This is a genomic window from Propionicimonas sp., assembly GCF_034927565.1.
Taxonomy (GTDB): Bacteria; Actinomycetota; Actinomycetes; order Propionibacteriales; family Propionibacteriaceae; genus Propionicimonas.
Genome location: NZ_JAYFPT010000018.1, coordinates 1 through 54,113 on the forward strand (window position 1 = coordinate 1; position 54,113 = coordinate 54,113).

General features: G+C 69.8%; 35 protein-coding genes, 2 pseudogenes and 5 riboswitches. Of the genes and pseudogenes, 21 read left to right on the top strand and 16 right to left on the bottom strand.

Annotated features, from left to right (window positions below; all coding sequences use genetic code 11):
- Positions 1 to 262 precede the first annotated feature (262 nt).
- From cobJ to cobI, 3 genes and pseudogenes are all read right to left on the bottom strand, one after another.
- Positions 263 to 2,890: a precorrin-3B C(17)-methyltransferase gene (cobJ, locus tag VB080_RS05320; RefSeq protein ID WP_323417398.1), complete on the bottom strand. Its 2,628-nt coding sequence runs from the start codon at positions 2,888 to 2,890 to the stop codon at positions 263 to 265.
- 467 nt (positions 2,891 to 3,357) lie between these two features.
- Positions 3,358 to 4,167: pseudogene (gene cobM / locus VB080_RS05325) on the bottom strand (precorrin-4 C(11)-methyltransferase); the annotation flags it as partial.
- Between the two features lie 25 nt (positions 4,168 to 4,192).
- Entirely contained in the window at positions 4,193 to 4,948 is a 756-nt protein-coding gene (gene cobI / locus VB080_RS05330) for a precorrin-2 C(20)-methyltransferase (protein WP_323417399.1), read from the bottom strand.
- 30 nt (positions 4,949 to 4,978) lie between these two features.
- Positions 4,979 to 5,091, bottom strand: a riboswitch (cobalamin riboswitch).
- A gap of 57 nt (positions 5,092 to 5,148) precedes the next feature.
- Between cobI and VB080_RS05335 the strand changes: the two genes are divergently transcribed.
- Together VB080_RS05335 and VB080_RS05340 are read left to right on the top strand one after the other, a co-directional pair.
- Positions 5,149 to 6,084 (top strand): cobalamin biosynthesis protein, encoded by a 936-nt coding sequence (locus tag VB080_RS05335; protein ID WP_323417400.1) that lies wholly within the window; start codon positions 5,149 to 5,151, stop codon positions 6,082 to 6,084.
- Complete coding sequence (locus VB080_RS05340; RefSeq protein WP_323417401.1) at positions 6,081 to 6,818, top strand: cobalt-precorrin-6A reductase; 738 nt, start codon at positions 6,081 to 6,083, stop codon at positions 6,816 to 6,818. The genes VB080_RS05335 and VB080_RS05340 overlap by 4 nt, the downstream gene beginning before the upstream one ends.
- Before the next feature lie 65 nt (positions 6,819 to 6,883).
- Here the strand turns inward: VB080_RS05340 and VB080_RS05345 are convergent, their stop codons facing one another.
- From VB080_RS05345 to cobO, 3 genes are all read right to left on the bottom strand, one after another.
- Positions 6,884 to 9,187 (bottom strand): sigma-70 family RNA polymerase sigma factor, encoded by a 2,304-nt coding sequence (locus tag VB080_RS05345; protein WP_323417402.1) that lies wholly within the window; start codon positions 9,185 to 9,187, stop codon positions 6,884 to 6,886.
- A 202-nt stretch (positions 9,188 to 9,389) separates the two neighbouring features.
- Positions 9,390 to 12,143 (bottom strand): cobyrinate a,c-diamide synthase, encoded by a 2,754-nt coding sequence (locus VB080_RS05350; RefSeq protein WP_416339604.1) that lies wholly within the window; start codon positions 12,141 to 12,143, stop codon positions 9,390 to 9,392.
- Positions 12,140 to 12,748: a cob(I)yrinic acid a,c-diamide adenosyltransferase gene (gene cobO, locus VB080_RS05355; protein ID WP_323417404.1), complete on the bottom strand. Its 609-nt coding sequence runs from the start codon at positions 12,746 to 12,748 to the stop codon at positions 12,140 to 12,142. Before cobO ends, VB080_RS05350 begins: the two co-directional genes overlap by 4 nt.
- 540 nt (positions 12,749 to 13,288) lie before the next feature.
- Between cobO and cbiT the strand changes: the two genes are divergently transcribed.
- From cbiT to VB080_RS05385, 6 genes are all read left to right on the top strand, one after another.
- Entirely contained in the window at positions 13,289 to 13,858 is a 570-nt protein-coding gene (gene cbiT, locus VB080_RS05360) for a precorrin-6Y C5,15-methyltransferase (decarboxylating) subunit CbiT (protein WP_323417405.1), read from the top strand.
- Between the two features lie 208 nt (positions 13,859 to 14,066).
- A riboswitch (cobalamin riboswitch) is annotated at positions 14,067 to 14,249 on the top strand.
- A gap of 125 nt (positions 14,250 to 14,374) precedes the next feature.
- Complete coding sequence (locus tag VB080_RS05365) at positions 14,375 to 15,739, top strand: sirohydrochlorin cobaltochelatase (protein WP_323417406.1); 1,365 nt, start codon at positions 14,375 to 14,377, stop codon at positions 15,737 to 15,739.
- A gap of 157 nt (positions 15,740 to 15,896) precedes the next feature.
- Complete coding sequence (locus VB080_RS05370; RefSeq protein ID WP_323417407.1) at positions 15,897 to 16,274, top strand: hypothetical protein; 378 nt, start codon at positions 15,897 to 15,899, stop codon at positions 16,272 to 16,274.
- 164 nt (positions 16,275 to 16,438) lie between these two features.
- The gene (locus VB080_RS05375) at positions 16,439 to 17,629 is read left to right on the top strand and encodes an ABC transporter substrate-binding protein (protein WP_323417408.1); all 1,191 of its coding nucleotides are present in this window, start codon (positions 16,439 to 16,441) and stop codon (positions 17,627 to 17,629) included.
- A gap of 14 nt (positions 17,630 to 17,643) precedes the next feature.
- Positions 17,644 to 18,747, top strand: a complete 1,104-nt coding sequence (locus tag VB080_RS05380) for an iron ABC transporter permease (protein ID WP_323417409.1) — start codon at positions 17,644 to 17,646, stop codon at positions 18,745 to 18,747.
- Positions 18,748 to 18,749: 2 nt separating this feature from the next.
- Positions 18,750 to 19,916: an ABC transporter ATP-binding protein gene (locus VB080_RS05385; protein ID WP_323417410.1), complete on the top strand. Its 1,167-nt coding sequence runs from the start codon at positions 18,750 to 18,752 to the stop codon at positions 19,914 to 19,916.
- 71 nt (positions 19,917 to 19,987) lie between these two features.
- On the opposite strand, the gene VB080_RS05390 is transcribed toward VB080_RS05385, so the two are convergent.
- The 7 genes from VB080_RS05390 to VB080_RS05420 form a co-directional block, all read right to left on the bottom strand.
- Complete coding sequence (locus VB080_RS05390) at positions 19,988 to 21,445, bottom strand: cobyric acid synthase (protein ID WP_323417411.1); 1,458 nt, start codon at positions 21,443 to 21,445, stop codon at positions 19,988 to 19,990.
- Positions 21,446 to 21,452: 7 nt separating this feature from the next.
- On the bottom strand, positions 21,453 to 21,638 hold the full coding sequence (locus tag VB080_RS05395) for a hypothetical protein (RefSeq protein ID WP_323417412.1): 186 nt from the start codon (positions 21,636 to 21,638) through the stop codon (positions 21,453 to 21,455).
- A gap of 302 nt (positions 21,639 to 21,940) precedes the next feature.
- Positions 21,941 to 22,915: a class 1b ribonucleoside-diphosphate reductase subunit beta gene (nrdF, locus tag VB080_RS05400; protein WP_323417413.1), complete on the bottom strand. Its 975-nt coding sequence runs from the start codon at positions 22,913 to 22,915 to the stop codon at positions 21,941 to 21,943.
- A gap of 176 nt (positions 22,916 to 23,091) precedes the next feature.
- Complete coding sequence (gene nrdE, locus VB080_RS05405; RefSeq protein WP_323417414.1) at positions 23,092 to 25,248, bottom strand: class 1b ribonucleoside-diphosphate reductase subunit alpha; 2,157 nt, start codon at positions 25,246 to 25,248, stop codon at positions 23,092 to 23,094.
- Positions 25,226 to 25,747: a class Ib ribonucleoside-diphosphate reductase assembly flavoprotein NrdI gene (nrdI, locus tag VB080_RS05410; protein ID WP_323417415.1), complete on the bottom strand. Its 522-nt coding sequence runs from the start codon at positions 25,745 to 25,747 to the stop codon at positions 25,226 to 25,228. The genes nrdE and nrdI overlap by 23 nt, the downstream gene beginning before the upstream one ends.
- A 51-nt stretch (positions 25,748 to 25,798) precedes the next feature.
- Complete coding sequence (nrdH, locus tag VB080_RS05415; RefSeq protein ID WP_323417416.1) at positions 25,799 to 26,038, bottom strand: glutaredoxin-like protein NrdH; 240 nt, start codon at positions 26,036 to 26,038, stop codon at positions 25,799 to 25,801.
- A gap of 301 nt (positions 26,039 to 26,339) precedes the next feature.
- Positions 26,340 to 29,708, bottom strand: a complete 3,369-nt coding sequence (locus VB080_RS05420) for a hypothetical protein (protein ID WP_416339605.1) — start codon at positions 29,706 to 29,708, stop codon at positions 26,340 to 26,342.
- Between the two features lie 133 nt (positions 29,709 to 29,841).
- Positions 29,842 to 29,974: riboswitch (cobalamin riboswitch) on the bottom strand.
- Positions 29,975 to 30,168: 194 nt separating this feature from the next.
- On the opposite strand from VB080_RS05420, the gene VB080_RS05425 reads away from it, so the two are divergent.
- From VB080_RS05425 to VB080_RS05485, 13 genes are all read left to right on the top strand, one after another.
- On the top strand, positions 30,169 to 31,563 hold the full coding sequence (locus tag VB080_RS05425; RefSeq protein ID WP_323417417.1) for a threonine/serine exporter family protein: 1,395 nt from the start codon (positions 30,169 to 30,171) through the stop codon (positions 31,561 to 31,563).
- A 165-nt stretch (positions 31,564 to 31,728) separates the two neighbouring features.
- Positions 31,729 to 32,082 carry a metalloregulator ArsR/SmtB family transcription factor gene (locus VB080_RS05430; protein ID WP_323417418.1) on the top strand — a complete coding sequence of 118 codons (354 nt, stop codon included), beginning with the start codon at positions 31,729 to 31,731 and terminating at the stop codon, positions 32,080 to 32,082.
- Entirely contained in the window at positions 32,079 to 33,968 is a 1,890-nt protein-coding gene (locus tag VB080_RS05435; protein ID WP_323417419.1) for a cation-translocating P-type ATPase, read from the top strand. The genes VB080_RS05430 and VB080_RS05435 overlap by 4 nt, the downstream gene beginning before the upstream one ends.
- Complete coding sequence (locus VB080_RS05440; RefSeq protein ID WP_323417420.1) at positions 33,961 to 34,911, top strand: hypothetical protein; 951 nt, start codon at positions 33,961 to 33,963, stop codon at positions 34,909 to 34,911. The genes VB080_RS05435 and VB080_RS05440 overlap by 8 nt, the downstream gene beginning before the upstream one ends.
- Before the next feature lie 54 nt (positions 34,912 to 34,965).
- A riboswitch (cobalamin riboswitch) is annotated at positions 34,966 to 35,181 on the top strand.
- A 108-nt stretch (positions 35,182 to 35,289) separates the two neighbouring features.
- Complete coding sequence (locus tag VB080_RS05445; protein ID WP_323417421.1) at positions 35,290 to 37,392, top strand: ribonucleoside triphosphate reductase; 2,103 nt, start codon at positions 35,290 to 35,292, stop codon at positions 37,390 to 37,392.
- Positions 37,389 to 38,189: an anaerobic ribonucleoside-triphosphate reductase activating protein gene (locus tag VB080_RS05450; RefSeq protein WP_323417422.1), complete on the top strand. Its 801-nt coding sequence runs from the start codon at positions 37,389 to 37,391 to the stop codon at positions 38,187 to 38,189. The genes VB080_RS05445 and VB080_RS05450 overlap by 4 nt, the downstream gene beginning before the upstream one ends.
- A 60-nt stretch (positions 38,190 to 38,249) precedes the next feature.
- A riboswitch (cobalamin riboswitch) is annotated at positions 38,250 to 38,437 on the top strand.
- Positions 38,438 to 38,486: 49 nt separating this feature from the next.
- Positions 38,487 to 38,867, top strand: coding sequence for a homing endonuclease associated repeat-containing protein (locus VB080_RS05455; RefSeq protein WP_323417423.1), 381 nt, complete (start codon positions 38,487 to 38,489; stop codon positions 38,865 to 38,867).
- 84 nt (positions 38,868 to 38,951) lie between these two features.
- A complete protein-coding gene (locus VB080_RS05460; protein WP_323417424.1) occupies positions 38,952 to 43,070 on the top strand; it encodes a DUF4430 domain-containing protein in 4,119 nt (1,372 codons plus the stop codon).
- A 4-nt stretch (positions 43,071 to 43,074) separates the two neighbouring features.
- Positions 43,075 to 44,115, top strand: a complete 1,041-nt coding sequence (locus tag VB080_RS05465; protein WP_323417425.1) for a hypothetical protein — start codon at positions 43,075 to 43,077, stop codon at positions 44,113 to 44,115.
- Complete coding sequence (locus VB080_RS05470) at positions 44,112 to 45,296, top strand: energy-coupling factor transporter transmembrane component T (protein WP_323417426.1); 1,185 nt, start codon at positions 44,112 to 44,114, stop codon at positions 45,294 to 45,296. The genes VB080_RS05465 and VB080_RS05470 overlap by 4 nt, the downstream gene beginning before the upstream one ends.
- Entirely contained in the window at positions 45,293 to 46,945 is a 1,653-nt protein-coding gene (locus tag VB080_RS05475; protein WP_323417427.1) for an ABC transporter ATP-binding protein, read from the top strand. Before VB080_RS05470 ends, VB080_RS05475 begins: the two co-directional genes overlap by 4 nt.
- A gap of 50 nt (positions 46,946 to 46,995) precedes the next feature.
- Complete coding sequence (locus VB080_RS05480) at positions 46,996 to 47,850, top strand: ECF transporter S component (protein WP_323417428.1); 855 nt, start codon at positions 46,996 to 46,998, stop codon at positions 47,848 to 47,850.
- Positions 47,851 to 48,023: 173 nt separating this feature from the next.
- Complete coding sequence (locus VB080_RS05485) at positions 48,024 to 49,016, top strand: asparaginase (protein WP_323417429.1); 993 nt, start codon at positions 48,024 to 48,026, stop codon at positions 49,014 to 49,016.
- A gap of 196 nt (positions 49,017 to 49,212) precedes the next feature.
- On the opposite strand, the pseudogene VB080_RS05490 reads toward VB080_RS05485, so the two are convergent.
- From VB080_RS05490 to VB080_RS05500, 3 genes and pseudogenes are all read right to left on the bottom strand, one after another.
- Positions 49,213 to 51,651 (bottom strand): annotated as a pseudogene (locus VB080_RS05490) (heavy metal translocating P-type ATPase); the annotation flags it as partial.
- Positions 51,652 to 51,698: 47 nt separating this feature from the next.
- Positions 51,699 to 53,762, bottom strand: coding sequence for a cytochrome c oxidase assembly protein (locus tag VB080_RS05495; protein ID WP_323417431.1), 2,064 nt, complete (start codon positions 53,760 to 53,762; stop codon positions 51,699 to 51,701).
- A 60-nt stretch (positions 53,763 to 53,822) separates the two neighbouring features.
- Positions 53,823 to 54,023: a hypothetical protein gene (locus tag VB080_RS05500; RefSeq protein ID WP_323417432.1), complete on the bottom strand. Its 201-nt coding sequence runs from the start codon at positions 54,021 to 54,023 to the stop codon at positions 53,823 to 53,825.
- Positions 54,024 to 54,113 lie beyond the last annotated feature (90 nt).

The window sequence follows — 54,113 nt, forward strand, 5'->3', positions numbered from 1 at the left end:
ACGTGGGCCAGGTCCGGCGGCAGGATCGACAGGTTCGCCTCGGCCCGGATGGTGGCGAACGAGTGCCGGTAGATCTCGGCGCCGTCGGTGAGGTACTCGTAGGTCACCGACGCCGGTCCCGGGGTGGCTGGCCGTGACAGCAGGGCTGTCCTGGCGTCCCCGGGCTCCTGCTCGCGACGCTGGGAATCTCCGCCGGCCGGTCCGCGACTGTCGCCCTCGTGGGAACGATCGTCCGAAGGCTGATGCCCAGTGCATGCGGTGGTCATTGCTTCATCCAGTGGTAGTCGCGCGGAGTGACCATGACGGTGGCTCCGCGTCCAGTCGGCAGGTAGCAGGTGGCGGAGGAGCCGATCACGACCAGGGAGTTCATGTTGACCCAGGCCGGGTCGAAGTCGGCCAGGGTCGCGGTGGTGACCTTCTGGCCCGGACGGCAGGCCTCCTCGACGACGGCCACCGGGGTGGTGGGTGGCCGGTGGGCGTCGAAGATCTCCAGTGCCCGCGGCAGGTGCATCAGCCGGGTACGGCTGCGCGGGTTGTAGAGCACGGTGACCAGGTCGGCCTCGGCGGCGGCCTGCAGCCGCTTCTCGATGTTCTCCCAGCTGGTGTGCAGGTCGGAGAGCGAGATGGTGGCGTGGTCGTGGCCCAACGGCGCCCCCAGGATCGCCGACACCGCCAGGCTGGCGGTGACCCCCGGGATGATCTCGACGTCGATCCCTTCGGTGCCCTGTTCCAGGGTGGGGGAGGCCATCGCGTAGATCGCCGGATCGCCCGAGCAGACCAGCGCGACAGTGCGGCCCTCGCGGGCCTTGGCGATCGCCAGCGCGGTGCGGGCCTCCTCGGTGCCCATCCCGGAGGAGTGCACCTCGGTGCCGGGCCGGATCAGGTCGGTGACCTGGTCGACGTACGGCTGGTAGCCCACCACCACGGCGGCGTTACGGATCGCGTCCTGGGCGCGCGGGGTGGTGAGGTCGCGGGAGCCCGGGCCCAGCCCGACTACCCGGAGTTTGCCGAGGGCGGGGAGCCGTCCGAGCGCGCAGGTGGCCTCGGGGGTCTTCTGCTTGGGCACGATCAGGTCGGCCCCACAGGCCAGCACCGCAGCCTCGGCAACGCTCGGGGTGCCGACCGCCTGCTGGGCGTGGGGGCTGGGGTTGGGGACCTCGAAGCCCGCCAGGGTGCCGGCAGCGAAGGTTCGGAAGGGGACGTGGAGCTCAGTGGCCAAGGCGATCAGCCCGGCCTCGTCCGCCTTGGCCTCCACCGAGGCGATCGCAGCCAGCGACTCGATCGCCAGGCCGGCCCCGTCCAGCGTCCGCTCCAGAAGCTCCCGGAGCGAAGCCGCGCTGGTCCCGCGATTGCAGCCCATCCCGGCAGTCAGGGACGGTGGCCGCAGCGTGACAGTGGGAAGGAGACCATGGCTGAGGTCCTCCGCGGCAGCGGACGAGTCGCGACGCTTCGTCCCCACCTCGTCGGAAACGACGATCCGTGCCGCCGGGCGAGCATCGCCACCGACATCCTCCGGGCCACCCGTGTGATCCCCGCTACTCACTTGGTCCCAGCCGCCCACGTCATCCCCGCGAAGGCGGGGATCTCCATCTTCGCGCACGTCGTTCCTGCCTTCGCGGGAATGACGTAAGGGCGCTTCGGCGACGTTGGACGGCAACGGCGGGAGCGGCCACGGCTGGCTGCGGACAAGCTCGACCGGGTGCCCGTCCAGGATCGCCCGGGTGACCTCGGCGACATCGCCGGTGTGGGGCCAGCCGAGAGTGTCCAGCGCCGGGATGCCGACCGAGTCGGTGGCGGTGGTGAGCACGGCAGTGGCGTCCAGGCCTTCGGCGAGCCGGGTGGCCAGGGCGTTCGCGCCGCCGGCATGCCCGCCGACCAGTGGGACGACGAACCGTCCGGCCTCGTCGATCACCACCACGCCGGGGTCGGTCTTCTTGGATTCCAGCAGGGGAGCGATGATCCGGGTGGTCGCGCCCAGCGCCAGGTGGCTAATGATCAGGTCGCACTCGCCCCACGCCTGCGGCAGGCCAGTCTTCGCACCGTCGGTGTAGCGCCTGGTCGAGGCGCCGAGGACAGCATCGATCAGGTCGGCCCGGGCCAGACTGGCCGCCCCGGAGATCACCTGGCCGATAACCGGCTGGTTGGTGCGGAAGCGGTCCGAGCCTTCCTGTCCGGCCGACTTCGGTCCACCTGGGCCGGGGGACGGTTCCTCGTCCCGCCTGCCGGTAACCGGCATTGCGAACAGAACGTCAGGCGCCGGCCCGGCGATGGTGCCCGGCCAGGGCGCGTCGTCGGCGGACGGCGGCCGGTCGAGAATCAGCACCACATTGGGTTCGCCCGGCTCGGTGACCACGGCCTCGTCGGCGGTCAGTACCCGGACCTGCTCGTCCGGCTCGCCCAGGCGCTCGGCCAGGACATACCAGCGCTCCAGCCCGGCCAGCCCTGCGGCGAGTTCGCGGATCCCGTTCTCGGCGGAGGTGAAGACCGCCACCTTGCCGGTTGCCCGGGCCAGGTCGAGAGCGGGCTGCAGCGGACGGCCGTGGACGCTGACCACCGCGGCGTCGTCCCAGGGCAGCCCGACGGCGGCGAAAGCCGCGGCGATCGAGGAGACCGCCGGCACCACTGCCGGGCGAAAGCCTGCTGCGCGCAGCGAGCGGACCACCCCGAAGAACAGCGGGTCACCGCTGGCGACGACGACCACCTCTGCCGAGGCGGGCAACTCCCGCACCTGCTCCACCGCGGCCCGCAGCGCGCCCAGGGTGATCCGGCGCTCGGGCTCGACCTCCAGCGCGTCCAGGTGCCGGCGCCCGCCGACCACCCGGTCCGCACCGGCGGCGGCTTCGCGCAGCTGCGGGCTCGGAGCGCCGAGCAGGCCGTGGACGGTGATCATCGCTGCTCCTGCTCGGTGGGAGGGTCCCCAGCCTCGGTGGTGGTGCCAGCCGGGGTGGCGGCGGATACGACGGCGGCAGCAGGGCCGGCCGTGGGCGCGGTCGCTGAGTCGATGTCGCGATTCTGCGGGTCGATGCTGGCGGGAGCCGGATTCCGGGGCGTCTCGGGTATCGAGGTGCGATTTCCCGACAGCTCTCCCGCGCCGGCGGTCGGGGAGCCAGCCGTGGTCGCGGCAGGGTCGGCGGGGTCGGCCGTGGGCGCGGTCGCGGAGTCGATGTCGTGATTCTGCAGGTCGATGCTGGTGGGGGCCGGATTTCGGGGCGTCTCGGGCATCGAGGTGCAGTTTCCCGACAGCTCTCCCGCGCCTGAGGTTGAGGAGCTGGCCCTGGCGGGGGTGGCAGCCGCCGCAGTCGCTGTGCGATGGGCAGCCCTGGGCGCGCGGTGGATGGTGTCCGCGGCCGGCACCGGCGCCTCGCCCTCGGCCTTGCGGTACTCGTGGCGGAAGCCCGGATGATAGAGATGACTACGGGTTTCACCTTGCGCGCCGAGCGCCGGGCCGACCAGGACCACGGTGTGCTTCCACAGCTTGTGCTCGGCCATGGTGGCCGAGAGTTCGTCCAGCCGGCAGCGCAGCATCAGCTCGTCCGGCCAGGTCACCCGGAAGCCAATGATGCACGGGGTCTCGGCGGGGTAGCCGCCCGCCAGCAGCTCGGTCTGCAACACCTTGTTGCGGGCTGCCGAGAGGTACAACGCCATGGTCGCGCCATGGGCAGCGAAGCCGCGGACGGTCTCCCGGGCCGGCATCGGCGTCCGGCCACCCTCCAGCCGGGTCAGGATCAGGGTCTGGGAGACCTCGGGGACGGTGATCTCGGCATCCATCCGGGCTGCGGCGGCGGAGAACGCCGACACCCCCGGAATGGTGCGGTGCGGGATGCCGATCCGGTCGCAGAGCCTGCGCTGCTCGGCGGTCGCGCCATAGATCGACGGGTCGCCGGTGTGCACCCGCGCCACCAGCAGCCCCTCGTCCCTGGCCCGTCGGTACAGCGGCTCGATGCCCTCCAGCGGCAGGCTGGCTGAGTCGACCACCTCGGCGCCGGGTTTCACCCCGGCGACGATGCCCGGGTCCACCAGGCTGGAAGCCCAGATCACGATGTCGGCCTCGGCGATCACCGTCGCCCCGCGCACGGTGATCAGGTCGGGCGAGCCGGGGCCGGCGCCGACGAACACCACCTCGCCGCTCACAGCGGGGTCCTCGCGGCGTTGTTCGGAGGAGTGCAGCGGAGAAGAACTTCGTGGGGAGTGCTCACAGCCGGCCCCCGGTCGCGGTGCGGGCCGGGGCGACCAGCAGGGTGGAGAAGTACGGGGCCGCATCGGCTTCGATCGCCTCCAGCGGCACCAACTCCTCCTCGGCCAGGCCCAGGTTCGTCCCCAGTACCCCGACGGCTCCCGGACGGCGGTGTCGGACCAGGTCGAGGACGGCGGGCAGATGGCGTCCGCCCTTGTAGGCGACCACGGTGTCGGAGCGGTCGAGCGCCTCGGCCAGCTGCTCCAGGCCGGCGGTCACCGGCACCAGGGTGAGTACCTCCTGCGCCTCCACGAGCGGGATCCGGCTGGCGGCGGCCAGCGCCTGCATGGCGGTGATTCCGGGGATCACGCTCACCTGCAGGTCGGGCACCGTGGCCCGGACGTGGTCGGCCAGGTAGGAGAAGGTCGAGTACACGCTGGGGTCGCCGACGGTGGCGAAGGCGACGCTGCGGGCACCGGCGGCGAAGGCGTCTTCGGCGGCTTTCGCCGCCGCCTCCCACGAGCTGCGGCGTTTGGCCCCCACGCCCTTGCGCTGCGCCATGCTGAACGGCACCCGGCATATCCGGGCTGCTGCCTGCGGGCAGGCAGCCAGCACCACCTGCTCGGCCCGGCCCACCTCGCCGGCGCCGGTGTCGGTCTCGGGAACCAGCACCACCTCGGCGGTCCGCAATGCCTGGGCGGCCTTCACCGTGATCAGGTCGGGGTCGCCGGGGCCCACGCCGACGCCGACCAGCCTCGGAGCAGGGTGTGTCACGGCAGCCTCCTCAGGTAGCGCGCCCGGTGGTCTTCGCCCAGCGGCAACGGAGAGTTCCTGGCTTCCGGATCGCTCCGGTCACAGTGGCGCGACCGCCCCGGAGTCTCACCGGAGTTCCTCGAACCGTTGCCGCGTCGGTAAGCCAGTCTGGCACACTCGACGACGGTATGTAGTACTCGCACGAAATCAGGTGACAAGGCATGACAGGGGTTGCTGCGGCAGGCCTGGGGATCGGCTGGCTGGCCGACCAGGCGTTCGGCGACCCCGCGCGCTACCACCCGGTGGCGGGCTTCGGGAAGCTGGCAACCGTCCTCGAACAGCGGCTCTACGCCGACGACCGGCGGGCCGGGGTGGTGTTCACGGCAACCCTGGTGGGTGGGGTCGCCGGGCTGGGCTGGTTGGCGCAGCGGGCCTGCCGCGGGCGTCCGGTGGCCCAGGCCGTCGTGACGGCCGCCGCCACCTGGGCGGTGTTGGGCGGACGGTCGCTGGCCCGGGAGGCGGAGATCATCTCCGACGCCCTCCAGGCCGGAGACCTGGCGGCTGCCCGGGCCCGGCTGCCGCACCTGGTCAGCCGGGACCCGTCCGGGCTGGACGCCGACCAGATCGCGCGCGCCACCCTGGAATCGGTGGCCGAGAACACCTCGGACGCTGTGGTGGCGCCGCTGTTCTGGGGCGCGGTCGCCGGCCTTCCGGGCCTGCTGGGCTACCGGGCGATCAACACCCTGGACGCGATGGTCGGCTACCGGAACCCGCGCTACCGCAACTTCGGCTGGTGCTCGGCCCGGCTGGACGACCTGGCGAACTGGCTACCGGCCCGGCTCGCCGGCGCCCTGGCCACCGGCCTGGCACCGCTGGTCGGCGGGAAGCCCGAGGACGCGCTGCGGGTCGTCGCCGACCAGGCCCCGGCCCACCCGAGCCCCAACGGCGGTGTGGTCGAAGGTGCCTTCGCCGGGGCTCTCGGCGTCACCCTGGGGGGCACCAACACCTACGGCGGGGTGACTGAGGACCGGGGCGAGTTGGGCACCGGCCCGGCACCCACCCCGTCCGATCTGGCCCGCGGCGTACGACTGGCCCATGCGGTCGGCCTCGGTTCGGCACTGCTCGGGATGGCGTTGGCCTGGCGGAGGCGGCGATGACCGTCCTGCTGCTCGGCGGTACCGGCGAGGCCCGCGCACTGGCCGGGCGGCTGGTCGAGGCCGGGGTGCCGGTGGTCAACTCGCTGGCGGGTGCGGTGGCGCCGACAACGCTGCCGCCCGGCGAGGTGCGGATCGGCGGTTTCGGCGGGACGGAGGGTCTGGCCGCCTACCTGCGCGAGCAGGCGATCGAGCGGGTGGTTGATGCCACCCATCCGTTCGCCGCCCGGATCACCGAGCACGCCGCCACTGCCTGCCAGGCGGTCGGGACACCGCTGTTACGGCTGTCCCGGCCCAGTTGGCTGGGCCGTCCGGACGCTGCCACGTGGCGCTGGGTGGCCGATCTGCCTGCTGCCCGGGTGGCCGCTGAAGAGCTCGGCAGCAGGGTGTTCCTCAGTGTCGGACGGCAGTCCGCCGAGCAGTTCACCGGCTGGACGGACCGCTACGTCCTGCTGCGGGTGGTGGAGCCGCCGGCGTTCCCCGTCCCGGACACCTGGGAGGTGCTGGCCGCGCGCGGCCCGTTCGACCTGGCCGCCGAGCGCGCCTTGCTGGCCGACCGGCGGATTGAGGTGTTGGTGACCAAGGACTCCGGGGGCCGCCACACTGCAGCCAAGCTCGACGCAGCCGCCGTGCTCGGCGTTCCGGTAGTGGTGGTGAAGCGTCCGCCGGACCCGGCAGGGGTGACGGTTGTCGAGTCGGTCGGTGAGGCGCTGGGCTGGGCGTTGGCGGGGCGGTAGGCCCGGCCTTCCAACTCGAAAAGACGCGGCATCGAACCTGGGGCGGTTCAGTGGTTCGTCGAGGCTCACGTGGGCTCGGACGAATCCTGCACTGCTGGTTCGGGCTGGGGCTCAGGTTTGGGCGTGGCAGCAGGTTTCCGTCTGGGCTGGGGCTGCTCGGGCTGGGCCGGTCTGGGTTGGGGCTGGTCGGCGTCAGGCTGGTCGGCCGCCGGCTGGTCGGCTTCGGGCTTGTCAGTCTCGGGCTTGCCGGCTGGTTGGGGCTGTGACCGGACCACCGCCTCAGGCTGCTGGTTGGCCGGCTGCACCCCGGTAGGGTCATCGATCGATGGCTCGTCCTCAGGCTGGACAGCGTGGGCCTCGGGCTGGTCGGCGACCGGGGGTAGCGACGGCGCAGCGACACACGTGGAGCTGCCGTCTTCCCCATTGCGGCAGTCGTCGGTCCTGACCTCGGACTCGGGTTCGACGATGATCGGTTCGGGCTCGGATCCCGCATCGGCGCCGCGAGCGCTGAACTCGTTGCTCGCTGTGTCGGACCCGTCACCGGCCGTGTCGGTGCCCTCGCCAGGCGTCCCAGGGGGGTCGGCAGTGATCGTGATCTCCACCGGCTCGGTGAGCTGCCCGTACTTGTCCTGGGCAAGGAAGTAGACCAGCCAGGTGCCTGCTGCCAGGCCCTGGAAACTCATCGTTCCGGACGTGCCTGGAGCGTACCTCCACTGCGTCGACGCCGGGTTTCCATCGGGGGTGCCGGCACTCGGCGGGTAGATGCCGATCCAGTTCTTGTCGTGGGGCACGTCAGTGCGCCAGCTGACCTCAAGCGGCTGGCCCACCGTCAGCTGGGTGGACGTGATGGTGAGCGCTGAGCCGGTCGGCTCCGTGGGCTCGGTCGGATCTGTCGGCGTGGGCGTGGGCGTCGGTGTCGGGGTCGGCGTTGGGGTGGGCGTAGGCGTTGGAGTGGGTGTGGGTGTGGGTGTGGGTGTGGGTGTGGGTGTCGGCGTTGGCGTGGGTGTCGGCGTTGGCGTGGGTGTCGGCGTTGGCGTGGGTGTCGGGGTCGGCGTGGGTGTCGGGGTCGGCGTCGGTGTCGGTGTGGGCGTCGGAGTCGCCGCTGGCTTCCCGTCCTTGTTGGTCGACGGGCTGGACGAGGACGTGTCCGGCGTCGTGTCGTCGGTGTCGGCGGTCGTGTCGTCAGTGGTGGTGTGGTCTGCCAACTGTGTGACGTCCCCGGGTGCCTCGGGAGCGGCCGGCGGCTGCGCAGGCGGTTGCGGATTGGCCGGCGGCTGCGGGGCGATGGTCGGGGCCACCACCTGGGTAGCGTTCTCGGTGGTGTGGTTGTTCCCGGCGAGCACACCAGGAAGCGTGACGGCCGCGGCGGTCACCGCTGCCGCTGTCACGGTGGCGACAATCACGCTGGCCACGGCGCGGCCGGGAACGGCCAGAGCCTGCTGGGCCACCTGCTTCAGAACGCTGCGGCCGGTCGCCCCGGCCGGGTTTGGAGCACCGGGCCCTCCGCCCGGCGTGCCCGCCGCGCTGGCCGCAAAGGCCGGGGTGGCAGCGCCCGTCGTCCACGCCACCAGGCCGGCAGCCGTACCACCGGCCAGCAGCGCCACCAGCCGCAACGAGGAGCCGATGTAGGCGATCCGGTGGGTGGCTCGCTCGCAACTCTCACAGCCGTCGAGGTGTGTGCGGACGCGGGCTTCCTGCTGCTCGCTGAGCGAACGCCGGACGTGGCCTCCAACATGTTCCAGCACCCACTGGCATTCGCCGCTCTTGCCGCGGGTGTCGACCTGGGCCTGCAGCCAGGCGCGGCTGAATGCCTCGCGGGCTCGCTTGCTGAGCGCGGCGGTGGCGTTCGGGCTGAGACCCAGTTCGGAGGCGACATCGGCCGCACGCCTTCCCTCGACCTCCGTCATCCACAACACGGACTGCCAGCGGTCGGGCAGGGTGGCGAAGGCGCTGGAGACCAGCTGGTGCTCCGACAGGCTGTCCTCGAAGGTGCCCAGAGCAGTCGCCTGCCGGGTGGAGGCGAACTCCAATTGCTCCGGCTCGGCCGGATCCTCCATGGACCTGCCGCCCCAGGTGGCTGCCACGTTGCGGACGACGGTGCGGGCGTAGGGCAGGAAGGCCTCGGTGGGCCCCTTGCCTTCACGCATCGCAGCCCAGATTCGGGTGAACGTCTCGGCGGCGAGGTCCTCAGGGTCGAAGCTGCGGGTGGTTGCGGCGGCGATCCGGACGACAGCGCCGTGGTGACGATGGAAGAGCGTCGCGAAGGCCTCGGTGTCACCGTCACGGCAGGATCGCAGCAGGACCTCGTCGCTGGGCGAGACCCGGGCGTGGTGCGCGATATGCGTACGCGTGCCCCTTCTGAGTGCCATGGCGCTGCTCTCCAACCGAAACGCCGTCCAGCCCTCGGGATGCTTCTGACGGCAAACAAACATCACGTCGGCCACGCAGCCGACAGCTCAAGGATAGGCGACGATGGTCGAAGGCCCGCTATCGGCGGAGGCGGACAGCGCTGCCGGTCCTTGAGCTGTCGGCCTTCGGTGACCCCGGCCGGAGGCGAGTCGGACGCGGGACTCAGCGGCTGCGCAGGGCGGTGAGGGCGGCGACGAAACGCGTGGCGGTGGCCGGCTCGGGCACCCTGACGCGGATCCAGTGCGGTGCCAGGCCGGGAAAGGACTCTCCCCGGCGGACGGCGAAGCCGGCTGCCGCCAGCGCCGGCCGGACCGAGGCCGGCCCACAGGCCGAGGTGTCGATCAGCAGGAACGGAGCCACCGAAGGCAGGCTGGGGAAACCGGCTGCCGCGAGGGCGGCGGCGAACCGAGCCCGTCCGGCAGCCAGGACGGCATGGCGACGGCGGCCCTCTGCCAGAGCGGTGGGTGTGCTGGTGGCGATCATGGCGGCCAGAGCCGGTGAGGACACCGACCACGGTGGCTGGGCAGCCTCAAGGTGGGCCACCAGGTCCGGATCGCCCACCACGTAGCCGACCCGCAGCCCTGCCAGGCCCCAGGTCTTGCTCAGCGACCGGAGCACCAGTCGTCCGGCCATCTCCGGTCCGATCAACGACTCGGCCTCGTCGGTGGCGTCCATGAACGCCTCGTCCACCACCAGCAGCCGGTCGCCGGCGGACGCCAGCAGTCCTGCCCGGGAGTGCAGCCACCCGGTCGGGTTGGTGGGGTTGCCGACGAACACCGCGTCCGCCCAGGTGGGCCACCCGCCCAGTGCTGGAACGGTGGCAGCGTCGACCGGCAGCAGCCAGCGCTGGACGGCGAGCCCGGCGGCGCGCAGGGCGGCCTCCGGCTCGGTGAACTGGGGGTGGACCACCATCGGGTGGGACGGCGCGAGGCCGCGCGCGATCAGGCCGAACGCCTCCGCGCCACCCGCGGTGGGCAGGACCATCGCCGGGTCGACCCCGTGACGATCGGCCAGTGCCTGCCGGGCGGTGCGGGCATCCGGGTAGACGCCCAGCGGTGGGGTGAGGCGTGCGATCTCGTCCGCCAGCCAGGGCGGCGGTTCGGGCACCATGACATTGACCGCCAGGTCGACCAGGCCAGGGGCCAGGTCACGGTCGCCGTGGTGGCGCAGATCGATGCCGTCCGCTGCGGTGCTGACCGGGCGGTGGTGATGACCACCTCGGGCGGCGAAGCTGCTGGCGGCCGCGGCGAAACGCTGCGCGACGTCCGGGTGCCCGGCCCAGTGCAGGTGCAGGTACGAGGCGTGCAGGGTGGGGTTCCCGGTGCCGGCAGGGTCGGCGGAGAAGCCCTCGGAGCGTCCGTCCCACTGCCAGGCCGGAGTGTCCCCGGACGGCGGCAGGGTCTGGGTGCGGTGGAACTCATGGCCGTTCACCGGCGTGCCCGCCGGCGCCAGCAGAGTGTCGGACGGTGCGGTGGCCACCCGGTAGCCCAGGCTCAGCCGGGGGGTCATCCGGGCCGTTGACGGCAGCGCTGCGACCATCGGGTGGCCGTCCAGGTGCTTGCCGAGGTACAGCTGGCCGGCGCACTCGGCGACCGTCGGCAGCCCATCGGCGATCGCGGCGGCCAGGTCGGCACGCAGCGCAGCGTTGCCGCCGAGCTCGGCGGCATGCACCTCGGGGAAGCCGCCGCCGGCATAGAGCGCGGCCAGCCCGGCAGGCAGGGCGGTGTCACGCAGCGGGTCGATCTCCACCACCCGGCAGCCCGCGGCCTCGAGCAACTCGGTGGTCTCGGCATAGCGGAAGGTGAAGGCGCGTCCGGCCAGCACCCCGACCAGCGGCGACCCCGTGACCGGGGTGACCACGTCCTGGGGACGCCAGGCCGTCGCGGCCAGGTCAGCGGCGGTGCCGGCGAGGTCGGCGACCGCAGCGAGGTCGACGTGGGCGGCCAGGTGCTCGGCGAGAGCGTCGATGGTGGCGGCGGACTCGCCTCGCTCGGCGGCAGGCACCAGGCCGAGGTGCCGGGACGGGGCGGCGATCCCGGCGTTACGCGGGACCAGGCCGAGGACGGGCATGCCCGCGGACTCGAACACCCGGGCGATCTCCGCGCCGTGCCGGGGGCTGGCCACCCGGTTGACGATCACCCCGGCGACCCTCAGCCGCGGGTCGAAATCGCGCAGGCCCAGGGCGGCAGCGGCCGCCGTCCGGGAGCTGCCTGCGGCGTCCACCACCAGCAGCACCGGGGTCTCCAGCAGCGTCGCGACGTGGGCGGTGGACCCGAAACCGTCACTGGCCAGGCGTCCGTCGAACAGGCCCATCACACCCTCGACGATCGCCAGGTCGGCCAGCTCCGGCTGGCCTGGCCGATGCGGAAGTGGACCCCCTTGCGGCAACCCCGGTGGGCCAAACCCCGATCGCTGGCTCGGCAGGTTGGAACGGGCTGGACTCACGGAGTCGCCCGGGTGGTTGACCGGGTCCCGGCGGGCCCGATCGGCGGGACCCGAGGCGGGGTTCGGAGTGGCGGTGACCGCGGCGGCCGGGTCGCGGTGGGGGCGGCCAGCGGCGGCCGGGTCGCAGTGGGGGTGACCGGAGGTGGCCGGGGCGGCTGAGTCTGGGCTCGTGGTGCTGGAGTGGCTCGTTGGGTCAGCCGGGTCGTGGTGGTGGCCGGCGGTGGCCGGCTGCGTCGCTCCGTGCAGGAACAGCCCCGGGATCAGCTCTTCACTGGTCAGGAAGGGGTCGAGATTGCGACCCGGGCGTCCGGTGGCCAGGGCGTGGTAGCCGGGGTCGATGAAGTCCGGGCCCACCTTGAACCCGGCGACGCTGCGGCCCTGGCCGGTGAGCGCGGCCATCAGGCCGGTGGCGATGGTGGTCTTGCCGGCCGAGGACGCCGCCGCGGCGACCACCAGGCGGGGAAGGGTCACCATTCGATCCCCGCCTGTCCCAACTGATTGGTGTCGAAGGGGTGCTTCAGCTTGGTCATCGCGGTCACAGTGGTGGCCAGGTCCAGCAACGGTTGCGGCGCCCGGCGTCCGGTGATCACCACGTGCTGGGTGCCCGGACGGCCGGCCAGCGTGGCCAGCACCTCGTCGAGGTCGAGCCAGCCGTAGACCAGCGGGTAGGTGAACTCATCCAGCACGTAGAAGTCGTGCTGCTGGCCGGCCAGTCGCCGCTGCACCTCGGCCCAGGCGGTGTTAGCCGCCTGCGCCTGTGCCTCGCGGTCGGAGCCCTTGCGGGTGGCGGTCCTGCCGGCGCCCACCGCCTGCCAGCTCACCGGGCCGCCCACGCCGGTCTCGGTGTGCAGCCGGTCGAGCACCTCGAAGGCCTCACGCTCGCCGCTGCGCCAGTCTGGCGACTTCACGAACTGGAACACGCCGATCGACCAGCCCTGGTGCCAGGCGCGCAGCGCGGTCCCGAAAGCGGCGGTGGATTTGCCTTTGCCGTCGCCGGTGTTGACGATCAACGCCGGACGCAGCCGGCGCAGCCGGGTGGTCAGGCCGTCATCCGGGGCTGGGCTGGCGTCGGTCATGCAGCGATTCTGCCGCAAGCTGTGGCCGGGACGCCGATCTCGGAATCTTCGCCACAGCGTGGCCGGGCGGCGCTGACAGCTCCGCCCAGCCACCATCATGTTGTGGCTCGCTGTCCAAGGACGGGAGCTCAGCCACAGTTTGTCGGGGGCGGTGCTGATGGTCTGGTGGGCCGTCGCGAAGCTGTGGCTCGCCGTCCGAAGACGGGAGGTCGGCCACAGTTTGTCGGGGCGGGGTCGATGGTCTGGTGGGCCGTCGCGAAGTTGTGGCTCGCCGTCCGAGGACGGGAGTTCAGCCACAGTTTGCCGGGGTGGCGCCGATCCTGTGGTGGGCCGTCGCGAAGCTGTGGCTCGCCGTCCGAGGACGGGAGGTCGGCCACAGTCTGTGGGGCGGGGAGAGGGCTGGGAACAACGCAGGTGCGTCTCCCGGCGAGTGGCGAGGCCTCCTCGCTGGTCCCAGGGCAGTACGGTGCCCGGCGTGTGTCCCCCCGGGGTGTGGCGAGGCGCATGCTTCGCCGCTGCCGGGCGGGCTACAGTCGGGCCGTGACCGGACAACTCAGCGCGGGCCTGCCCGACGACGCCTTCGCCAGCGACGGGCTGCTGACCAAACGGGTGCTCCGAGCCCATGCGCTGGCCTGCCTGGCACCGTCGGCTGGCGAACTGCTGTGGGACCTCGGGGCGGGCTCGGGGTCGATTGCCGTCGAGTGGTGCCGGCTGGACGGTTCCAACCGGGCGATCACCGTCGAGCGGAGACCCGACCGTGCTGAACGGATCCGGGAGAACGCCGCCCGCCACGGCGTCGCCGCCCAGATCCGCGTCGTTGAGGGCGATGTCGACACCGTTGTGGGCCGGCTGTCGTCCCCGCACGCGATCTTCGTCGGCGGGGGCGTCGGACAGGTCGTGCTCGAGCAGGGCTGGGCCGCGCTGCCGCGGGGCGGAAGGTTCGTCGTCCACAGCGTGACCATCGACTCCGACGCGCTGCTGCTGGACGCCGTCGGTCGCTGGGGAGGCGACCTGACGCGGATCGCGGTCGAGACCGCCGAACCGATCGGACGGTTCACCGGTTTCCGGCCGGCGCGCACGGTGACCGTGTGGGCTGCGGTGAAACTCTGAGGGCCGCCCGGAAACAGCCACTGCGTGGTGTTTCCCGGATCGGGCGCCTGGTCGCGTTGCCATGGCATGCCCCCGGCCCGGCAACAACCGGGCTGCGTCCATTTCCCGGCGCTTGGTGACCGAGGAGTGAGACGGCTGCGTCCGTCCCTGGCTGGACTCCCGCAGCCGCCCGGTGGCCGGGCGGATCAATGCTACGGTCTGTAGTAGAACTTCATACGAGGGAACGGGCCAAGGAAGTCGGGTGGGAATCCCGCACAAGGCCGTTGCTGTGATTCGCAGAGATCCCTGCCACACCAAGCCACTGGAGCACGCTCCGGGAAGGCGGCAGGGAGGGCATCCGTCCGGATGTGCGCGATCAGTCAGAAGACTTGCCCGTTCGCCCCACCTCGTGTGAAGGGTGTTCAACTCTGCGGCTCCCGGAGAATGAACCAGGGCGTTCCACCGGTGCGCCCGGCGTTCCAGCTTTGGTCCTCGAGTTGATCCCCTGCACAGTGCACATCGAGAGGATCAACCCCCATGAAACGGTCCGTTACCCGGATCTTCGCGGGTGCGGCGCTGCTGTGTCTGACGGCACTGTCCGCCTGCTCCAGCAACACACCGCCCCAGGTCGCCACACCCGTGGCCTCCGCAACCAGCGCGGCAGCCCCCGCGTCCACACCGGCCCAGGCAGCCTCGAAGGTGCTGCTGGTGGTCAGCTTCGGCACCAGCTACAACGACAACCGCGATCTGTCCATCGGCGGCGTCGAGAACGCGTTGCAGGCCGCCTACCCCGACTACGAGGTGCGGCGTGCGTTCACCTCGCAGATCATCATCGACAAGCTCGCCGAACGCGACGGCATCCGGATCGACAACGTCGAACAGGCCATGGCCCGACTGGTCGCCGACGGCGTCCAGGAACTGGTGATCCAGCCGACCCAGATCATGGCCGGCTACGAGTACATGGACCTCGTGACCGCGATCACCCCCTACAAAGACAGGTTCGCCTCCTTCGCGATGGGGTCGCCGCTGCTGACCACCGAGGACGACTACGACGCGGTCGCCAAGGCGATCACCACCCGCACCGCCGAGTTCGCCGCCGCCGACACCGCGATCATCTTCATGGGTCACGGGACGTCGGCGCCGTCCAACGCCGACTACGGCAAGCTCGACGGCATCCTGAAGAAGAACTACAAGAACTACTTCGTCGGCACCGTTGAAGGCACCCCGACCCTGGACGATGTGGTCAAGGAGGCCAAGACCGCCAAGGTGTCCAAGGTCGTGCTGCAGCCACTGATGGTCGTTGCCGGCGACCACGCCAACAACGACATGGCCGGTGACGAGGCCGACTCCTGGAAGACCACCTTCACCAAGGCCGGCTTCGAGGTGCAGACCCTGATCGAGGGCCTCGGCCAGAACGCCGACATCCAGCAGCTGTACGTCGCCCACGCCAAGGCCGCGATGGACTCGGCCACCACGACCACCCCGGTCACCGGGGTGCCGGTGGAGACCGCGCAGGCTGCCGGGGAGGAGATCGCGGCGCACCAGATCAAGCCGGGCAGCTACCCGATCAGCGCCACCACCGAGAGCTCGATGTTCAAGATCGTTGACGTCAAGCTCGAGGTCGAGGAGGAGAAGATGTTCGCCACCGTCACCCTTTCCGGTGACGGCTACGGACGACTGGTCCTCGGCACGGCCGACAACGCCGCGAAGGCGACCAGCGGCTTCATCGAGTTCACGACCGACAGCCAGGGACGTCATGTCTACGTCGTCCCGGTGAGCCGGCTGAACAAGCCGATGAGCATCGCGGCCGAGTCCGGCAAGACCCCTGGCAAGTGGTACGACCAGACGGCCACCTTCTTGTCGGAGAAGATCCCCGCCGATGCGATCAGCGACGCGGAGTGAGTTCGAGACGGTGAGCACGATGTCGTCCGGACTCGCCACGGCAGGGCTCGGGGTACCCCCCCGGGCCCTGCCCGTCGGTGGCCCGCGGCCAGCCCGGCCAGAGCCTGTCTCCCCGAGCCACCTGGGGAGACGCGCTCTGGTAGCTCTGGTTGGCCTCGTGGTGGCCGTGCTGGCCGCCGCGGGCTGCTCGTCGTCCACTTCAGGACAAGGGCCTGCCGACGGTACCTACACCGTCGCGGTCGCCCTTTCCGGAGGCTCCGGGAAAGCCACTGTCGCCTCGCCGACGACACTGGTGGTCGCCGGGGACACGATGACCGCCGAGGTCACCTGGAGCAGCCCGTACTACACCTGGATGGAGGTCGGTGGCACCCGCTACACCCCGATCAGTGCCCAGGGCGAGGATGCGACCTTCGAGATCCCGGTGACCCTTGACACCGACCTGGCGGTCAGCGCCGAAACAGTCGCCATGAGCCAACCCCACACCATCGACTACACCCTCCGCTTCGACTCGGCGAGCCTGGAGAGCGCCGGTTGATGAAGCGGGTTCTGCTCGAGCGTGTCTCCCCATCCCCAGGCGGCCTGCTGTGGGTCGCCCGGCGGGCACCTCGCCGCGTTGTCGTCGGTCGGCGAGGCACCCGCATCGCTTCCCTCCTCCGCCTCGCGAGACACTCCATCGACCACCGCTCGCGCCGGCCGGGGATGGGGAGACACGTTCTGGTAGTCCTCGCCCTCGCCGTCAGTCTGCTCGGCGGGTGTGCCACGCCCGCCGCCACCCCCGCGCCCGCTGCCACCGGGCTCGGCAACGGCTGGACGCCCGACCACAGCCTGGAATTGCAGTACGCCACGAAGTTCTCGGTCGACTTCTACGACGGGGACCAGGCGCCCTGCCCGGACCGCGAGAACCTCGCGGCCTGCGAGGCCCGCCAGTACGCCCTGGTCAGCATCTCGGACGGCAACCGCTACCTCGTCGTCCCGCAGGGACGCCCGGTACCGGAGGGCATCGGCGACGGCGTCACCGTCCTCCCGCTCCCGCTGACGAACCTGTACCTGGCGGCCTCCTCCACGATGAGCCTGGTCGTCGCTCTCGACGCACTGGACGCGGTGCGCTTCTCCTCGCTGGCCGCGGACCGCTGGTACATCCCTGAGGCGAAGGCGGCCATGGACGCCGGCCAGATCCTGTTCGGCGGCAAGTACTCCGCCCCCGACTACGAACTCATCCTGAAGTCCGACCCGAGTCTGGCGATCGAGAACGGGATGATCTACCACACCCCCGAGGTCAAGGAGAAGCTCGAGGCGCTCGGCATCCCCGTCCTGGTCGAGCAGTCCAGCTACGAGTCCCACCCGCTGGGCCGCTCGGAGTGGATCAAGTTGTTCGGCGTGCTGCTGGGCAGGGAACAGTTGGCCGACACACTGTTCGACGCCCAGGCCGCGCACCTGGAGGAACTCGCCGGCCAGCCTGACACCGGCAAGACCGTGGCCTTCTTCTCCATCAGCTCGGCGGGCTACGTGGTGGCTCGCAAATCCGGCGACTACGTCCCGAAGATGATCGGGTTGGCCGGCGGCGACTACGTCTTCTCCAACCTCGGCGACGACACCGCCACCAGCACGGTCAACCTGGAGATGGAGCAGTTCTACGCGACCGCGAAGGACGCCGACTACATCGTCTACAACGCCACCATCAGCGGACAACTGCAGTCACTGGCCGACCTGACCGCCCTCAACCCGCTGCTGAAGGACTTCAAGGCCGTCCGGCAGGGCAATGTCTGGTGCACCGACCAGGACTTCTACCAGGACATGACCGGGCTCGGCCAGATGATCACCGACCTGCACCAGATGCTGACCGACCCAGAGGTTCCCGACCAGCTCACCTTCCTGCACCGGCTGCGCTAGGCGGGACGAACGACATGAGCGCAACCGGGTCACCCACGCTCGCCGGCCAGCGGCCCCCCGCCGGGTCCCGGCGGGACGGTCGGGAGCGCGGCCATCTTCGCGACGACCCGAGGACGAGTCGGTATATCGCCTGCTTCGCCGTCCTGGTGGTGCTGGTCGTCGTGCTGGTGCTGGCCAACATCGGCATCGGCTCGGTCACGATCCCGCTCGCCGACCTGCCGGCGATCCTGTTGCGGCAGCAAGGCGACCCGACCAGCGTCAGCATCGTGTGGGCGATCCGGTTGCCGCGGTTGCTCGCCGCCCTCGTGCTGGGCGGTGGGCTGGCGCTGGCCGGCTTCCTGTTGCAGACCTTCTTCAACAACCCCATCGCCGGGCCGTTCGTGCTCGGCATCTCGTCGGGTGCGAAGCTGACCGTCGCCCTGCTGATGGTCTTCGCCTTCGGCTCGTCGGCGGCCATCAGTTCGTTCGCCCTGATCGGTGCGGCCTTCGTCGGGGCGCTGGCCACGATGGGGTTGGTGATGATCCTGGCCACCAAGGTCGAGCGGATGTCGATGCTGATCGTCGCTGGCGTCATGGTCGGCTATATCTGCTCGGCCATCACCGACTTCGTGGTCACCTTCGCCGACGATGCCAGCATCGTCAACCTCCACAACTGGTCCCAGGGCAGCTTCTCCGGGGTGGCCTGGCCGGACGTCGGCGTGATGACGGGTGTCATCCTGGGCGCCTCGGCGCTGGTGTTCTGCCTGGCCAAGCCCATCGGTGCCTACCAGCTCGGTGAGCTGTACGCCCACAACATGGGGGTGAACATCCGGGTTTTCAGGGTGGCGCTGGTGCTGTTGTCCAGCCTGCTGGCGGCCTGCGTCACCGCTTTCGCCGGGCCGATCTCGTTCGTCGGCATCGCGGTTCCGCACCTGATCAGGTGGCTGTTTCGGACCGCCCGCCCACTTATCGTGATCCCCGCCTGCTTCCTCGGCGGTGCCGTCTTCTGCCTCGGCTGCGACCTGCTCGCCCGGACGGCTTTCGCCCCCACCGAGATCAACATCAGCTCGGTGACCGCGGTCTTCGGGGCTCCGATCGTGATCGCCGTCATGCTCCGGCAACGCCGGACGGGGAGCTGACCGTGACCAGCACCGACAGTGATGACGGCGGAGGACGGCGGCCCGGACCTGCGCTGCGCACCGACGCCCTGAGCGTCGGCTATGACGGCCGTCCGCTCATCGAGGACATCGCCGTCAACCTCGCCCCCGGAACGGTGCTGGCGCTGATCGGGCCGAACGGCTCCGGCAAGACGACCATCCTCAAGACCATCGCGAGGTACCTGGCCACCATCGCAGGCACGGTCTACATCGACGAGCACGCGATCACCGACCTGACCAACCGCGACCTCGCCCGGCGGCTCGCCGTCGTGCTCACCGAACGGCTCAAGACCGAACTGATGACCTGCCAGGACGTGGTCGCCACCGGCCGCTACCCGCACACCGGCCGGTTCGGCATCCTGGGCAAGGCCGACCGTGAGGTCGTCCGCAGCTCGATGGAACTGCTCCACGCCTGGGAGTTGCGCGACCAGGACTTCCGCCACCTCAGCGACGGCCAGCGGCAGCGCGTCCTGATCGCCCGGGCACTGGCCCAGGAGCCGCAGGTCATCGTGCTCGACGAACCCACCGCCTACCTGGACGTGCGCTACAAGCTCGAACTGCTGGCCATCCTGCGGGAACTGGCCAAACAACGTGGCATCACCGTGGTCATGTCGCTGCACGAGCTCGACATGGCCCAGAAGGTCGCCGACCTGGTGATGTGCGTCCAGGGCGACCACGTCACCAGCATCGGCAGTCCGCACGAGATCTTCACCGCCGGACGGATCGACGAGATCTTCGAACTCGACCACGGCTCCTACGACCCGCTGTTCGGCAGCCTGGAGTTCGCCCCCGCCCCGGGCGAGCCCGAGGTGTTCGTCATCGCTGGCGGCGGACGAGGGGTGGCCAGCTACCGGGCCCTGCAGCGGCGGGCGATCCCGTTCGCGACCGGGGTGCTGCATCGCAACGACGTCGACTTCCACGTCGGTTCCCGGCTCGCCTCGGAGATCTTCGCCGAGGAGGCCTTCGAACCGATCAGCCAGGCCGTCTACGACCAGGCGCTGGCGAGGCTGCTGCGCTGCCGGGCGGTGGTCAACCGGCTGGACGGCTACGGCAGTGCCAACGTCCTCAACCGGACCCTCGCCGAGCAGGCGGAGCAGCACGGGCTGCCCGTCGTCACCAGCGTCCACGCCCTGCGGCCAGCCACCCGCTGATCGGGCTCGTCGAACCCAGCTGCCGGCAGCGAACCCGGAGCAGGTCCGAGAAGACAGGCCGAAACGGTCCGTCAGGCCGGCGAAGGCCGGAATTCCCTGGCGAGCCGGAGCAGTCCCGCCACATCGACGTGGGCTTCGATGGCGTCAGCGAGGGTGTCGAGCATTCCCTCGCGGCGTTCGGCGAATCCGGGCGCTGCCGGGTCGGGCGTCCAGGACGAGCCGACCGTGGCGGCCAGGTCGGCCAGCCAGGCCCGGCGGAAGCCATCGTTCTCGAAGGCGCCGTGCCAGATCGTTCCCCAGGTGTTGCCGTCGCGGACGCCATCCAGGAACGGCTCGCCGCCGGTGGGTTCCACCACGCCGTGGTGGATCTCGTAGCCAACGACGGGTTGCCCCCGCCACTGGCCACGGGGCCGGGCGAGGATCTTGTCGGGGCTGAACCGGACCTGGCCGGGCAGCAGTCCAAGGCCGGGTTCGGTGCCGCGGGCGGATTCGACCGGGTCGTCGATGGTGTCGGTGAGCATCTGGTAGCCGCCGCAGATCCCGAGGATCGGCCCGCCGGTCGCGGCGCGGGCGCGTAGCGCATCGGCCAGGCCCTGATCGCGCAGCCAGTCGAGGTCGGCGATGGTCGAGCGGCTGCCGGGCAGTACGACCAGGTCGGCGTCGGCGAGTTCGGCCGGGTGCGCGGCGGCGAAGACGTGGACGCCGGGCTCGGCGGCCAGGGCGTCCAGGTCGGTGGCGTTCGAGATCCGCGGGAACCGGATGGCGGCGATCCGCAGCGTGCCGGTGCGGCCGGGGATGCGGGGCCACTTCGCGAAGGCGAGGGCGTCCTCGCCGTCCAGCCACACCTCGGGCAGCCACGGGACGACGCCCAGGCAGGCCAGTTGGGTGCGCCGGGTCAGCTCGGCCAGCCCGGGGTCGAGGACCGACTGGTCGCCACGGAACTTGTTGATCAAGTAGCCGGCCAGCAGCGCGCGGTCGGCATCGTCCACGATCGCCCAGTGCCCGTAGAGGGACGCCAGCACGCCACCGCGGTCGATGTCCCCGCAGAGCACCACCGGCATGCCGAACCGCCTGGCCAGGCCAAAATTCACGTAGTCGCCGGCCCGCAGGTTGATCTCGGCTGGGGACCCGGCGCCCTCGCAGAGCACCAGGTCGTACTGCTCGGCCAGCTCGGCGTAGGCGGCGAAGGCGGCTTCGGCCAGGTGGGCACGGCCGGTGGCGTACTGACCGGCCTGGAGGGTGCCGGCCGGCTCGCCGCGCAGCACGATGAACGAGCGCCGGTCGGTGCCCGGCTTGAGCAGGACGGGGTTCATCGCCGAGGTCGGCTCCAGCCCGGCGGCGATCGCCTGCAGGTACTGGGCGCGGCCGATCTCCGATCCGTCCGCGCAGACCATCGAGTTGTTCGACATGTTCTGCGCCTTGAAGGGCGCGACCGATATCCCGCGGCGGTGCAGCAGGCGGCACAGGCCGGCGGTGATCAGCGACTTGCCGGCGTCCGAGCTGGTCCCGGCGATCAGCAGCCCGGCCATCGAAACCTCACCAGGCCGCGGCGGCGTCCACCACCGCAGGAGCGACCTCGGACGGGCGACCGCGGGCATCCCGCGCCGTCCGGCGCTGCAGGTTCGGAGCACTCGGGCGGCCGTGCCTGGAGCGTGCCTCACCGCCGCCTGGTACCGACAGCACCGTGGCCTTCAACGCGGTAGCGGTCAGGGCGCTGGTCATCTGGTCATCGTAGCCGACCGCATCGTCGTGGAGGCTCACCGGATGGCCAGGACGGCGCTCCGATCGGAGTCCAGGCCTGCGCCAGCGATGACGGTCGGCGCGAGCGGTGTCGTGATCCTGCAGCTCGATGCCGGCCAGGGCCGGATTTCGCGCCCCGTCAGGCATCGGGACGCAGGATCACGACATCCTCCGGCCGAGGTGGCAAGAGATCGCGGCGCCGGTGTCGCCCGGATACCGGCTGGAACCGGGACTTCCCCGCTGGCCTGCCCGGGCCCACGTTCTGGCGGAGCCCGGACAGCGACTCAGAAGTCCCAGTCGGAGTCCTCAGTGTTCACCGCCTTGCCCATCACGTAGCTCGACCCCGAACCCGAGAAGAAGTCGTGGTTCTCGTCGGCGTTGGGAGACAGCGCGGCAAGGATGGCAGGGGAGACCGCGGTGGCCTGCTTGGGGAACAGCGCCTCGTAGCCCAGGTTCATCAGCGCCTTGTTGGCGTTGTAGCGCAGGAACATCTTGACGTCCTCGGTCAGGCCGAGGGGGTCGTAGAGGTCCTCGGTGTAGTTCTCCTCGTTGTCGTACAGCTCGTAGAGCAGGTCGAAGGTGTAGTCCTTCAGTTCGTCCCGCCGCTCCTGCGAGGCCTCCTTCAGTGCCTGCTGGTACTTGTAGCCGATGTAGTAGCCGTGCACCGCCTCGTCCCGGATGATCAGCCGGATCAGGTCGGCGGTGTTGGTCAGCTTGGCGTGGCTGGACCAGTACATCGGGGCGTAGAAGCCGGAGTAGAACAGGAACGACTCCAGCATGGTCGAGGCGACCTTGCGCTTCTCCGGGTCGTCGCCGTAGTAGAAGTCCAGGACGATCTGCGCCTTGCGCTGCAGGTGCTCGTTCTCCTCGCTCCAGCGGAAGGCGTCATCGATCTCGGCGGTGGAGATCAGGGTGGAGAAGATGGACGAGTAGCTCTTGGCGTGCACCGACTCCATGAAGGCGATGTTGGTGTACACCGCCTCCTCGTGCGGGGTGCGGGCGTCCGGGATCAGCGAGACCGCGCCGACCGTGCCCTGGATGGTGTCCAGCATGGTCAGGCCGGTGAACACCCGGGTGGTCATCAGCTGCTCGTGCGGCTTCAGCGTCCGCCAGCTGGGGATGTCGTTGGAGAGCGGCACCTTCTCCGGCAGCCAGAAGTTGCCGGTCAGCCGGTCCCACACCTCCAGATCCTTGTCGTCTTCGATGCGGTTCCAGTTGATCGCCTGGACGCCGCGCAACAGGGTCAGTTTCTGGGTCATGGTTCCTCGGTTTGCGAGATCCCCGCCTACGCGGGGATGACAGATAGGTGAGTGTGCTGGGATGAGGGACAAGTCAGTGCCGGTTCACCGTCATCCCCGCGAAGGCGGGGATCTTCGGGCGGCGTGGGGGACGACCCTTCGAGACCCGGCCTTCGGCCGACCTCAGGGATCGTCGGCTACAGCATGCAGCTGACGCACCCCTCGACCTCGGTGCCCTCCAGGGCGAGCTGCCGAAGCCGGATGTAGTACAGCGTCTTGATGCCCTTCTTCCAGGCGTAGATCTGGGCCTTGTTCAGGTCGCGGGTGGTGACGTTGTCGGGGAAGAAGAGGGTCAGCGACAGGCCCTGGTCGACGTGCTTGGTCGCCTCGGCGTAGGTGTCGATGATCTTCTCCGGGCCGATCTCGTAGGCGTCGGCGTAGTACTCCAGGTTGTCGTTGGTCATGAACGGCGCCGGGTAGTAGACCCGTCCGATCTTGCCCTCCTTGCGGATCTCCACCTTGGCCACGATCGGGTGGATCGAGGACGTCGAGTGGTTGATGTAGCTGATCGAGCCGGTCGGCGGGATGGCCTGCAGGTTCTGGTTGTACATCCCGTACTCGGCCACCTCGGCGGCCAGGGCCCGCCAGTCGTCCGGGGTGGGCAGGTGGATGCCGGCGGCATCGAACAGCCCGGCCACCTTCTCGGTGCGCGGCGTCCAGTCGCCCTCGATGTACCGGGCGAAGTACTCCCCGCTGGCGTACGCCGAGCGCTCGAAGCCGTCGAACCGCTCGCCGCGCTCCCGGGCGATCCGGCAGGAGGCTGCGATCGCATGGAAGGCCACGGTGTAGAAGTACATGTTGGTGAAGTCCAGGCCTTCCTGCGAGCCGTAGAAGATCGACTCCCGGGCCAGGTAGCCGTGCAGGTTCATCTGCCCCAGCCCGATCGCGTGGCTGCGTGCGTTGCCGTACTCGATGGACGGCGCGCAGGCGATGTTCGACTGGTCCGAGACCGCGGTCAGCGCCCGCACGGCGACATCGATCGTGCGTCCGAAATCGGGCGAGTCCATCGCCTTGGCGATGTTCAGCGAGCCCAGGTTGCAGGAGATGTCCTTGCCGATGCTCGCGTACGACAGGTCCTCGTTGTAGCTGGACGGAGTGGAGACCTGCAGGATCTCCGAGCACAGGTTGCTCATCGTGATCCGGCCGTCGATCGGGTTGGCGCGGTTCACCGTGTCCTCGAAGACGATGTAGGGGTAGCCCGACTCGAACTGGATCTCGGCGAGGGTCTGGAAGAACTTCCGGGCGTTGATCTTCTTCTTGGTGATCCGGCGGTCGTCCACCAACTCGCGGTACTTCTCGGTGATCGAGAGCTCGGTGAACGGCACCTGGTAGACCCGCTCGATGTCGTAGGGGCTGAACAGGTACATGTCCTCGTTGTCCCGGGCCAGCTGGAAGGTGATGTCCGGGATCACCACCCCCAGGGAGAGGGTCTTGATCCGGATCTTCTCGTCGGCGTTCTCCCGCTTGGTGTCCAGGAAGGCCAGGATGTCGGGGTGGTGGGCGTTGAGGTACACCGCACCGGCGCCCTGCCGGGCACCCAGCTGGTTGGCGTAGGAGAAGGAGTCCTCCAGCAGTTTCATCACCGGGATCACGCCGGAGGACTGGTTCTGGATCTTCTTGATCGGTGCGCCCGCCTCGCGGATGTTGCTCAGTGACAGCGCCACGCCGCCGCCCCGCTTCGACAGCTGCAGCGAGGAGTTGATCGCCCGCGCGATCGACTCCATGTTGTCCTCGACCCGCAGCAGGAAGCAGGAGACCAGCTCGCCCCGTGATGCCTTGCCGGCGTTGAGGAAGGTCGGGGTGGCGGGCTGGAACCGTCCTGCCATGATCTCGTCGGTGATCCGCTCGGCCAGCCCGCGATCCCCGGCGGCCAGCGTGAGGGCGACCAGGCAGACCCGGTCCTCGAACCGCTCCAGGTAGCGGCGGCCGTCGAAGGTCTTCAGGGTGTACGAGGTGTAGTACTTGAAGGCGCCCATGAAGGTGGGGAAGCGGAACTTGACCGCGTAGGCGCGCTTGAACAGCGCCTTGACGAACTCGAAGTCGTACTGGCCCAGCACTTCGGGCTCGTAGTAGCCCTGCTCGACCAGGTAGTCCAGCTTCTCCTTCAGCGAGTGGAAGAAGACGGTGTTCTGGTTGACGTGCTGCAGGAAGTACTGGTGGGCCGCCTGCCGGTCGGCCTCGAACTGGATGTGGCCGTTCTCGTCGTACAGGTTCAGCAGCGCGTTGAGCGCGTGGTAGTCGACGCCGGGGTTGACCTCTTCGACGCCGGTGTCAGTGAGCAGGGTGGAAGACATTGGCCAGTCCTTCGCGGACGCGCTCGACATCGTCGGACGTGCCCATCAGTTCGAATCGATACAGATGTGGAACGCCGCACTTGGCGGCGATGATGTCTCCGGCCAGGCAGTAGGCAGAGCCGAAGTTGGTGTTGCCCGCCGAGATCACACCCCGGATCAGGCTGCGGTTGCAGGACTCGTTGAGGAACCGGATCACCTGCTTGGGGACCGCCCCTGCCCCGTTGCCCCCGCCGTAGGTGGGGACGATCAGGACGTACGGCTGGTCCACCACCAGCGGCGGCTCGGTGGCGTACAGCGGGATCCGCTGTGCCGGGAGCCCCAGCTTGGTGACGAACCGGTGGGTGTTCTCCGAGGCCGACGAGAAGTAGACCAGGTCGATCATGGCGGCCTCCTCCTCGGCGGGTTGCCGTCCCGGTTCGACCCCGGAACTCGGTGACCAGCGCGGGCGCAGGTCTTGCGGATATCGTTTGGCGTCGTAGCTGGTCGGCTTCTCGTCCAAGGAGCCGACGACGTGCTACGGCAGGTACCGCGCGGGTGCGGCGGGATGGGGTCAGGCGGCCTGGATGCGGGCGGCTGTCGCCTTGATCTTGTCCGGACGGAAGCCCGCCCAGTGCTCGTCGCCGTCGATCACCACCGGTGCCTGCTGGTAGCCCAGCGCCATGACCTCGGCCAGGGCGCGCTCGTCCACGCTGAGGTCGACCACCTCGTACTCCAGGCCGTGGGAGTCCAGCGCGCGGTAGGTGGCCGTGCACTGCACGCACGAGGGCTTGGAGTAGACCGTGATCGCCATGGCAGAAGCCTCCTGGGGAGTACCGGGTTACACCGGTGTAGTTTCATGGATGTAACGAGAAGAGACTCTAGTTCTGGTGGCAGGCCTCTGGCAAGCACCCCATATCTAGTGTTGAGACGAATTGTGCTTAGTCGTCCCGGATGGTCGCGCAGACCGCCGTGCGGGTGGTTCCGGCAGCCCTCGCGGAGCCTCGCGACCTACGCCCACGCCCCGCGGCACCCCCAAAACCGGTTCCAGAACAGCCGGCGAGGGAAGATATCCCTCGGCCCACGATCTGCAACCGGATGTGGCGGGGCAGCGGCTACAGCGGCTGGCCTCCCACGGTGCCGACCAGGCGTTCGCGCCACTGCGGGCTGGCAAACCGCTCGGCATCGGCCTTGGCGGCCTCGATCCGGGCCGGCATGTCCAGCCGGGCCGAGGGCTCCTCGTTGCCGGGGGTGGCGATGAACTTCTCGATTGCCGCCAGGCCGTTGGTTGCCCGCGCCACGGCAGCAGCCTGTTTGGCGTCCAGTCGGTCGTGGTACCAGCCGGTGTCCAGGATGTGCTCGCGGGTGAACTGGGCGCGGAACTCCGGTGAGTCCAGTCCCCAGCCCTCACAGGAGTGGCCGTGCGCCATGATCTCCAGCAGCGCCCGCAGCGGCGGAACCGCCAGCGAGATCGTGCCGTCGTCGAAGTACGCCTGCGCCACCCGCTGATGGGTGGCGACAATCACCGCGATCGACTCGGCGAAGATCGCCGGGTCCTGCAGTTCCGGGCGCAGCATCTCGTCGGTGAACACCACGTGCGGGTGCAGGAAGATCCGGCCGAAGTACTTGGTGGCGAACCGCTGGGTCATCCGGTAGCCGAGCCGGGAGGCCGGCACCAGCCTGCCGTCGAACTCGACGTCCTCCAGCTTCTCCAGGCACCCCTCGGCGAGCAGGTGGCGGGCGTCGCGCTCGGCGGGCGACATCCGGCTGAACACCTCCGGCACCAGCATCGAGATGTCGTGGTCCACCCGCACCTTCGGGCCGACGAAACCGGCACCGGAGACCCAGCCGTCGTAGCCGGTCAGGGCGTAGGACAACAGGGCGGCGTTCAGGTCGATGATCGCCGGGAGCGGGTTGAACGGCCCCTTGGTGAGGGCGCCCTCCGAGCCCGCGCCGGTGGTGGACGGCGACTTGCCGGTCATCGACGAGATGAACTCCATGAACAGTTCGGGCAGCTCCATGTAGTGCAGCGGGTTGTAGCTCGACAACGGCGGCACGCCCGGCTCCGGTGGGTTGTTCCGCCGTCCGGCGGCGACCACGTCCACCGGCAGCGGCAGCGGGGTGTCAGCCGGCTTGCGGTTGAACAGGTGGGAGGCCAGGTCGGCGGTCGCGGTGGCTGCGGCGTTGGTCCGGTCGGGCCGCTGCTGCAGGTAGCGCGGGTTCTTGGACGGCTTGCCGTCCACCAGCCGCGGGTTCGCCGAGCTGACCACGTAGTCCGGGCCGACGCCCTCGGGGGTGTCGGCGAAGCCGGAAAGCAGGTCGGCCATCGGTTCGGTGAAGAAGGAGAAGTTCACCGCGTCGTCCCGCAGCTCCCGCGCGTCGGCGTGGCTGAGCGGCTGGAAGTTCGACAGGAAGGTGCCGGGCTGGGAGAGATCCCGCTCGGTCTGTTTGTCGTAGCCGCGGTGGATGGCGTCATCAGGACGCTGGAACAACAATTCCTCGCAGTTCTGCACCAGCTTGTACGACCGGGACGGGTCGCGGTCCAGCAGGGCGCCCGGGATCACCGTCGAGGCGGTGATGTCGTCCTCGGTCTGCACCTTCACCGCCGGGTGGAAGTCGTGCCGCAGCCCGAACAGCCGCCAGCTGCCGTCGTCGGCGAAACCCACCCGCAGCATGTTGACGGTGATCTTGTCGCCGTCCAGCCGCAGGTTGTTGCCGAGCCGGCCATTGATCCGTCCGACGGTGAAGTGGGAACGCCAGTCGGCGCCCCATTCCGGGCGGTAGAACCGCTTCACCACGAAGACCAGCTCCAGGATGTGCGGCGGGATGGAGGCCAGCCAGGCGTTGTAGTCGGCGTGGAACTCGTCGGAGGGAGTGAGCAGCTTGATCACCGAGCCGATCGAGCGATTGTCGGCCAGGATCGGACGGTGGTCGATGCCGTTGGCCGCCGGATCGGCGAACCGCCCGGAGTAGTTGCCGTCAATGATCTGTGCCACCTCGTCGAGGTCGTGCTCGATGTCGGGGGCATAGGCATTGCCGAAGATGATCGCGTCCGAGATCGCCTTGGAGATCTCCGACTTCCCACCGCCGGAGACGGTGGCCGGCTTGTGGCAGGAGGTGACGACGGGCGCGGTACCAGTCAGGCTCCACTGGGTGCGATCGGAGGCCAGCTGCTTCATCTCGACGCGGTAGCCGTTCGGGCTGAGATACACCTTGTCGGCACGCATCCGGATGCTGCCCTCGGACCCGTTCGGGTTGGTCCAGGTCACCGTCAGGCTGCGCAGCGAGTAGCGGGCGTTGGCCGGCACCAGCACGATGTGCGGCTGCTCGCCGTCCAGGGCGTGTCCCTCAGGCTGCAGGTGGAACCGTTCCGGGTCGCGTTCGAGCACCTCCGCCAGGGTGTACTCATCGGCGCAGGAGGTCTCGTGGTACTCCTGCCCCAGGTTGTAGGACGGGTAGACCAGGGCGCCACCGGCATGTTCCTCCTCGGCGTTGCCGAACAGGTTGGCCGAATAGGAGATCTGGGACTTGACCTCCTTCTTGCAGTAGCCGAAGTAATTGTCGGCGATCACCGTGACGATCACACCACGGGTGTCCCGGGCGCAGACCTTGAATGCCTGGCCGTTGTTGTAGCGCTCGTCCTCGTGCTCCCAGCACTGGCCGTCGCGGCGCTGCCGGTCGGTGGCCTCGCTGACGTGCGGCAGCCCGAGCTCCTTCTTGGTCACCTTCGTCAGGTGCGGCGCGAGCACGACCAGGCCGGTGTGGCCGGTCCAGCTGCCGGGGGCCAGGGAGGCGTCGTTCTCGGGCAGGTAGGGGTCACCGCCGTTGCCGAAGATGCCCTCGACGAAGTCGAGATTGGCCACCAGCCCGCCGGGCACGATGAACCGGGTCTCCAGCCGCTTCTCGTGCACCCAGCCCGGAACCTCGGGGGACACCAGGGGGCGCAGCAGCAGCGACACGAAGCAGGCCGCGGGGGTCGCCTGGTTGGCGGTGTAGGGCAGGACGAGATCCTGCTCGGGCGGGGTGAAGGCCAGCTCAACCAGCCGGGCGAAGACGTCCTTGCGCACCGCGATCTTGTCGTCGGGAATCGGCAGGCCGCCTTCGGCGATGTGGAAGACCCCGGCGGTGGTGCGGCGGTCGTTGGCCGGGTTGTGCAGCACGCCGTTGGCCAGCCGGTAGCTGCTGAGCAGCGGAGAGCTGAAGCTGTCGCCGTCCTGCGGCAGTGACAGCTCGCGGGCCAGGCCGGGCTCATCCAGCACGAAGGTGCGGCGCGGCAGCCGGGGGGCCAGGCCGGTGTCGGCCAGGCAGTCGTCCAGCCAGTTCTGGATCCGCTGGTCGGCCGCGCACAGCCGGTCGGCCAGGCGGCGGCTGAGCTCCCGCTGACGGGCCAGCACCGGGGCCACCAGGCGTCCGGTGTCGCTGTCCTCGAAGCCGTCGGTGGAGAACCCGGCCTGGGCCAGCCGCAGTTCGATCGCTGCGCGCAGGCTGGAGGCGGACGGGATGGCGGTGGGTGCAGGTTTGGCTGGACGCTGCGTGGTCGATGTCACGGGATTCACCCTTCTCCGGGCAGGCGTGAAGGAGTGCCGAGGCGCCCATCCACTGCTTGCGCGACAGTGCTGACTGGTCTTTCCGCTGCGCAGGCATTCCGACTCGTCCCGAAGGGCACACGGTTGCGCGACAGCGCCGGATTCGAACCGGCTTCCCCTGCCACAGCGGCTCTTGATTTCTCACTCAGACGATACACCGCTGCGGCTGGGGGACGGGAACCGCAGGTGATGGCCAACCCGGGGGAGCGCGGTATCGTCAGGTCGCCCCGATCAGGTCCGCGGCGCCTCGCGTCCTCGTGGCCAGAGACGCTCGGACGGCTCCGGGGTCGCCGGACCGGCGGGGACCGTCCCGGAAGGGCCGGCCCGTCCCGGCGGCAGAACGACGAAGGGAACCCCCGTGACCCAGGACTCTCGACCACACCACCCGACCAAGCGCTACCTGCGCGACGCCGCCCTGGCGGAGAAGTCGGATGCGGTCTGCCGGATGGGCTCGATGATGCTCCACGCCGGGACCGGTTCGTACCGGGTCAAGGCCGCGATGGGCCGGGTGGCCGAGGCCCTCGGCATCGAACAACTCGAAGCCCAGGTCAGTCTGACCGAGATCGTCGCCACCACCCGGGCCGGCGGCAGCTTCCGCACCCAGGTGGTGGAGGTGCCGGTGCCGGCGGTGAACGCCGACCGGATCGCCGCCCTGCTGCGGGTATCGCTGCGGGCGGAGCCGGGTCTGCGTGCCGCCGAACTGCAGAACCAACTCGACCAGGTGGAGGCCAAGGCCCAGCACTATCCGGCGTGGGCGATCGTGGCCGGGGCGGCGGTGGCCTGTTCGGCCTTCGCCTTCCTGAACAACGGACGCTGGCAGGAATGTCTGGCCGCCGCCGTCGCGGCCGGTTGTGGCAAGCTCGTACAACTGCTGCTGCGTGGCTTCCGGCTCAACCAGTTGGCAATGGTGGCGATGGCGTCGATCACCGCCTGTCTGGTCTACGTCCTCGGTGCGGACCTGCTGCAGTGGGCGCTGCCGCTGGCCGAGCAGCCGTTGCACGAGGCGGCGTTCACCTCGGCGATCCTCTTCCTGGTGCCCGGCTTCCCGCTGCTCACCGCGGCCCTCGACCTGGCCCGGTTCGACTTCACCTCCGGGGCCTCCCGGCTGCTCTACGCGACGATGATCACTCTCGCTGCGGCGCTGGGCGCCTGGCTGGTCGCCTGGGCCTTCAACCTGTCGCCGGGGGAGATCGAACCGCTCGGCCTGCCGGCGGGCACGCTGCTCGGGCTGCGGGCCCTGGCCAGCTTCGTCGGGGTCTTCGGGTTCGCGATCACCTTCAACACCCCGATCCGGGCGACCGTGGCCACCTCGGTGATCGGGATGCTGGCCAATGTGCCGCGACTGGCTGCGATCGACGCTGGCTGGAACCCGCTGCTGTGCGCCACCGTGGCGACGCTGGTGATCGGCCTGCTGGCGGGCTGGTCCAGCCAGCGGCTGCCGGCGCCCCGGATCATCCTGTCGGTGCCTGCGGTGCTGATCATGGTTCCCGGGGTCAGCACCTATCGGGCGCTGGTGGCGATGATCAACCGCCAGCCGATTGATGCGCTGACCTACGCGTCGGTGGCGCTGGGGATCGTCGTGGCGCTCGCCGCCGGGCTGGCGATCGCCCGGATGCTGACCGACCCGGCCTGGATCTCCGCCAATCCCAGCTGGACGCAGATGCCCCGTACCCACGCCCAGAAGCTGCTCCAGGAGCGGGCGGCCTCGTCGGGGCACCGTCCTGGCTCCCCGGCCGATCCGGACGGAGGCTAGGCCGGGAGTCGCCCAGCTGGATCCTGCCGCAGCCGGGTGGGGCCGGTTGACGGGTGGCAGACCTCCCGGGGCCGGCCGACCCTCTCCAGTAGGTCTGGCTCCGCGCTCGGCGGCAGGCCGGATCGGTATCTGCAGCCTGCGGATGGCCTGTGCAATAATCTGCGCATGTATGCAGATATGCGGGAAGCGGCGCTCGGGAGCGAGTACGTCGACCTGGCTGCGGAGGTGTTCTCGCTGTTGTCGGACCCGACTCGGATCCGGATCGTGCTCGCCCTGGAAGCCGGTGAGCTGTCGGTGAACGAGTTGGCAGAAGGGGTGGGAAAGGCTCCGGCTGCGGTGTCGCAGCATCTGGCGAAGCTGCGCTGGGCGAAGGTGGTGCAGGCGCGTCAGGAGGGCACGCGGGTGTACTACAGCCTGATCGACGAGCACGCCGGCGAGCTGGTGCACCAGGCGCTGTTCCAGGCCGAGCACGTCATCGACTTGCGGCCCCGGCACCATCGTCCGCAGGCCGAGCTGTGACCACCGACGTCGAGGCCGGAGTGACGACCGACCACCAGCCCGAGACACTGGCCTCGCTGTGGACGCGGATCGACCGCAGCGACCTGCTGCGGGTCGCGCTGGTGGCAGGGCTGGCGGCGCTGGCCGGGGTAGCGTCGTGGCTTGCTGCGCCGTGGTGGGTGACAGCGGCGCTCGCTGCGATCGGGCTGGTGGTGGGTTGCTGGCCGATCCTGGTCGAGGCCTGGCAGGATCTGCGCTCCCGCCGGATGAGCATGGAACTCTCGATGCTGATCGCGATCCTGGCCGCCGCGCTGGTCGGCGAGTGGGTCACCGCGCTGGTGATCACTGCCTTCGTCCTGGCGGCAGAGATCCTGGAAGACCTGTCGCTGGGCCGGGGCCGGGACGCGCTGACCGACCTGATGGGCTTCCTGCCCATCCGCGTCCGGGTGCGCGAGGGCGACCGGACCCGCGAGGTTGAGCTCGACCAGGTGCAGGTCGGCGACCTGGCCGTGGTCACCCCCGGCGATCGGGTCCCGGTGGACGGTGTGGTGGTCGAGGGACGCTCCAGCCTCGACCAGTCCCGGATCACCGGTGAGTCGCTGCCGGTCGACGTCGGGGCGGGGGACGTGGTGTTCGCCGGCTCGGTGAACAGTACCGGCGCCTTGGTGGTGCGGGCCGAGCGGGTCGGTGAGGCCTCGTCCTACGGCCAGATCGTGGCGGCCGTGAAGGCTGCGCAGGAGTCGGAGGCCCCGGTGCAGCGGCTGGCCGATCGGGTGGCCGGCTGGCTGGTCTACGCCGCCCTCGCCGGTGCGCTGGTCACCTACCTGGTCACCCGTGATCTGACCGCGACGATCTCGGTGGTGATCGTGGCCGGCGCCTGCGGAGTGGCCGCCGGAACCCCGCTGGCAGTGCTGGCGGCGATTGCCCGGGTCGCCCGCCGGGGAGCCTTCGTGAAGGACGGCACCCACCTGGAGGAGCTGTCCGCCGTGGACACGGTGGTCTTCGACAAGACCGGGACCCTGACCCACGGCGAGCCGGCGGTGACGGCCGTCCGGCCCGCCAAGGGAGTAGATGAGACCGGGCTGCTGGCCGCGGTGGCGGCGGCGGAATCCCTCTCCGAGCACCCGATCGGACGGGCGATCGTCCGCCACGCCGCCGAGCGAGGCGTGCCGCTGGAACATCCCGACGATTTCGACTACCGGCCGGGCCTCGGCGTCACCGCCCGGGTGGCTGGACGCCGGGTCATCGCCGGCAACGCGATCCTGGTCCGCGACGCCGACTGGACGCCCGCCGTCGGCTCTGCCGTCCACGTCGCCATCGACGACGCCTACGCCGGCACGATCGTGCTCACCGACACCGTCCGCGACACCGCTCAGCGGGCGGTGGCCCGGCTGCAGCGACTCGGCCTGCGGATCGTGATGATGAGTGGCGACAATGCCGCGACGGCATTGGCGGTCGCCGGCCAGCTCGGCATCACCGAGATCCACTCCGACCTGCTGCCGGCCGACAAGGTGCGGCTGGTCGCGGAGTTGCGCAGCGATGGTGCGAAACTCGCGATGGTGGGCGATGGGGTGAACGACGCGCCCGCCCTGGCTGGCGCCGATGTCGGGATCGCGATGGGCACCGGCACCCACATCGCCCGGGAGACCGCCGACGTGGTGCTGATCAGCTCCCGCCTCACCGATCTGGCCGACACCATCGAGACCGCCCGGCGGGCTCGGCGGATCGTCTTCACCAACTTCGCCGGCACCATCGCCATCGACCTGGTCGGCATGGCGCTGGCAGCGGCCGGGATCCTCGGGCCGCTGCTGGCCGCCGTTGTGCACGTCGGCAGCGAATCGGCCTTCATCCTCAACTCCGCCCGGCTCATCCCACGCCGCGATCACTCCCGGGAGCTCCATGCCTGACGCCCCACCTGCCGACAGCCCGCTGCGGCGCTGCATGCGCGGCCTGGCCCACCTGATGCCCGCCCGCGCCGACGGGACGAACCCCACCGCCGTGCGCGCCTTCCATCGAATGGACGCCGTTCGGGACCGACTGCGGCGACGACCGACGACGTGGCCGGTCACTGGCGGCGCGTACGCGGTCGGCGACCCGACCGGCAGCGTCGCGATCTGCGTCCTGACCAGCGACGAGCTCTACCCCGACCTCGCCCGGCTGCCCGGTGTCGCGATCGCCGGACGGGTGGTCGTCCCCAACCTCGGGATCGAGAAGATCGTCCGCAATGTCACTGCCAACCCGCACATCCGCCATCTGTTGGTCTGCGGCAAGGACTCGCCGGTCTTCCACCCGGGCGAGGCACTGCGCCAGTTGCTCGCCGACGGGGTGGACGAGCAGCGCCGGATCATCGGCGCCCGGGGTCACCTGCCCGTCCTGAGCAACCTCAGCCCAGAACAGATCGAGGCCTTTCGCGCCCAGGTGGAGCTGTCCGACCTGACCGGCCAGACCGACCCGGAACATATCGGCGAGCGCGCCCGCCAGCTCGCCGCGCGCCAGGTCGGCGCCTTCCCCGGCACGCTCGCACCGGCCCCGTCCGACGACCGGGTTGCGACGATCCTGCCCGGTGGTCGCCGCGAACCCCTGGCCTACGACCCCAACGGCTTCTTCGTCATCACGATCGACTCCGGAACCCGCCTGATCGAGGTGATGCACTACCTTCCCGACAACACCCCCGCCCACCGGATCAGCGGCCACAGCGCCGAGGCCGTGCTGTACGGGCTGCTTCGCGAGGAGCTGGTCTCCCAACTCAGCCACGCCGGCTACCTCGGCGGCGAGCTCACCAAGGCCGAGACCGCGCTACGGCTCGGGCTCGACTACCACCAGGACCGCCCGCTGCGGGCCGAGCGCTGAGGGACCGCCCACAACCACTACATCTAGGGAGTTACACCGGCGTAGTTTTACGTATATAGTGATGCACGCAGTGGTTCGACCCACCAGCCAGGCGGGTCGTCGCAAGAGGGAATCCGGTGTGAATCCGGAGCTGCCCCGCAGCGGTATGTGGGAACGAACGCCGTCATCGGCACTGGGAGCGATCCCGGGAAGCGACGGCCACTAGGTCCTGACCGGAGTTCCCGGTCACGCCCACGAGTCCGAAGACCTGCCCCTGCCGTCCCCACCCAGGGGACGCCGGTAGCGCAGCCTCGTGGGAGGGCTGGTGGCCAGCGGGAACGTCCCCGCGAACCCTCCTCTTGCAGGCGCACAGGTCAACGAGCAGGAGTGCACAGGGCAATGTCGCAGATCGCCACCCCGGAAGCCGTCATCAAGCGGGACGGCACCACCGCATCATTCGACGTCGAACGGATCAGGTCGGCGATCGCCCGGGCGGGTGCCGCCACCGGGGAGCTGGACGGTGCCGAGGCCCACCTGCTGGCCCGGCAGGTCTGCGTCCGGCTGGCCCGGCGGGGCACCCCGCCGCACGTCGAGGAGATCCAGGACGCGGTCGAGCACCTGCTGATCGACTCCGGCTACACCGCCACCGCGCGGGCCTACATCGTCTACCGCGAGCAGCACACCCGGCTGCGCGATACCCGCAATGCCATGGTGGACGTGGCCAACTCGATCAACGAGTACCTCGACCGCTCCGACTGGCGGATCAACGCCAACGCCAACCAGGGCTACTCCCTGGGCGGGCTGATCCTGAACACCTCCGGCAAGGTCACCGCCAACTACTGGCTCTCCCACATCTACCCGCCCGAGGTCGGCCAGGCCCACCGCGACGGTGACGTCCACATCCACGACCTCGACATGCTCAGCGGCTACTGCGCCGGCTGGTCACTGAAGACCCTGCTGCGCGAAGGGCTCAACGGCGTCCCCGGCAAGGTGGACGCCACCCCGGCCAAGCACCTCGGCTCGGCGGTCGGCCAGATGGTCAACTTCCTCGGCTGCCTGCAGAACGAGTGGGCCGGAGCGCAGGCGTTCAGCTCCTTCGACACCTACCTGGCGCCGTTCATCCGCAAGGACGGCCTCGGCTACGACGAGGTGAAACAGGCCATCCAGGAGCTGATCTACAACCTCAACGTCCCCTCCCGGTGGGGCACCCAGACACCGTTCACCAATCTCACCTTCGACTGGGTCTGCCCGGAGGACCTGCGCGACGAGAACCCGATCATCGGTGGCGAGGAGCTGGACTTCAGCTACGGCGACCTGCAGGCCGAGATGGACATGATCAACCGGGCCTACATCGAGGTGATGACCGCCGGCGACGCCTCCGGCCGGGTGTTCACCTTCCCGATCCCGACCTACAACATCACCGGTGACTTCGACTGGGAGTCGCCGAATGCCCAGGCGTTGTTCGAGATGACCGCCAAGTACGGCCTGCCCTACTTCCAGAACTTCCTGAACTCCGAACTGAAGCCGAACATGGTCCGCTCGATGTGCTGCCGGCTGCAGCTCGACCTGCGGGAACTGCTCAAGCGCGGCAACGGCCTGTTCGGCTCGGCCGAGCAGACCGGCTCGCTGGGCGTGGTGACGGTGAACCTGGCCCGGCTGGGCTACCTGCACGCCGGGGACGAGGCCGGGCTGATCCTGGCGTTGGACCGGCTGCTGGTGCTGGCCAAGGAGTCGCTGGAGATCAAGCGCAAGGTGATTCAGCGCTACATCGACGAGGGCCTGTTCCCCTACACCAAGCGCTACCTGGGGACGTTGCGCAACCACTTCTCCACCATCGGCGTGAACGGCATGAACGAGCTGATCCGCAACTTCACCGCGGACGCCTACGACATCACCGATGGGCGCGGTCACGCGCTGGCGGTGCGGCTGCTGGATCACGTCCGTGCCCGGATGGTGGAGTTCCAGGAGGCCACCGGCCACATGTACAACCTGGAGGCCACCCCGGCCGAGGGCACCACCTACCGGTTCGCCAAGGAGGACCGCAAGCGGTTCCCGGGGATCCTGCAGGCCGGGACGGACGCCAACCCGTACTACACCAACTCCTCCCAACTGCCGGTGGGCTTCACTGACGATCCGTTCGAGGCGCTGGAGCGGCAGGACGAGTTGCAGCGCAAGTACACCGGCGGCACCGTGCTGCACCTCTACATGTCGGAGCGGATCTCGGACGCCGCCGCCTGCCGTGAGCTGGTCCGCCGCTCGTTGACCAACTTCCGGCTGCCCTACATCACCATTACGCCCACCTTCTCGATCTGCCCCTCCCACGGCTATCTGGCCGGCGAGCAGCACACCTGCCCGACCTGTGCCGCCCAGGGCGTCGAGCAGGTCTGCGAGGTGTGGACCCGGGTGATGGGCTACCACCGTCCGGTGACCTCGTTCAACATCGGGAAGAAGGGTGAGTACGCCGAGCGGGTGCCCTTCGTCGAGTCCCGGGTTTTGGTGTGACTGTCAGCATCGGCCGCTCCCCGTCAGAAACCGGGCAGATCAGCCCAGTTGAGGACACTATCCACGCGGGTGGCCCCAGCTGCCCGGTTTCTGCGGGGACGAACGGACTGACGATCGCGGGCCTCACACCCCTCTCCAGCTGTGACTGGCCGGGAAGGTTGGTGGCGACGGTCTTCCTGCAGGGCTGTCCGTGGCGCTGCACCTACTGTCACAACCCTGCGCTGCTCGACCCGACGGCGCCCGGTCAGGTGCTCTGGCAACAGGTCTGTGACCTGCTGGGCCGCCGACGCGGATTGCTGGACGGCGTGGTGTTCTCCGGTGGCGAGCCGACCCGGCAGCCGGGTCTGCCGGCAGCGATGCGCGAGGTCCGGGCGCTGGGCCACGGTGTCGGGCTGCACACCGGGGGCGCCTATCCGACCCGGCTGGCAGCGTTGCTGCCGCTGGTGGACTGGGTGGGGCTGGACATCAAGGCGCTGCCGGAGGACTACCACCGGATTACCGGGGTCGGGGCCAGCGGGGTCAAGGCGTTCGCCAGCCTGGAACTGCTGGTGGCCAGCGGAGTTGACCACGAGGTGCGGATCACGGTGGACCCGACGGTGCACACCGCCGAGGACCTGCACCGGCTGGTGGCCGGGGTGCGGGCAGTCGGCGCCCGTCAGGTGGTGTTGCAGGAGACCAGGGCCGAGGGCACTCGCCCGTGGTACGCCGAGGCGCTGGCCGGTCGCCGACTGCGCGACGTGATCGACCCTGTGCCCGAAGGTGCGGTCGTGCGAACGGGTGGCCTCGGCGACTGGTGACGACCGCCGCCGGTCGTGTTAGGGTTCAGCAGTCCCGGTGTCACCAGCGGGACGACAAGTGAAGATCGTCGAGCCGTTGGTCGCGCCTTGCCTAACAGGGAATCCGGTGGGAATCCGGAGCTGCGAACCACAACTGTGATTGCCGACGAAGGGGCACGTGCCACTGTCCACCTGTAGTGGGTGGGTGGGAAGGCGCCCCGGAGGATGACGCAAGAGCCAGGAGACCTACCAACGGCATCGTTGAGATTTCGTTCCCGGGTTGATGGGGAATGGGTCATTTTTTGTTGCCGTGGGACGGTGCTGGTCGCGTCCGCATGGCGGCGCTGTGACGCATTCGCCGGCCTGGGGCCGGCTTTTTGCGTTATGGAGGGAGCGGTGTCGGGTTGGCAGGCCACCGGTGGCTCGCCAGGGTGGAGTCTGGTCGAGCAACGGCTGCTGCAGCCGCTGCTGGATGCGGCTCGCAGCCTGGGTTACACGCCATCGCCCAGGGACGTCCCAGGTCACTCGAAGATCGTGCGCCATTTCCACAACTGGAACAACGCCGTCGCCGCGGCAGGCCTGCCAAATCCCAACGATCCCGAACAGCACAGACTGCGTGCGCAGTACCGGCGTGAGCGCAGGGCGCGACGCGACGGGGAGCCGACCAACTCGTCACCGGACGGCGACCGGAACAACTGAGTCTTCCTCCCGCTGCGGGAGGTGCAGGAAAGGAAAGAGATGCTGGGAGCGGATGCGTCCGGGCGGAACAGTCGGATGGCAAACATGGGGGTTCGCCTGGTGGCGATGCTCGCGGGACTGGCGTTGGTGCTGGGGATCGCTCCGGCAACCGCCCTGGCAGCGGACGGGATCACTGTCTACGTCACGTTCGAGGGCTACAACCTCGGGCAGGGCTACTACGTCCCGCCGACGAAGCTGACCGCCGCGCAGGATGAGACTGCCGCCCAAGCGGCTCTGGCGGCACTCGATGGAGCCGGGCTGGAGGCTCAGGCCTCCGGTGATCCTGACAGCGCCGGGTTCTTCCTGAGTGGCATCGAGGGCGACGAGTCGGCCGCCGTCCACGTCCCGTCGTACATCAGCGGCCAGCCTGGTTTTGAACTGACCGACGCAAACAACGACGGCTACCTCGGCGTCGGTGACTACAACTCGATGGCGGGCTGGATGTTCACCGTCAACAACGAGGCCGCGCAGGTCGGTGCCGGTGCCGTGAAGCTCCACGACGGCGATGTCGTGCGCTGGCAGTTCACCCTCTACGGCTACGGCTGTGACCTGGGCGTACCGACTGGCTGCTGGGGTGCTGATCCGTACTACACGACAGCCGACAAGTCGGAGTTGATCCGAACCCTGCTCAACGCTGATCCCGCCAAGGCGACAGCTGACGAACTGACCCAGGCACGCCAGGTGGCGGTCGATCCGACCGCCACCCAGGCGCAGGTCACCGCGTCGATCACCGCGCTCACCACTGTGCCGGTGGTGTCGAACTACGCCCTCACAGCCCCGACCGGTGCGGCGGTCACCGTCCTGCGTCAGGTGCGGAACTACGCCCAGGAGGTGCTGGAGCCTGCTGCTGTCGAGGACAACCAGGACGGCACCACCACCCATCGTTTCCAGGTGCCCGCAGCCAACAGCACCTACACCTACCGGGTCAGCAAGGCCGGCAAGATCACCCAGTCCGGCTACGTCAGCAGCCTGTCGCCGGTGACGGTGGCCTTCCCGGACGGCGACCCCGCCGCGACCGGCACCAGCGGAACCGCCGCCGACGCCTACGACGACGCGGGCGTCCTGCTCAACATCGGGACTGACGGCCAGTTGCGGCTCGGCGCCGGCGCCAGCTTCGACCTACGGGCCTTCCGGGCACCCTGGCAGATCGTCAACAACACCATCAGCAACTACATGATCGAGCCCGACTTCCACTACACCGTGCTCAGCGGCTCCGATGTTGTGTCGATCACGCCTGATCCGAAGATCCCGGGCTGGGCCACGCTCACGGCGCTGTCCTCCGGCGAGGCGGTCGTGCGGGTGACCTTCGACGCCATCGGCGTCGGAACCGGCCGCTACGGCGCAACGAACCCGGTGCGTGCAGGTGTCTTCGCCGTCACTGTCGGTGATGATCAGGACACGTCGTTGAAGATCACCGTCCCCAAGCCCGGCGGTGCCGCCTGGGACAGCGAGTTCGACACCTGGTACTTCACCGGGGCCAAGGCCGTCGGCGCGGTGGAGGTCAGCGGTTCGCCGACCACCGTCACCGCCTGGAACCCCGCGGTCCCCGGGACGCAGACGCTGACCGGCGACGGCGAGACCTACCCGTTGAAGCTCTACCCGGGCACCAACATCGTCAAGGCGGTGAAGGGCGCGGCGGTGTCCTACAAGGTGATCCGTGCGGCGGCCGTGACCCCGGAGATCACCAATGTGACCAGCCCCGGCGTCGACCCAGCCCCGGGCGACCAGGTGAAGATCCATCTGAAGGGAGTCTTCCTGCCGGTGCCGAAGATGAGCGGCATCTACAACCCGGAGTTCTCCGGCGCGAAGGCCGTCTACACCGCGGCTGCCTCGACCGTCACCGGAACCAGCGGTCAGTACACCTTCTCGTCGGTGAACTCGCTGACCGTGACCATTCCGGAGGACGCATCGGACGGGTTCGCCCTCACCGGTGGCTATATCAAGCAGTCCCACTTCGGCTCGGCCATCGGCGAGCATCGCAAGATCACCCGCGACGGAGTTCCACCGAACCTCAACGCACCCACGGGCGACGGCAACTATGGCGTCCTGCCCAACCTCACCCTGCTCGGGTCGGTGACTCCGCCGGCCGAGGCCGACAAGTCCGCCCTCGAAACGGCGATCACCACAGCTCAGGCCGTCTCCCAGCCGGGACACACAGCGGCCTCGTGGAGTGTGTTCCAGGCTGCGCTGACCACTGCGCAGGCAGTGGCTGCGGACCCTGCGGCCGAGCAGGAGCAGGTCGACACTGCCACGACGGCACTGACCGAGGCGTTCGCCGGGCTGGCGATGAAGGGCGAGGCGCCACCGGCGCCCTCCGTCCCTGCGTCCGTGACCAAGGCGCAGCAGGCTGCCGCGGCGTGGATGGCTGCGCAGTTGGCTGACAACAAGAACGTCCTGAGCTATTCCGGTTCGACCGACTGGGGACTGACGATGGACGCGCTGTTCGCCCTGGCCGGCGCGAAGGTGGGAGGCAAGCAGATCACCGCCACCGCACACGCTCTCTACGCCTCGGGCGAGTCCTACATCGGGCCGCAGAACCAGCTGGCCAGTCGCTGGCCCTATGTCGCCAAGACCGCACTTGCCCTCGAGATTGCCGGGATCGACCCGACGGCGTTCCCGGTCGGCGGGAGCACCCGGGACCTGATCGCGGACCTGCGTTCCTCGATCCGCCCGGATGGCAGGTGGACGAATTCTGCAGACGCCTTCAAAACCTCGCTGGGCATCCTGGCGCTGTCCCGCACTGAACAGGGAGTGCCCGCGTCCGCCGTGACTGCCTACCAAGCAATGGCCTGCCTAGATACATCCAATGCGAACTTCGGGTCCTTTGGCTATCTGTCGGGCTGCTCGGGTGCCGATGTCGATACGACAGCGATGGCCGTCCAGGCGTTGCTGGCCGCCGGCGTGAGCGCGTCCGACCCGTCAGTGAGCAATGCGGTGGCCTGGCTTGGCAAACAGCAGGACAAGGACGGCAGCTTCCCCTCGCCCTGGGGCCCGGGGAACACCAACTCCGGTGGCTTGGCCGGGCAGGCGTTGTTCGGCGCCGGAAAGACCAGTGACGCCCTGGCCTCAGCTGCGTTCGTCCAGAGCCTGCAGCTCAGTTGCACGACGGCCGCCGACGAGAAGGTCACCGATGCTGCGGTCGTGAAGTCCCTGAAGGCCGCCACCGGTGCGATCGCCTACAACGCCGACGGCTGGTCGGAGGCGCTGGAGTACGGACTGGACGCCACCAACATCGACCAGTGGCGGCGCGCCACCGCGCAGGCGATCCTCGGCCTGGGTTCGCCCACGCTGGGCTTCGTGTCCGCGGCCGGGGTCTCACCGTCGACTCCGTCGGTGGTCTGCCCGGCGCCGGTACCCCAGGTGCCACAGAGCGCGGTCAAGGCCGTCGTCACGGTCCCGGTCGCCGGCGACACGATCACGCCCGGCACGGTGCTGGGTTCGGGTTCGGTGGCCTCTGGCTACCAGACTGGTTATCAGTGGCTGCGGGACGGTCAGCCCATCGCCAAGGCGACCGGCAAGACCTACACGGTGGTCGCCGCCGACCAGGGCCACAAGCTCTCGGTGCGAGTGACAGTGTCGAAGACCGGCTACACGTCCCGGACGGTCACCTCTGCTGCGGTGAGCGTGCCGAAATCGACGGTCGCCTTCACTGCGACGTTCTCCGGGTCGCTGAAGGCCGGCAAGACGCTGAAGTCGGCCACAGCGCCCAAGGGGGTGAAGTTCAGCTATCAGTGGCTGCGCGACGGCAAGAAGGTGGTCGGCAAGAAGTCCAGCTACACCCTGGTCGCCGCCGATGCCGGGCACGCCATTCAGCTGAGGATCACCGCTACCGGGTCGAAAGCCACCAAGACCGTCAAGACCACTGCCGCGAAGCTCGTGGCGAAGCTGCCACCGAAGGTCTCGGTCAAGCTTGCCAAGTCGACGGTCAAGCCGACCAGCCGGGCGGTCGTGAAGATCACTGTCTCGGTGAAGGGTCTCAAGCCCGGCGGAAAGGTCCAGGTCACCTACGGGTCGAAGAAGGTCACCGCCACAGTGAAGAAGGGCAAGGCCACGGTAAAGCTGCCGAAGCTGAAGAAGGGCAGCTACAAGCTGAAAGTGAAGTACCTTGGCAGCACTGAGCTGAAGGCGAAGTCTGCCAAGACGGTGACCCTGAAAGTGAAGTGACCCGATGCGGGTCCCGATGGGGCTGGCTGCCAGCCGGACCGCGGTCCAGCTCGGCGGCTGCCTCCTCGCAGCCCTGTTCGGCGTGGCCGCGGCGGCTCAGTCCGCTGGGGCCACGCCGAACCCTGCGATGGTTCCGATGGCCGCCGGTCGGGACGGGGTCTGCACCACCGCCGACCAGAACGCAGTGACGGTGGTGATCGACTACCAGAACCTCGGGGGCGGCATCAAGAAGTACTGTGCCAGCAACCTTCCGAAGGGTGCTGTCGGCATGGACGCGCTCAAGGCTGTGGGGGTTGGTACCGCAGGAACCACCCATGACGGGACTGCTTTCGTCTGCCGGATCAACGGCCGTCCGGCCGCCAAGGAGTCGATCACGATCCCGGGCGAATCCGAGTATCACGAGCACTGTGTCAACACACCCCCGGCCACCGCCTACTGGTCGTACTGGTGGGCCAAGCCGGGCGGCTCCTGGGTCTACAGCGACAAGGGCGTCCTCTCCCACCGCGTGGTGATCGGCGGCTATGAGGGCTGGTCATTCTCCAACGATCCCGACGGTGGCTATGGCGGCAAGAACCCGGCGCCCGGACTGAAACCGGTCGCCTGGCAGGACCCGCCGAAGCCGAGTACGCCCAAGCCCGCCCCGACCCGGTCGAAATCGCCTTCGCCCCAGCCGGTCAAACCCAAGCCGACAGGTTCCAGCAAGCCTCAACCGAGCCAGTCGAGCAAGCCTGCGCCGATCCGCTCCGCGTCTGTCACCCCGTCGGCGACGGCTACGCCGTCGGCCACTCCGGGGCCGAACTCGCCGGTGCCCACAGAATCGGAGTCCGCGACCTGGTCCGGGACGGCGGTTCCCGCATCGCCCACGCCGGGCCAGACTGCCGCGGAAGCCTCGCCCCCACCGCCTTCGATGCCTGCCGGTGAAGATCCTGCCGCGCTGCAGTCCGGCTCGGGACCAGGGGCCGAGCTGATGATCGGCGGCGCTCTCGTGGTGGCGGTGGCCGGTACGGCCATCGGGGTGGCGGTGCGCTCCCGCCGCAACCGATGAGCCCGGTCGGCCGGACGGCCGCCGCGTTGCGCCGCTACCGCCACCCCCGACAACTGCATCCGGGGGCGTGGTGGCTCTGGGCGATCGGAATGGCAGTGGCCTGTACCAGCACTACCAATCCCGTCCTGCTGGCGTTGATGGTCGCCCTGGTCTCACTGGTGGTCGTCGTCCGCCGGCCCGACGCGCCGTGGGCGATGTCGTTCGGGATGTACCTCTGGCTGGGCCTGTTCATCCTGATTGTGCGGACCGGCTTCCGGATCGTGTTCTCCGGTGACGGCCCGACCGTCCTGTTCACGATCCCGTTCCCCCAGCCGCCGGACTGGATCGCCGACCAGGGCGGACGGCTGTTCGGACCGGTGTCGGCCGAGGCCCTGCTCAGTGGCCTCTACGACGGCGTCCGACTGGCGGCGATGGTGATCTGCGTCGGAGCGGCAAACTCGCTGGCCAATGCCAAGAGAATGCTGGCTGCCGTCCCGCCTGCCTTCTACGAACTGGGAACGGTCATCGTGGTGGCGGTGTCGGTGTTTCCACAACTGGCCGAGTCGGTGCGCCGGGTCACTCGGGCTCGGCAGTTGCGCGCGGACGGCAGCAGCCGCCGGCACTGGCTGAGACAGGTGATGATGCCGGTCTTCGTGGATGCGCTCGACCGGTCGATCCTGTTGGCGGCATCCATGGACTCGCGGGGGTATGGGCGGCGGACAGTTCAATCCGTGGCCTTCCGGAGAGTCACCTCGGGTCTGCTGGTTCTGGCGGTGCTGCTGCTCTGCGTGGCGGCCTATGCGCTGTTCGACCCGGCTTCCTTCGGCGGCCTGGGACGGCAGTTGCTCGTCGGAGCGCTCGCCGCCGCGGCGGCAGCGATGTTCCTGGCGGGGCGCAGATCGCAACACACCCGCTATCGGCCGGATCGCTGGCACCTCGCCGAGACCCTGGTGGCGGCCTGCGGGGTCGCCACCGCCGCCGGTTTCAGACAGTTGGTCGTCAGTGAGCCTGAGACCCTCTACCCATCCATCTTCCCGCTGGAATGGCCGGTGGTGACCGTGCCGGCCCTGCTGCTCTGCCTGGTCGGGGCGCTGCCCGTCCTGCTGGCCCCGCCGGTCGCCGGGGTTTCACAGCCCCAGGGAAGAGTGGCGGTCGCTGACCGTCCCGCAGCACTCAGCCTGAGGCTCACCGGGACGCCATGATCTGGTTCGACCACGTCACCATCACCTACAGCGGGGCCACCGAGCCAGCGCTGCGCGACGTCTGCCTGCGGGTGGAGGAGGGGGAGTTCGCGCTGGTCGCCGGGCGGACCGGGACGGGGAAGTCGACCCTGTTGGGGGCCGTCAACGGTCATGTCCCGCAGTTCACCGGTGGCACCCTGGCTGGCCGGGTGGAGGTGGCAGGACTCGACACCCGGGAGTTTCCGCCGCGCGATCTCGCCCACCTGGTCGGACGAGTTGGCCAGGACCCCCTGGCGGGATTCGTCTCCGACACCGTCGAGCAGGAACTCGCCTACGGCATGGAACAACTCGGTGTGGCGCCGCGGCGGATGCGCACCCGGGTGGAGGAGACCCTCGACCTGCTCGGCATCGCCGACCTGCGTGACCGTCCGCTGCTCTCGCTGTCGGGCGGCCAGCAGCAGCGGGTGGCGATCGGTGCGGTGCTGGCGGCCGGCGCCCGCCTCCTGGTGCTGGACGAACCGACCAGCGCCCTCGACCCGACCTCGGCTGAGGAGGTGCTCGCGGCACTGCTGCGCCTGGTCCACGATCTCGGAGTGACGGTGCTGATCGCCGAACACCGGTTGGAACGGGTGCTGGAATACGCCGACCGGCTGGTGCTGCTGCCCGGGGACGGAAAGGTGGAGGTCGGCGAGCCGGTCGAACTGATCGCCGGGGCGCCGATCGCACCGCCGGTCGTCCAGTTGGGGGAGTCGCTGGGTTGGCGCCCGCTGCCGTCCTCGGTGCGTGAGGCCAGACGGTTCGCGCCGCCGCTGCGGGAGTCGCTGCGTGGGGTGGATCCCGACAGCCTGCCGCGGCAGCCGGGCGGGCCGACGACTGCCAACGCCCCCTCGGGCGGGCTGACAGCACACCGGATCGACGTCGAGTACGGTGCGCTGCGGGCCGTCCGTGAGGTCGATCTGGTGCTGTGCCGAGGCCAGGTCAGCGTGCTGCTGGGACGCAACGGTTCGGGCAAGTCGTCGTTGCTGTGGGCGCTGACCGGAGCGGGACGGCTGGACGGTGGTAGCTTCAGCGTCGACGGTGCCGACCTGACGGCGTCCGGGGTTGCAGAAGTCCGACGCCAGGTGCGGATGGTGCCGCAGACCGCTGCCGAGTTGCTCTATCTCGACACGGTGACAGCCGAATGTGCGCTCGCCGACCGGACGGCGAGCAAACCGGACGGAACCTGTCGTGCGATCCTGGACGCGCTGGCGACCGGCATCCCCGGCGACCGCAACCCGCGTGATCTGTCGGAGGGCCAGAAACTCAGCCTCGTCCTGGCTGTCCAACTCACCGCGGACCCCGCGGTGGTGCTGCTGGACGAGCCGACCCGCGGGCTGGACTATGTGGCCAAGGATGCTCTCGCCAGGCTCGTTCGGGACCTGGCCGGACGGGGGCGCGCGGTCTGCATCGCCACCCACGACGTGGAGTTCGCCGCCCAGGTGGCCGACCGGGCGATCGTGATGGCCACCGGTGAGGTCATCGCCCAGGGCAGTAGTCGCGAGGTACTGGCCAACTCGGCGATCTTCTCGCCGCAGGTTGCGCGGGTGTTCGCGCCGCAGGAATGGCTCACCGTCCACGAGGTGGTGGCGGGGTTGGCTGCCGCAGCCGCGCCGACGGGAGTGGGGTGGTGAGCGCGCCGGCCCGGTCGGCCCCGGCAGCGGCGGACGCTCACAGGCCGCCCATGGAACCCGCGGGCGGCGGCGACACCCAGCGCATCCGCGCGCTACCGCTCGGGCCCAGATCGGCCGCAGTGCTGACGCTGGCCTCGATCGCCGGCCTGGCGATGTTCGCCTGGCCCTTTGTTCTACCGGCCAGCCCGGCCTCGGTGCAGCACAGTCTTGACGCGCCCTACGTGTTCGTCGCGATCCTGCCGGTGCTGGTGCTGCTCATCCTGGTCCAACTCACCGAGGGCGGGATGGACGCGAAGGCCCTGGCCATGCTAGGGGTGCTGTCGGCGGTGAATGCTGCCGTCCGACCGCTCGGCGCGGGCACGAACGGCATTGAGACTGTCTTCTTCCTGCTGATTCTCTCCGGGCGGGTGCTCGGCCCGGGCTTCGGGTTCACCCTCGGCTGCACATCGCTGTTCTCCTCGGCGCTGCTCACCTCCGGGGTCGGGCCCTGGCTTCCGTTCCAGATGCTGGCCTCGGGCTGGGTGGCGCTGGGTGCGGGTCTGCTGCCTGACCGGATCTTCGGTCGGCGACTGGCTGGACGTGCGGAGTTGGCCATGCTGGCGGCCTACGGTGCGTTGTCGGCCTACCTCTTCGGCCTGATCATGAACCTGTGGTTCTGGCCCTACCTGGCCAGCGGGACCGCCGCCAACCCAGGGCTTGCCTACGTCCCCGGCGCGCCGGTGGGCGAGAACCTGACCCGGTTCTGGTGGTTCACGCTGATCAGCTCGACGGCTGTCTGGGACACTGGCCGCGCTGTGACGAATGTCTTCCTGGTACTGGTGTTGGGGACGCCCGTCCTCGGTGCGCTGCGGCGCGCAGCTCGCCGGGCAAACTTCGCGCCGATCGTACGCTACGAGGCAGTCTGACGGCGGGTGGTGCGAGGCCGGACCGATTCGCCTTGTGGAACGCCTCTCTGGCCGATCCCCTCTGGTCCCGGCACCCGGCCCAGGTGAGGACGGCTCTGATTTGAGTCAGAGATGCGCATTAGGGTGGCTGTTGCGCTGATCGACGGCTGCCGCCGATCCGGACGGGAGGGACGATGACCGCATTGCCACAGATCGGCGTCGCCGCCATGGGCGGCACCATCGCGATGGTGCGCGACCAGCGGGCGGGGCTGGTGCCCGCCCTCGGCGCAGACGACCTGGTGGCCGGTGTCCCCGAACTGCGCGGCCTGGCCCGGATCAGCGGCACGGTGATCACCAGTGTTGGCTCACCGTCGGTCAGGTTCGCCGACGTCCTGGCAGCCTGTCGCTGGGCCAGGCAGGCGGTCGACGACGGAGCCACAGGGGTGGTGGTCACCCACGGCACTGACACCCTGGAGGAGACCGCTTTCCTGCTGAACCTGTGGTGGGACCGGCCCGAACCGGTGGTGGTCACCGGGGCGATGCGTTCGCCGGGGGAGAGTGGCGCCGACGGTCCGGCCAACCTGCTGGCATCGGTGCTCACCGTGCTCTCACCGGCCTCGCGCGGGCGGGGCGTCCTGGTGGTGATGAACGACCAGGTGTTCGCCGCCGACTCGGTGACCAAGACCGGCAGCTTCGGGGTCGAGGCCTTCGCCAGCCCGCTCGGGCCGCTCGGGCGGCTGTACGAGGCCGAGGTGGAGTACGCGCTGACCCCTGCCCATCCGCGACCGCCCGCCCTGTCCATCCCGGACGGGACGGCCTGGGTGCCGATCGCCCCGACCCCGCTGGGCGAGGACTCCCGGGTGGTGGAGGCGCTGCTGGCGGCCGGTGCCGACGCGCTGGTGCTCGACGGGGTGGGGGCGGGCCACGTCCCCCAGATCATGGTGGACGCGGTGGAACGCGCCGCGCAGGCGGTGCCGGTCGTGATGGCGTCCCGCACCCGTGGTGGCCGCACCGGCCGCACCACCTACGGCTACCCCGGCGCGGAGATCGACCTGATCCGGCGCGGGGTGCTGATGACGGGCCGGCTGACGGCGATCCAGGCCCGGCTGCTGCTGTGGTCGCTGGTCGCCTCCGGCGTCGGTGACCGGGAAGTCATCCGGGCGGAGTTCGAGCGCCGCGGACGCTGAGTGGCGGCGGAGCCTGCCACAATCCGGGCGGAGGAGGGCAGGCGGGTGCTGAGGCGCGCTCGGGTGCCCTGTGTTCCCCGGTTTTGGCGGGGCGGGACAGCGTGGCGACCGCGCGGTGTGCCGTGGACGATCCCGACAACCGTCTCGGTCTGCGGTGCCTCCTGGCTGCGGCGGAAGGTGGGCCCGAACTTCCGGGTTACGGACGAGGCGGGGTGAACCGCCGCAGCCGCATCGAGTTGGTCACCACGAAAATGCTCGACAGCGACATCGCCAGCCCGGCGATCAGCGGGTTCAGGTAGCCCAGCGCGGCCAGCGGAATGGCCGCCACGTTGTAGCCGAACGCCCAGACCAGGTTCCCACGGATGGTGCGCAGCGTCCGGCGGGCCAGCCCGATGGCGTCCGGGATGACGTCCAGGCTGCGCCGCACCAGGATGATGTCGGCGGACTTCATCGCCACATCGGTGCCACTGACCACCGCCATGCCGAGATTCGCGGTCGCCAGCGCGGCGGCGTCGTTGATCCCATCGCCGACCATCGCCACCCGGCGTCCCTGCTGCTGCAGGTGCCCGACTGCGGCGGCTTTCTCGGCCGGCAGTACCTCGGCGATCACCTCGTCCACGCCGACCTGCTGGCCGATCAACTCGGCCGGGCCCTGCCGGTCACCGGTGAGCAGGACGGTGTGCAGGCCCAACTCGCGGAGCCGGGCGACCGCGTCCGGGGCCGAGTCCTTGAGGACGTCGGAGATCTCGAAGGCGCCGACGAGTTCGGCCGGTCGGGCCCCGGTGGGCTCGACCGGCGGTAGTGCGCGCGGTTCGGCCAGTGGGAGCGACCGGGTTGCGAGGGGTTCGACCAGTGATGGTGCGGAAGGTTCGACCAATGATGGTGCGGACGGTTCCACCGGCGGGAACGCCGAGGGCTCGACCGTCTGGGGTGCCGCGGAGCCGACAGCTTGGGGTGCCGCGGGGCCGACCGCCAGCAGGACGGCCGTCCGTCCAGCCTCGGCGGCTGCCGCCACGGCCGCCCGTGCGCTGGTGGGGACGATCAGCCCGCGGGCCTCCATCAGCTCGAGACTGCCGATCACCACCTCCCAGGCCCGGGAACCGTCCCCTGGCTCAACCTGGGCCGGAGAACCGTCCCCTGGCCCGACCAGGCCGCGGACGCCGTGCCCGGGCAGGGCGGTCACCTCGCCGGCCGCAGCGGGCTCGATGCCGCGGGCCTGCGCCGCGGCCACCAGGGCTGCCGCCACCGGGTGCTCGGAGTGCTGCTCGACGGCAGCGGCCAGCGCCAGCACCTCCTCCTCGGACCTGCCGAAGGCATGGACGGCGGTGAGCGTCATGGTGCCGGTGGTCAGGGTGCCGGTCTTGTCCAGCACCACGGTGTCGATCTCGCCGGAGGACTCCAACGCACCCGGCCCCTTGATCAGGATGCCGAGCTGGCCGCCGCGTCCGACCCCGACCAGCAGGGCGGTGGGAGTGGCCAGCCCGAGCGCGCACGGACAGGCGATGATCAGCACCGACATGGCGGCGTTGAACGCGGGACGCGCGCCGCCGCCAGCCAGCAGCCAGACCACCAGGGTCGCCACGGCGATCCCCAGCACCGCCGGGACGAACCAGGCCACCACCTTGTCGACCAGGGTCTGGACGGACGCCTTGCGGGCCTGGGCCTGCTCGGCCATCACCGCCAGCTGGGCGAGCTGGGTGTGGGCGCCCACCTTCTCCGCCTCCACCACCAGGGCGCCGGTGGTGTTCGTGGTGCCGCCCAGCACGCGCGAGCCCGCGGCCACCTCGACCGGCTCGGGCTCGCCGGTCATCGCCGAGGCGTCGATCGCGGACGCGCCGGCAAGCACCCGACCGTCGGTGGCGATCCGCTCCCCCGGACGGACGACGAACCGCTCGCCGACCGCCAGCGTGCCGATCGGCACCACCTGCTCGACGCCGTCGCGGATCACCCGCACCGAGGTCGGCGCCAGCCGTCCCAGCGCGGTCAGCACGCCGCGGGCCGAGCGCTTCGAGCGGGCCTCCACGTAGCGGCCGGCCAGCAGGAAGGTGGTCACTCCCGCCGCGGCCTCCAGGTAGAGGCTGTCGGCCCCGCCGGGGACGTTGCCCCAGCCGAACCAGTAGGTGCTCTCGCCGGTTCCGCCGATGATCGTGGCCACCACCGACCAGGTGAAGGACGCCAGCACCCCCAGCGACACCAGGGTGTCCATGCTGGTCGCCCCGTGGCGCAGGTTGCGCCAGGCGGCGCGGTGGAACGGCCAGGCGCACCAGAAGACCACCGGCAGCGCGGCGACGATCAGCACCCACTGCCAGCCCGGGAAGCGCATCTGCGGCGCCAGCGCCAGCGCGATCGCCGCATCGCCCAGCGGGATGGTGATCAGGGCGGCCACGATCAGCCGGTTGCGCAGCAGCTTCACCCGATCGCCGTAGCCGTCGGACTCCTCCCCGTCGGTCACCGGACGGGCGTCGTACCCGGCAGCGCGGACCGCGTCCACCACCTCGCCGGCCCGCTCGGACGCCAGCCCGGTCACCACTGCGCGTTCGGTGGCGTAGTTCACCGTCGCGCGGACGCCCTCGATCTTGTTTAGCTTGCGTTCGATCCGGTTCGCGCAGGCGGCGCAGGTCATCCCGGAGACGTCCAGCTCGATGCGCTGGTCGAGAGCGCTGACAGTCTGGGTGTCCTGGCTCACCGGTGGTCACCTCCTGAGGGCCGCAGCCGCTGCTCACGCCGGTCACGCTCTGCCAGTTCGGCCAGCATCTCGTTGTACGCCGCGAGTTCGTCCTCGCCGCCGGCGTCCACCAGTTGGTCGTCCCGCACGGCCTTGCGGGAGTCGCTGCGGAACCACTGTGCGACCAGCGCCAGCACCGCGACGAAGGCAGGGATCTCCCCGGTGAACCAGGTGATCTGCCCGGCGATGTTCTGGTCGGCCAGCAGGTCGCCCACCCAGGTGATGTCGATCGTGCGGTAGAAGTTCTCGCCGATCACCGTGTGGGCGGTCATGATGCCGACCGCGAAGATGGCGTGGAAGGGCATCACCGACACCAGCAGGGCGAACTTCACCAGGTGCGGCAGCGGCCACGGATGCCGGTCGGGGCCGACCAGCAGCGCGAAGAACGCATACCCGGCTGCCATGAAGTACAGCAGCATCAACTGGTGGGCCCAGTGGTAGCGCATCAGCCACTCGAACAGCGGGGTGAAGTAGACCGCGAACAGCGAGGAGACGTACACCACCCAGACCACCGGCGGGCTCAGCAGCACCCGCACCACCCGATTCGCACTCAGTTCGTCCAGCAGCCCCGTCCCCCCTACCGTTTGTGCGGAGTTGAGCGGGGAAAGGGAGCTCTCTTTTCCGGCGGAAGTCCGCACAAACGGTGGGGGGAGGGCTTCCCGGGCCAGGGTGAAGGGGGCGCCGAGGACGCAGAGGACGGGAACCATCATGTTCACCGTCATGTGGACGAGCATGTGCCAGTTGTAGACGGCGGTGGAGTACATCCACAGTCCGCTGACCGCGAGGTAGCCGGTCAGCAGCCAGCCACCCAGCCACCACAGCAGCCGGGAGACTGGCCAGCGTCCGCCGCTGCGGTGCACCTTCACCATCCCGGCCAGGTAGCTGCCGATGGCGATGACGACCAGGGTCAGCCACAGCAGGTTCGGTCGCCCCAACCCGGCGAGCCGTTCCAGGGTGGCCGGCAGGTTGACCTCGTAGCCCAGGTAGTTCACCTGGGCCGACTGCGGCACCTCGAACCGCGGCGGCGGAAGATGGACGGCGGCGGTCAGGCAGGCGGCCAGGCCGATCAGCCCGACCAGATCGCGTCCCACTGAGGCCACCAGCCGCGCAGGTGTGACCGCTTCTCGGCGGGCGACCAGCTGCCGCCAGCACCAGTTGAGCACCAGCAGGACGAGCAGCCCCCCGCCGGCCGCCACGGGCACCCCGGCGGCGACCGAGAGCAGCGGTACGCCCGCGAGTTGCTGCCAGGCCGCCACCGCGTAGCCGACGCCCGCGACCACCAGCAGCGGGAGCGCGGCCCGATGGTAGCGATGGACGTCCGCGCCGATCGCCTCGGGGGCGGTGGACGCGACCGCCACCACCCCGACAGCACCACCGGCCAGGACGGTGGCACACACCGTCGCGATCCCCATCGCGTCGGTGGCGAAGTCGTGGTCGAGCCCTACCGAGACATTGCCGGTCACCGCGACGAACACTGTCGCCCCGGTGCCGGCCAGCCAGGCCAGTGCCGCCGCCGAGCGGGACGCCGGCCGGTAGGCGACCACCACCGCTGCCAGCGCCGCGAGTGCGCTGATCAGCCAGGCCAGGGTGCTGGGGGTGGAGCTCAGGAAGGTCCACCAGGCGTCCGGCCGCAGGGTGTAGCCCAGCGGCAGGCCGTAGACGAAGGCCGGGTTGGCGAAGGTCATCAGCAGCGCGGAGACCAGCCAGAGTTGGGCCGTCCGGCCGCCCCAGCGCGGAAGGCTACCGGTGCCGGCGGGCAGGAAAACAGCCCGCCCGGCCAACCAGCCCAGGGTGGCCAGGCCGGCCAACCGGGCGACCAGGTCGCCCAGCAGCGAGACCAGGCCGGTGAACGGATCGGCGTCGGGCCGTCCGGGCAAAGCAGGCAACCCGGCCAATACGGAGGCCACCACGCCGGTCGCGGCGACTGCCACGCCGACCGCCAGCCAGATGCTCCAGGTGGTCGCGAGTGAGGGGACACGACGCACGGTCGTGTCCGGCAGTTGATCGGTGGTCGCGGCCATCACCCCACGCAGTTGTGCTCGTAGCTGACGTGCGGTGAGTCTATCCCGCGGCCCCGCTGGCTACCCCTGCTGCTCGGGGGCGGGTGGGGTCACGTTCAGGCTCACCCAGCTGGTCGCCGCCGGTGGCTCGGGCTCCGGCTTCGGTGCCGGACGGGGGCCGTCCCCCGGGGTGACCGGGCGGACGGGTTCGCCCATGGCGGCCCGCAACGCCTCGGCGATGGCGTTGCCCCTGGCCGGGTCGTACTTGCGGATTTCAGCCATGCCATCATCGTAGGACGCCGGGCTGTGGTTCGACTGTGATCAGGTCGCTTGGCTGGGGTCTGGCTGTGATCAGGACGCCGGGCTGTGGCC

Excerpts from the sequence above, each read along its gene's own strand:
- VB080_RS05500 (WP_323417432.1), bottom strand. The coding sequence starts at position 54,023 with ATGGCTGAAATCCGCAAGTACGACCCGGCCAGGGGCAACGCCATCGCC.
- cobJ (WP_323417398.1), bottom strand. The coding sequence starts at position 2,890 with ATGATCACCGTCCACGGCCTGCTCGGCGCTCCGAGCCCGCAGCTGCGC.
- VB080_RS05475 (WP_323417427.1), top strand. The coding sequence starts at position 45,293 with ATGATCTGGTTCGACCACGTCACCATCACCTACAGCGGGGCCACCGAG.
- VB080_RS05445 (WP_323417421.1), top strand. The coding sequence starts at position 35,290 with ATGTCGCAGATCGCCACCCCGGAAGCCGTCATCAAGCGGGACGGCACC.
- VB080_RS05430 (WP_323417418.1), top strand. The coding sequence starts at position 31,729 with ATGTATGCAGATATGCGGGAAGCGGCGCTCGGGAGCGAGTACGTCGAC.
- VB080_RS05495 (WP_323417431.1), bottom strand. The coding sequence starts at position 53,762 with ATGGCCGCGACCACCGATCAACTGCCGGACACGACCGTGCGTCGTGTC.
- VB080_RS05375 (WP_323417408.1), top strand. The coding sequence starts at position 16,439 with ATGGGGAGACACGTTCTGGTAGTCCTCGCCCTCGCCGTCAGTCTGCTC.
- nrdF (WP_323417413.1), bottom strand. The coding sequence starts at position 22,915 with ATGACCCAGAAACTGACCCTGTTGCGCGGCGTCCAGGCGATCAACTGG.
- nrdH (WP_323417416.1), bottom strand. The coding sequence starts at position 26,038 with ATGGCGATCACGGTCTACTCCAAGCCCTCGTGCGTGCAGTGCACGGCC.
- VB080_RS05345 (WP_323417402.1), bottom strand. The coding sequence starts at position 9,187 with ATGGCACTCAGAAGGGGCACGCGTACGCATATCGCGCACCACGCCCGG.
- VB080_RS05460 (WP_323417424.1), top strand. The coding sequence starts at position 38,952 with ATGGGGGTTCGCCTGGTGGCGATGCTCGCGGGACTGGCGTTGGTGCTG.
- VB080_RS05340 (WP_323417401.1), top strand. The coding sequence starts at position 6,081 with ATGACCGTCCTGCTGCTCGGCGGTACCGGCGAGGCCCGCGCACTGGCC.
- VB080_RS05485 (WP_323417429.1), top strand. The coding sequence starts at position 48,024 with ATGACCGCATTGCCACAGATCGGCGTCGCCGCCATGGGCGGCACCATC.
- nrdE (WP_323417414.1), bottom strand. The coding sequence starts at position 25,248 with ATGTCTTCCACCCTGCTCACTGACACCGGCGTCGAAGAGGTCAACCCC.
- VB080_RS05390 (WP_323417411.1), bottom strand. The coding sequence starts at position 21,445 with ATGGCCGGGCTGCTGATCGCCGGGACCAGCTCGGACGCCGGCAAGTCG.
- VB080_RS05380 (WP_323417409.1), top strand. The coding sequence starts at position 17,644 with ATGAGCGCAACCGGGTCACCCACGCTCGCCGGCCAGCGGCCCCCCGCC.
- VB080_RS05465 (WP_323417425.1), top strand. The coding sequence starts at position 43,075 with ATGCGGGTCCCGATGGGGCTGGCTGCCAGCCGGACCGCGGTCCAGCTC.
- VB080_RS05395 (WP_323417412.1), bottom strand. The coding sequence starts at position 21,638 with ATGACCAGCGCCCTGACCGCTACCGCGTTGAAGGCCACGGTGCTGTCG.
- cobO (WP_323417404.1), bottom strand. The coding sequence starts at position 12,748 with ATGACCGACGCCAGCCCAGCCCCGGATGACGGCCTGACCACCCGGCTG.
- VB080_RS05335 (WP_323417400.1), top strand. The coding sequence starts at position 5,149 with ATGACAGGGGTTGCTGCGGCAGGCCTGGGGATCGGCTGGCTGGCCGAC.
- VB080_RS05470 (WP_323417426.1), top strand. The coding sequence starts at position 44,112 with ATGAGCCCGGTCGGCCGGACGGCCGCCGCGTTGCGCCGCTACCGCCAC.
- VB080_RS05440 (WP_323417420.1), top strand. The coding sequence starts at position 33,961 with ATGCCTGACGCCCCACCTGCCGACAGCCCGCTGCGGCGCTGCATGCGC.
- VB080_RS05480 (WP_323417428.1), top strand. The coding sequence starts at position 46,996 with ATGGAACCCGCGGGCGGCGGCGACACCCAGCGCATCCGCGCGCTACCG.
- VB080_RS05365 (WP_323417406.1), top strand. The coding sequence starts at position 14,375 with ATGAAACGGTCCGTTACCCGGATCTTCGCGGGTGCGGCGCTGCTGTGT.